Source organism: Gabonia massiliensis, assembly GCF_001403595.1.
Classification (GTDB): domain Bacteria; phylum Bacteroidota; class Bacteroidia; order Bacteroidales; family Coprobacteraceae; genus Coprobacter; species Coprobacter secundus.
This window is the reverse complement of sequence record NZ_LN877940.1, coordinates 1,339,139-1,396,809: the sequence shown is the minus strand read 5'-3', so window position 1 is coordinate 1,396,809 and position 57,671 is coordinate 1,339,139. Positions and strand designations below refer to the sequence as shown.

The following is a 57,671-nucleotide window of genomic DNA, read 5'->3' as shown; positions in this document are numbered from 1 at the left end:
AAGAAAATGCATCACAAAAACCTGTCAAAACAACCTTTGTAACACATTTTCTTTCTTATACGAATCGAGTCAGTATAGTAAAACTATCCCTTTAGAATCTGACAATCATAAATAAAATCTTATTAATCAATCGGATTACAAGCAAATACCATCCCGAAATTACCCGCAGCATGACTACCGGTAAAAGTAAGCTCATAACCATCTATTGTCTTTGTATACATACCTTCAGCATTCGGATTCACTGTAAATCCCGCTGCAGCCAATTTAGAATAATATCCCGTAGCCATGGATGCATCACACTTATAATCAAAAAATCCAACGCTTTCCATGCCAAAAGTCTCGTTATACTGATGGAATTCGATATCTCCATCATACTTGGGGAAATTACCCATAAAAGGATGTTCTCCGACCAATTTTTCCCAAGTCATCCCAGTTGTAATTTCAATACCATCCTTTCCATCTTTATCATCATCGTCCTTAGAACAACCGACCGATACAAATGAAAACATTGCAATACAAAAGATTGCTGTAATTAACTTTTTCATAATTTATTATTTTTTATATATATTTGGTTAGAAACGAAATGAAAGACCTGCAGAAGCATAACCGATATCCCGGCCACCCTCAACATAAACTCCGACACTCCTACAAAAGTAATAACGCAAACCAGCCGTGGCAATAACTCCGACATTCGTATTCATCTTACTCTCTGAAATCATCTTTTCCCCGCTTTCCTGATCTGTCGTCCGATTGCCGGTAACTCCCAAATCAATCATTACACGGGCATAAGCTTCAAAATTCCGACAAAGTGTCAGATGCCAACTCAACCCTGCACAAATATCAAACCTGTTACTGGATGTTTCCTTTGTCTTAAGACCATAACCATTATCCCATTGCCAATTATACCCATACTTGCTATAAGTAGCTCCAAACAGATAACCGATGCTTCCCAACTTACTAAAATCCATAAAACAGATATCGGTATAAATACTTATCGGTGGAATATACATCTTATAACCCGTACCATCATGTTTGATATTTCGTGACCAAGGGGCAATAGCCGGAGACACCCCCAGTTGTATAGTTCTCATATACTGAGGAAATACAACCTCATTTTTCATTCTCTTCCAAGATGACGACTTAGCACCACTGACAACTGTAATAGTCTCCTGTACTCCCTGTTGGTCTACTTTCATTTTTCCGGAAATTCTTTTCACCGGCACACTCCCATACTCTGTATCCCAAGCTTTTACAATTGTCATCATTCCCGTAAGCTCTTTTGCTTTTATACGTGTCGCAAATTCCTGATAATCATAAATTTTACTAAAATAATATGCCATTTGCTTTCTATTTGCTCCCTGCGCACCGAGAACATAAGGGCCGGAAACATATTCACTGGATACCCAAATAGCAATATCCTTATCTATACTGAAAAAATAACTTATGCTCTGTCGAACCGTCGTTATATTATTTACACGCTCTTGAGTGATAAAAAATGCAGAATAGACATCAATACCCCGTCCTTCATACTCTGCCCTGACCCAACGGATTTTCGGACCTCCGGCCATAAACCCCATTCCCTTGCACTTGCGCTTCACATATTTAAGGCTATCCATAACGACCAACGAATCAATATCTTCGCTGATATACCTAATCCTTTCTCCATTCGGGGTCTCACTTACTTCAAAAAAGGTCGGATCATTCACTATTGCCGACCTTAAATACCCCTTTATGACCATCCCTTTCGAATTATCATTCGCATTTGCAACTTTATTCAGATACAATATTACAGACACAGCCTCTTCCTTTTCCTTCTTCTTTCTGGCTGCCACTTCCGGCACAAAGAACGATGCAGTAAACGTTATCAGTAGCAATTTGACCAATAAACTTTTGTCCATATTCAATTTTTTTTAACTATACTCCGAGTTACCATTTACTACAACACACCCTATATGGCAAGATTAAGATTCGACAACTTATTTCAAATTTTCACCACACTATCTATCTCTAAAGAATATCAAAATATAATATATGTTAAGTTTTTTCTGGTAACTAATAACTCCAACAAATTTTATACAAAGAAACATATTTTTCCGATAAATTTTGTTACTAATTGCCTTTCTACTATATTTAAACTATATAAAATCTCATTTTCTCTTCAAAAATACTCACTTCAAATTGCTCCTCCATACAGAAATAAATGGCTCGACAGGTTTTGGACATTATCTGTCCGAAACCTGCCGAGCCGAAAACAATAACAAAAATAAAATTTGTTTCTATCTATGTTATTCAGAAAATATTACCAAGAAACATTATTCCTCTTCTGCCTCTTTCATATTATGGAAAACATTCTGAACATCCTCATCATCTTCAAACTTCTCAAGCAACTTTTCGATGGAAGCACGCTGTTCTTCTGTCACATCTTTTGTATCGTTCGGAATACGTTCAAACTCAGCACTTTCTATCTCAAAGCCATTTTCCTCAAGATACTTTTGTATATTACTGAACGATTCAAACTCACCGTACAATACAATTTCCTCTCCATCAGCCTCAAGTTCATCTACTCCATAGTCTATAAGTTCCAGTTCAAGATCTTCCAGAGAGACTCCCTCTTTTGCTTTAATCTTGAACACGCTTTTATGGTCAAAAAGGAATGATAAACTGCCACTGGTTCCCAGTGAACCTCCGAATTTATTGAAATAACTGCGCACATTTGCTACTGTACGGGTAGGATTATCAGTAGCGGTTTCGACAACGATAGCTATACCGAAAGGCCCATATCCCTCATAAACAATTTCCTTATAATCTCCCTCATCTTTTGAAGTAGCCTTCTTTATAGCACGTTCTACATTTTCTTTAGGCATATTAGCCGCCTTGGCATTTTGCATAAGAACACGCAGACGCGGATTAGCATCGGGATCGGGGCCACTGGCCTTTACGGCAATCGAAATTTCTTTTCCTAATTTTGTAAATGTACGCGCCATATTTCCCCAGCGCTTCAACTTTCTGGCTTTACGATATTCAAACGCTCTTCCCATTGTTATATTCTTATTTCTATTTTGTTATAAATTAATTATCTGAGTTTTGCATTAAGCTTCTGTTGCAAATTATTGATAATACGACTCATAATAGAGTCTATTTGCTTATCATTCAAAGTTTTATTCTCATCTTGCAATATAAATGTCACGGCATACGACTTCTTACCCGTTTCCAAATTTTTACCTTCATAGACATCGAAAAGATATACTTCTTTCAAGAGTTTCCGCTCCGTTTCATAAGCCACTTTCTCAATTTCCACGAATGGAACAGATGCATCGACCAATAATGCCAAATCCCGTTTTACGGGCTGGAATTTAGGTATATCAGTATATAATACCTTATTATGGGCCGCTTCTTTCATCAACAATGTCCAATTGAGTTCCGCATAGAAAACATCATTATCTATATCAAAACCTTTCAATACCTTTTTTGCTACAATACCTATTACGCCTATTTGCTTACCATCACGAGTAGCAATATTCAAGGCTGCCGAAAACAAGTCTGTAGACACTTGAGTATATTGCAATCTACCGAAATTTATACCCAAACGGATAAAAATATTTTCGACATAAGCCTTCAATTCATACACACTCGATTTTTCGTCAGGGTGTGCCCAACTACCCGATACTCGATTCCCGGTAACCCACAATCCCAGATACTGTGTTTCTGAATAAGGAGCCAATACACCCTTTTCCACACTGGCTGCAGGATTAAAATAATAACAATTTCCGAATTCATAGAACTTCAAATCGGGGCGACGACGATTCACATTATAGGCAACACTCTCAAGCCCTCCGAAAAGTAGAGTCTGCCGTAACACATTCAAGTCGTTACTCAATGGGTTCAAAAGTCTTACACAATGAGACTCTGGATATGTCTCAAGCGATGCATAATATGCCGAACGTGTAAGCGAATTATTCATAATCTCATTGAACCCACAACCGGTAAGCTGCTCAGCTACCAAATTTTGCAACTGATGGCTGGTATCCGTAGAAGTTTTATACGAGAGATTCGAATGGACATTATCGGTAAATTCAACATTATTATATCCGTAAATCCGTAAAATGTCCTCTATCACGTCAACATCACGCTGCACATCTACCCGATAAGTAGGAACGCTCAACGAAAGGCAACCATCTCTTTCATCCAAAATTTCTATCTCAAGGCTCTTAAGAATGCTTTTTACTATATCGGCCGGTATCACTTTGCCTACCAAACTATTTATACGCTCATAAGCAAGCTCTACCTTGAAATTTTCTATTTTCTGAGGATAAATATCAACTATATTACCCGTAATTTCTCCACCAGCCAGCTCTTTTACCAACAATGCAGCCCGCTTGAGTACATATACAAGATTATTAGGATCGGCTCCACGCTCATAACGGAATGACGAGTCTGTATTGAGTCCGTGGCGACGTGCTGTCTTACGCACCCATGTCGGATTGAAATAGGCCGATTCGAGGAATATATCAGTCGTCTTGTCGGTCACACCCGAATCAAGACCGCCAAATACTCCGGCAATACACATACCCTCGCTCTCATTACATATCATCAGGTCCCTATCCGAAAGCGTACGCTCCGTCTCATCAAGAGTTACAAATTTCGTCCCTTCAGGCAATGTTTTTACAATGACTTTGCCTCCCTTGACTTTATTCAAGTCAAAGCAATGCAATGGTTGTCCGGTTTCGTGCAATACGTAATTGGTAATATCTACAACATTATTAATCGGACGTAAACCGATGGCATGCAAACGCTGTTGCAACCATTCAGGACTTTCGGAGACTTTCACATTACGTATAGTCAAACCACAATATCTCGGACATGCTTCCGTATTCTGTACCTCGACCTTTATAGCATCCCCCGACAGATTATCTATTTTGAAACTATCTACCGAAGGTTTTCTCAAATCAGGAATATATCCATTCCGAACCAGATATGCAGCCAAATCTCGCGCCACACCATAATGCGATGCAGCGTCGACACGATTCGGTGTAATATCTACTTCGAGTACATAATCACTCTTTATGTTATAATAATCCTTTGCCAACGTCCCCGGGACAGCCGTCTCTGGCAATACGATAATACCATCATGGCTTTCACCGATACCTATTTCATCCTCGGCACAAATCATTCCGAATGATTCTTCTCCCCGTATTTTAGACTTCTTTATAGTAAAACTTGTATCACCGTCATACAATACCGTACCCACTGTAGCGACAACAACATGTTGTCCGGATGCTACATTCGGAGCTCCACACACAATTTGCACCGGTTCTCCATTACCTAAGTCGACCGTTGTAATATGCAAATGGTCCGAATTGGGATGTTCACGACACGTCAGGACCTTCCCTATAACCAATCCCTCAAGACCGCCTTTTACCGTTTGTACTTCCTCGATACCACCTGTTTCAAGCCCAATCGATGTCAAAGCTGCCGATACTTCCTCGGGAGTTAATGTCAGATTCAGATAATCTTTTAGCCAATTATACGAAATATTCATATTTGTATGTTTATTTTTTCATGCTTATCCGGGTAACGGGTTAATCCCTGTCTGAAAACAGAAATCCCCAATCCGGCAAGTATTTTATGATTACGCACTTAAGGAATGCAAATTTAATAAGATTATTTTTAAACTGCCTATTTCGTCTCAAATAAAATCTCAGACAATACACGTGGGCTCCTGATTTTTTGATTCTTCTTCGAGATGACACCGTTGTCACTTTTCCCTCACCAAACGTTGGAACGAAGCAGGAATCGGTGTCTCAAAAAACATATCACGCCGAGTTATGGGATGCACAAAACGCAATCGGGAGGCATGCAGTGCCAATCGTCCCAAAGGATTACACCGGGATCCGTATTTCCGGTCACCGATAATGCTATGCCCCAAATCTTTCATATGCACTCTAATTTGATTTTTACGGCCGGTAGCCAGTTTCAATTCCACAAGTGAAAAATTTTTATTCGCCTGCAATACTTTATAGCGAGTAAGGGCATATTGTCCACCTTCCGACTCATCCGGAGTGGAATATACTTCGAATGCCGAATTTTCACAAAGATACGAAGATACCTCTCCCTCTTCTTTCTCAAGTTGCCCCTCAACTACAGCCACATAACGACGGTCGAGTACCATTTCATTCCATGACCGTTGCATAGTTTCCTGTATTCCCTGTTTTTTAGCAAACATCATCAGGCCGGACGTGTCACGGTCAAGGCGATGCAATACAAACAACCGATTTGAGGGGTCTGCTTCTTTCACATAATCACTCAAGATACGATAAGCCGTCTTAGTCTTTACCCGGTCTGTGGAGACCGAAAGCAAACCATAGCCTTTATCGACAACCAATACGAATTCATCTTCATAAACAATCCGTAAACGGCTATGATTGAACTCCTTAAAACCTTTCAGAAAATTTATTTTTATTTCATCACCAATATGTACAGGTACATCGTATTTTGTAGTAGGACTATTATTTACAGCGACCTGACGATGTGTCAGCAAAGACTTTACACTGGTACGACTTTGGTCTTTGAACATGGTAAGCAAATAATTCAATAAAGTATCATCCGCTTGTACACGATAAGTCTTTATAGAGTCCCTGAACCGTTCAGCCCGGGATTTATGTTTGTGAGGTTGTCTCATTTTTAATTATGATTATTTAAAAAAACTTACAAATATAAGCATAAAGAAACGACTACCACGCAACATCAATGAAATAATTACGACAGGAAGACTCATCGACGAAAGCCAAAACCCAATAACCCAAACACAACTTATAAAGACTGACCGAAAATTCAAATATCACATACTTCCCGCATCCTCTTTAGGAATTAGACAAAAGGCAAAAAAACGGTCATATTTCCCAAAAATCACTTATTATCTTTTATCTCTTCAAAATCAACATACTCTCCATCGTTCTGGTCGAAGATTTTTTTCTTCTTTTTGCCATACGTATACCATTTGGTCGAGGACTGACGGCCACCGTCCCCATAACTTTTTTTAGAACCCCCATTTGCACTATTCTGCGACGGCCTGAAAAAGAGACGGGCAATCACCCCTAATAGTCCTAAAGCAGACAGGACAATAAACAAAAAAATAAAAAAGATTATAGTTAATATCACACTCATAATATTCGGAATATATAGTTACACTTACCTATTTAAAAACAAAAACTATACCAACTTTGTTTAATGTCCTTTCCTAAGTATCGAGAGTATAAGATATAGACCGATAGTAGCTGCGAGCCCGCTCACCCCGAAAACGACTATCAGCACGACTGCACCGGCAATCAAAAGATACCGGATATAATTATCTTTAAACGAAAGATTTTTAAACTTCAACGAAAACATCGGGATTTCAGATACCAACAATCCTGAAAAAACAATTACCAAAACGATAATAATGTAAGGATTGATATTATGCTGGAGAGAATAAAAACATGTTCCTATCCAGAACAAGGCATTCGCCGGTACAGGCAATCCGATAAACGACGTAGTCTGGCGAGTATCGATATTGAATTTTGCCAGCCTCAGCCCCGAAAACACAGCTATAAGAAACGCTGTATATGGTAAATAATCAGCTAAGAAACCGGTAGCCCAGAAAGTACTCAACCTAAGATAGCTGAATACCAACAACGCCGGAGCCATACCGAAACTTATAAGATCGGCCAGTGAGTCGAGCTCCTTACCCAATGGAGAATAAGCCTTCAACAAACGTGCCAACATACCATCCAGAAAATCAAATATTGCAGCAAGTGCAATAAACACAGCAGCCGTCTCAAATTCGGCATTGAAAGCAGCAACAGATGCAATACATCCTGAAAATAAATTCAGACACGTTACCGAATTGGGTATGTTTTTTACAATCACATTCATCCTTTTTACTCTCTTTTTCAGCTCTTGCACTCCACGTTCTTCAACCCCTCAAACGGGCTATTTGTGTCATATTCCCGACTGTCTTATCATCGAGTTTCACCAATATCTCTGCATCCAAAGGCAAAAAGACATCTACTCTCGAACCGAACTTGATAAATCCCATATGCTCATCGATATGACACTCATCTCCCGGCTCGGCATAGGTGACAATACGCCGTGCCATAGCTCCGGCAATCTGTCTCATAAGTATATCTTGACCATTTTCAGCCTTAATTACCACAGTAGACCGCTCATTCTCCGTACTTGATTTAGGCAAATAAGCTGCCATAAAACGCCCATTTTGATGACTTACATGCGTCACCGTTCCATTTACCGGAAACCAATTGGCATGCACATTGAATATGGTCATGAAAATAGAAACCTGAATACGTTTCTCATGTAAGTATTCATTCTCCATGACTTCTTCTACTGCAACAATAGTCCCATCGGCAGGAGCCACAATCACATTCCGGGTATCACCGACAAAATGACGACGGGGCGAACGGAAAAAATTGAGCACTAACAGATAAAATATTACCGAAATCGTCAATAATGATATGGACACAAAATGGTTATGAAAAAAGACATATATCGAGCCATTAACAACAGCCAAGCCTAATATCAAAAAAAACAGTATATTTCTCCCTTCCCGGTGTATCTTCATTCTCATGGATGTGTACATAATTTTTATTAACGGACAAAAATAATGTCTTTTTATCGAAAGACAAAGCTTCTGTTTCGTTTTCTTGCATTATATCTTCTTTTTTTGAACATGAACTATCTTGAACATTCTATCTGCATACAAGCCGGATAAGCCTCCAGTATTCAATAAACTTCATATAAACGAAAAGGAGAACTCCGTTAGAAGCCCTCCTTTCTTGATATATTATGCAACTTTATTATTGTACTCGTTTGAAGTGATAACGCAACGGATAATAAATCATAGCGGGTTCATCTTCTGTAGCGAAATCTTTCATTCCGTTATACTCTTCAACCAAGAAATCTGTCGGTTCATACGAATAGACGATAACCTCAAGTACTTCTTCGTTATTATCATCTTTAATGACGGCAAACGCTACCCGAGAATCTTTTATTGTTGAGCTTTGAGCTGAAAAATTAGCATTGATATTATTTAATACGAATACAAAGCCGGTTCTCTTCAATAAATAATCTTCCGGGAAACGGAAAATCTGCTCCTGAATATATTTCATTTCGCTATTCCCTACAAAATAGTTTTTCAAGTCACTTTTCATATTTACTTCCAGACCTCCATCACTGATTGTAAGCTGGTCTTCAGAAGACACCGAAGGAAATTTGCTCAAGTCATACGACAATCCCCAATAATCTTTATTGCTACTTTCCCAAGTACAAGAACCCCAGGTTCCCTTCAGTACTTCAATGGCTTCTCCTACGATTTTGATAGTAAGAGAAGCATTATCTCCCAAGAAAAATTTATCAGAAGGCTTCTTTACTGTCAACACGATTTCATCTTTGCCTTCTTCTTTCTTAATAAAATTCAGCTTCAAAGAGCCTTGAGACTTACCACTGGGAACTGTTATGGATTTCTCACCGGCAAAAGAAAAATGAGTTCCCTCTACTGCCGTAGACTTTTCTACATCCACCTCTACCGGAAATACCAAATCCTTTGGTGCTGAATACTGCGCCAAATCAGCTCTTTTATACAAAGAAATCTCTGCCGATGCAGTCTGGAACATTGTTGCATTCCGGTTTGTAAAAGAATAAATGACATCTTCCGTCACGTCTACATCCGTGTCAATAGAATTATCTTCATCATCATCCGATGAACAAGCCGCAAAGCCTAATGTCAGGAACGCAGCCAAAGCATACACATACTTTTTCATGTCGTTTGTTTTTTAGTTAATTAATAATTATCGGTTATAGAAATTCTATTCGAATTGTTTGTACTCATCCCTTATAGCATCAACTATGGCTCGTTCCTCACTATTCATTTCATATATGGGGAACACCAGTTTTGCCGTTGACGAACCCTCAATACGGGGAGGCATTTCATCATACGACTCGCACGCTGTAAACAGGCTCAACGCAACGAAAAAAAAGCAACCTGCCCATAACATATTTTTCAGCTTCATACTTCGCATTTTCATATTCTACGCTATTTTACCTAATAATAAATTCGTCATACCCCTCATTCTGTTGTAAACCGGGAACAATATCCACATCCGTGAGAGGTATCGGATAAGTGTACATAAACTTACGGGTCACAAATTTCTGCCCTTGCTCGGGAACCCAAAACTCAGGACTCCCGTTTCGCTTCAATTCAAAAAAGCGATCTCCTTCCATAAAAAGTTCTTTTCTCCTTTCTGTCAAGATAAGAGACATCAATCGAGTAAGAGACGCTCCGGTAACATCCACCGTAATCAGGTCAGTACCTTCTACCGGCTCCGGCAATTGGTCCATAGTCAAAGGAACATAATCTTTTATCCGGTTACTCCGCAAAGTATTGATATCATCCAGAGCCAGCCCCTGCTCTCCCATATGATAATAACTCTCGGCACGAATCAGTAACATTTCGGCACTGCGCATACCCGAAAAAATAAATTTCTTTGTAATCCTTTTTACAGTGAAATTCATTTCATACCGAATATCGTTAGCCTTTTCTTCATCACTAAACGTATCTATAAATCGCTTGCTCACCGGACGGGCCGTTATAGCCTTATACGTCCCCACACCCTCTGATTCCGTATTGGAAGACGATATTGTCTCCGATTTGATAAGCATGTTTCCTTTCAAACTATACGCCGGAGTCATCATCTCTTTATAACCGTCTCTGTCGAGCAACGGATATGCAGCCATCACCTGAGTAGCAAAATCGGCCGCTTTGTCCCATTGCCGGGTCCAGAAATAGAATCGGGCCAGATAACCTTTCACTACGGGAGCCGTAAAACGATAAATATCATCCTGCACATTATACGACAAGGCTTTTTTCAAATCATCTTCAATAAAGTCTATTGTCTTTTTCAAGGAGCTACGCACCGGCCAATTCTCCATATCAAACGTCGTAACGATTTGCAGACCCAACTGGTCGCTTTTATTGGGATCATACACTTCACAGAACCGCCGCAACAACTCATAATAGCATGCTCCCCGCATAGCATACGCCGTGCCCAATACATTTTTCGCCAAGTCCGATTCCTTATCTCCTTTCATCTCCCCGAAAATGATATTACAATCACGTATAATCTCATATAAACTGGAATAATCCGTTTTATTTATACTCATTGTATATATATCTCCCGGATATATTTTCAGAGCCTGACCGGTAGATTTATCGGTCAATGCAACTTCCAGATTATCAGCGACCTGTTCATAAAGAGTAACCTTCTGAGTCGATTCTATCAGACAATCCAAATTTCCACGGTCCAAATCATCCAGATGTGAGTGTAATAATGCAGAGAATTCTTCTGCCGTCTCAGGTATCACCTCTTCATGCGGTTTTATATCCAAAAAATTCTTACAAGAAGCAAGAGACAATAAAAGAATAAAAACTATACTGTATTTTTTCATAATCGGCACTATTTAAAATCCTATGTTTAACCCCAATATAAAATCTCTTGATTTCGGATAAACGGCTCCCGGTGTCTCAGGGTCTATGCCGTCGTAATTGCTAAAGATGCAGACATTGCTTACCGATGCAGAAATACCTAATGACGAAATGTAAGCCCTACGCATCCAACGGGCATCGGGAAAAGTATATGTCAAACGAATATCACTTATCTTAAAATATGAAAGATTCTTTATCAAAGCTCCATTCGTAACTTTATCATAATTTGAAGCTATTGAAGATATATCTATAACCTGTTCCCCGAAAGCATCAAACAATCTCGGATAACCGTCAGTTATCGGATTATCCTCGGTCCATCGGTTTACCACATCTTTCGATACATTCAGAAAATTCACATACAAGTCATTGTGAGAAGTCGGAATATCTTGATTTGCCGTCTTTCTAAAAATACCATAACTGGCAGGAGACGATATCTCATCCGTTATCTTAGCTCCAATCGAATAGTTTCCGCTTACACTCAGCGACAACCTTTTGTAACCGAAATTAATGACATATCCTCCTGTAACCGGAGCATTCGATGTCCCCAGATAATAATAATAATTATCGGAATTCGACCGGTATTTCGATTCCGATTTGTCGGTATCCGGACGCATTTTGAAAGCATACAATCCTGTATTCTTGTCTATTCCCGTATATTTCCCCGTAATGACAGCCCCGATAGGATATCCCTCATAGACTGTCGAATATGTAGCATACGGAGAATTATACTCCACCAGCTTATTTCTGTTATAGGCAACATTGGCCGTAGCTGTCAACGACAAATCCCGGGTCTTTATAATCTTACCTGCCAAGGTAAATTCAATACCCTGGTTCAGTACTCTTGACGTATTATACGACTGAACGTTGAAACCCGTATTCAACGGAACCGCCACAGACGAAATCACATCTTTGCTCAAAGCGCGGTAAAAACCTAAATCCCAAGTCATCCGGTCATCAAAAAAGCCGGCACTCAACGACGCATTCAAATCAAAAGTTTTTTCCCAACGCAGATTAGGATTCGGCGGATTTTTTACAGATCCCATTCGGTAATATGTATCATCCGTTTTACGAAATGAAGCATCATATTTCATAATAATGTAAGGCGTTGCTGCCGCATTCACTTTTCCGGTATACCCTCCCGAAAACCTCACCATTAACGAACTTAGGGCAGGCTTCAATTTTTTCATAAACTCTTCGGCCCCTATATTCCAGTTAAAACCCAATGACCCATTCGGATTGAACTGCTGTTTGCTCCCGAATTTGTTCGAGCCATCGGTACGCATGGTAAAACTTGCTACATATTTATTCATCAGGACATAATCCATAGAACCGTAAAAAGAAGCCGTGGCATTCTCTATAGTCGACTGCCCGAAATATCCGTCTATTTTAGACGCATAATCCACCAACTTGTTATAATCTACATTTTGGTCACTGGGATACACCGGGAATGACGAATTTCCCGTTACCGTATCATACCCGTACCTCTTGGCATGAATTGTTTTTGCATAAGAACGACTTATTTCCGAGCCGGCAATAACGCTCAAGCGGTGTATATTACCGAAAACCTCCGAAAAATGTAACTGCCCACGTAAAGAATAACTCTGATTATAAGAAGTGACCTGGGCAATCGACCCATATCTTCGGGTCGACGCCATGGTAGACCCTTCGAACGGTCTGTCCATCCAAGCCGTATACGTATCCTGCCCCGAAATATTCTCTGAAACATTACTTGTGTACCCATAGGCCGCCAGCCCTTCAAACTTCAAATTCCTTAATATGGATATACCCAATTGAGCGTTTACATTGGCCGTAACATTTTTAGTCTCATTGGACGTCTGGTCCATCTCTCTGAATATATTGAACCCTTCCGAAGGCATCAATGTGCTGGTCATGCCATTAGTCCTTGCCAACATAAAATAAGTATTGTCAGCAGCATACGAACCATCGGCATTAAACGGTCTTTCATACGGATTGGCAAAGTAAGCATAAGTAAACGGATTGACATAAGTAGAAGTCTGGTCGGCTGTCATATATGCCAAATCAGTAGAAATACCCAGCGATATCCGTTTATTGGGAGTCATATCTACTGTCGCCCTCAAAGTATAACTATCAGAGCCTGTACCTCTTACCAAACCATTATTTTTATTGTACCCGGCCGACACATAATAAGCACTCTTATCACTACCTCCGGAAAAAGAGAGATGATGACTGTTGGATATAGCTGTACGGAACAGTTCATCAAACCAATTGGTCGTATGAGCTCCAAGCTGCTCGATATAAGCATCCTGCTCCGCCTTTGTCATTCCGGCATAATCTCCATAACCGGAACGTATCATGCCGACAGCACCTATAACAGGATAATAAGAACCGGTACTAAATCCTTCCGCCGAAAACTCATCCCAAAGTTCCTGCTCCCAAGCCAGCTTTTCTCGAGAATTCATCAAATTTGCATCCCGAGGTGGTTTAGTGACGAAACTTACTGTTCCGGAGTAATTCATCTGCAACTTCCCGGCTTTACCTCTCTTAGTCGTAACGACAATTACTCCAGCCGCTGCCTGAGAACCATAAATAGCCGAAGCCGAGGCATCTTTCAATACAGTAATCGATTCTATATCCTGAGGACTGATACCGGCAATACCTCGCTCATAAATATTTGTAAAATCTCCGCTTCTAAGGCTTATTGTATTTACCTCCGGTATATCCCTTTGCAAAGGGACTCCGTCGATTACCCACAAAGGCTCGGCATCACCTGTCAAAGTCTTTGTCCCACGTATACGAATTTGCGCCTCAGAGCCCGGTTGTCCCGAAGTCATTTTCACACTTACACCGGCCAGCTTCCCTTGCAACAACTGGTCGACAGAAGCTCCGGGATTTCCCTTCAGCTCCTCCGCTGTCACGACACCAACCGAGCCGGTAACCCGGTCTTTCGTCGTTTTCCCATAACCGGTCACAACGACTTGCCCCAGTTCGTGAGAATTATCTTTCAGCATAATATCAAAATCACCTGCAACTTGGGCAGTCATCACTTTCGATTCAAGTCCCAGAAAAGAAATACGCAAAGTACTCCCCTTTTTGGCGAATATCGAAAACCGTCCATTCTGGTCGGTAATCGTACCGTTTGTCGACCTTTCTTCCCGTACAGAAGCTCCTGCCAGAGGCTGCTTCGTCTCATCATAAACCGTACCGGTAATCTTTATCTTTCCGGTATTCCCCTGAGCTATGATATTTGTCCCCGCATTTAATGTCAGAAAAAAAGACAATAATACCGAAAACAAATACCCGGTTTTTCTATTCAAGTGTTTTCGTTTCATATAAGGGCTTCATTATTTTATTTGTGATGAATAATATCGATATGCTCTCTTTTCGGATTCAATAAATGCTCCACGAAATAATAGCGTATCAGGTTATAATAATAGTCATTACCTACTCCATGGTCCATTCCCGGCATAATCATCATATCGAAACGTTTATCTGCTTCCATCAGAGCCTTTGCCAAACGAAAAGTCGTTGATGGATGCACATTTTTATCGACATCCCCGGTAATAAGCATCAAGCGCCCCTTCAAGCGGTCGGCCAATTCATTATTGGTCGGTATCTTACAAGAAAATACCGTCTTCCCCGTTATGCTGTCAACTCGGGATTGTACACCATGATACGTCTCTCCCCACCATTGTATATACAAATTATTATCATGATTCCCCGATGCAGCTATACCTACCTTATAAAAATCCGGATAAGTAAGCATGGCGGCAACCGTCTGGAATCCCCCTCCTGAATGCCCATATATACCGACCCGTTCAATATCGATAAATCGATAACGACGAGCCAACTCTTCGATGACATGTTTATCGTCAGCCAAAGGATAGTCTCGCAAATTCCCGTAACCGAAACAATGGAAATCACGCCCACGTAACTGGGAACTTCCCCGAGCCCCAACATTAATAACGACAAAACCCAATTGTGCCAAAGACTGATTATAATTATCATCCACTGTAAAAGCCCGGGGAATCTGGTCATCCTGAGGTCCCGGATACACATTGGTAATGATAGGATAACGGCAGGCCGTATCCAAATCGAAAGGCAAGTACATAATCCCATACAAATCAGTAGAATCGTCTGCCGCTTTCATCGAAAACAATACAGGAGGACGCCACCCCAAAGCTCGTAATTCACTGTCGTCACTTTGTTCTATAACCATCGGTTTCTTAGGAGATGCAATCTTTACCAACTGGCTTACCACCGGCATATCCATTCGGGAATAATTGTCGATAAGATATTTTTTATCCGGAGACAACTCAATACTATGTGTTCCATCTCCCGGAGTCAATAATGTGAAATGACTGCCGTCCAAATCTACCTTATAGAAAAAACGGTAATACGGGTTTATCCCCTTTTCCTTTCCATATCCTTCAACAATCATAGTGCGGCCTAAAGTATCAAGATGCACAATCTGTCCGGCAACCATATCTGCCGGAGTTATGGCATTCTTAAGCCTTCCATTCTCATCATATAAGAAATATTGCCCCTTTCCATTGCGCTCCGACCACCAGAGTATTTCTTTCCCTTTATTTATCAATTGATAATTAAAAAGTTGCACATTCATATGAGGAACACAATGGTCCGAAATCAACTCCTCAACCTCCCCAGTACGAGTATTTATACGACATAAGTCTATATAATCGGCCGGACGGCTACGACGGGTCATGTATACATATCCCGGGACATCGGCATAGCTTAAGACTACCTTCTGGTCTGGATACTTAGCTATAGGTACAACTATTTTTTTACGTGTCTCCGCATCGAACAATTGTATATCATACTGACTAACACCGCTATCACCGGGCATCGGCATTTTATACGTATCAGCCAAAGGACGAGGATTGGATAAGCTATTAACCAATGTCATGGTCTCAATACTGCGCTTATCCTCCCGAAAAGCAAAAATCATATGAGTATCATCTATCCATCGCGCAGATGTATATGCACAAGCTGTATCCCGTTTTTCACTATTATTCGACGTGTATGAGTTATAAGGCTCCCCGTCAGTCGTCAACTGCCAATCGTCCAGAGTATTCCCATTCCGCGAAAGAAATAAATTATGATTACGACCATATATGATATATACACTATCAGCCGAATATTTAGCCCAAGGTCTTTTCCCTTTACCAAAAGAGAATGAGGTTCCCGCATTCTTTTTCTTTATTGCATCGGGACGTTCCGATACGACCTTTCCTGTACCAGAAGAAATTGTATATTTTATATCCTTCCCTTCCTTCTTTATATAGAAACAACTCAAGTCTTTATTATAAAAATCAAGACGATACAATTTCAAATCCTCAGGCTTATATTCTTTCCCTGTAAGACGAGAAACCTCAGACGCCAGCTTCTCATTATCAAAAAGCAACTTCCTTTTCCCATTTGAAGCATTCACCAAATAACAGTCACGGGCACCATTCTTTTCTATAAAATAATAAAAATAACGAGTCCCTTCTATCCAGTTGGCAGACACTCCTGTAGAACGATAATGCCCGGATAAAGAATCTGCAGTAAATCTTTCAGCCCGCTTCCAGTCCACATAATCCTGAGCATCGGCTGTATAAGAAAAAACAACCGATAACAACAGTCCCCAACACAAATATATTATCTTGAATTTCATCTTCCTTATTTCCCGATTCATTAATTTTTCCGTCTCTTTTTCGCCATTTCTTCTGCCAGCTTCACCGCATCGAGCGCATTCACAATTCCACCCGATACACATAAAGAGTCATAGGTAACATATTCATTACTTTTTGCCCCGGGAAGCTTGACCTGCTTGTCACCCATAGGAGTAACACTTTTTATCAAAATATCCTTTACCTGCGCAGCCGTCAGCTTCGGGAAATAATCCCGGATCATGGCAGCAATACCCGTAACCACCGGAGCTGCTACACTGGTACCACTCGATACATCAAATCCATTATCCGGTCCCAAAGAAGTAATATCCACCCCTGGAGCAAAAACATCTACTGTATTCTGACCATAATTGGAATTCGGAGCCGGATTTCCTTTCTTATCAGAGGCTCCCACTCTAATCAAATTATCGATACGACAGCCCGATTTATCAAGACCTTGCGGATAAAATGTAATACGGTCACAATCTACACCACTGTTCCCCGAAGCCATAACGAGCAATACATCATGAGCAGCAGCATATGTTATAGCGTCTTCTACCATTACAGCATCAGGAGACGTACGTTTTCCGAAACTCATGTTTATGACCTTTGCCCCATTATCTACGGCATATCGAATAGCCGAAGAAATATCCTTATCGTATTCATCCCCTTCAGGGACCGCCCGTATGGTCATCACTTTAGCCAAAGGATAAATACCTGTCATTTTATTTATAACATTAGGTTGTGCTGCAATCACGCCAGCCACAAATGTTCCATGATAATAGTCATCACACATTACATTATTATTACCATAAAAACAATCTTTCCCATCATGTATATTATCACCCATTAGCAAGCGCTTATCCGGGTCAAATTCTATACCATGTATCCGTTTACGGGCCAATTCAAGCTTAGCATTATGATTGTCGACCAACGTTTTCCACAAACGGTCCCGGCTCCCGCTCATCAAATCAACTGCAATCAATTGGGCACACATATTGAATACGGAATCGTTAGCATCAATATTCATAATATCCATCACCCTTAAAGAATCCTTACCGGGATATGCTTCACTCGCACGCCTCGAAAGTTCGTCATAAGCTTTTCCCTGCTGTTCCAGATAAGCGGCAAATTTTATATAAGTATCTATACGAGCACCCGCCCTCATTTTCAAATAATACAGAAATTCGGGAGTAGCATTAGCTATCCCAACAGAATCAACAACACAATCTTTATATTTTGGATAAAGCCTTTTAAATTCCCTGAACTCTTCTGTTCCGGCACTTTGCATATTAAAAGAACCATCGGTCGTTCCTAAAAAATTCCAGCCTAAAATATCTCCGGCATATCCATTCTTATCATTATCTTTCCCATTATCTCTCTCTTTCTTATTATGCCAGAGTGCATCTTTTAAGTACAAATGCGTAGTATCACTGCCCGAATCGATTACACCGACCACAATTTTCTTCTTCGGTTTTATTTTATGCATGTCAAGCCAAGAAAAGGCAGAAGAAACATTTGCTCCCGCAACAGAGTCATTAAATATCAAATGCCATCCGGCTACACACCCATNCCCCCCATCTTTTTTCCCTGCTTCCATAGAGCTCCCGCCGATACAGCACAGCAACATAACAGGAACTATTCTCCAATTTCTTTTCATTTCAATTACAGTTTAGGTTTCATTTGGGAAAGACCAAACATAAGACTCTTACATCGATTATTTATACATAATACTTTGTCATCAAATATTTTATAAAAAATAAACACATCTGCCATTTATATAAACTATTCTCTTTCAATTTTCAACAACGCACTAATTGTCAGATATTTATCTTTAAAAAATCATTACTCCATTTATTATATATTGCAAAAATACATATTTTATTTATTTTAGAAATAAAACACGCATTTTTTTTATCAATTTGGTGAAAAAACAATATAAAAAGAAGAAATATGACGATAATATAAAAATTTAACATACAATTTTATCTATAACAAACTTCGAAACTCCATTCATTCAAAGCTTGTATGTTCCCAGCAAAAATCGAATAGTTTATAATTTTAACTTATCTCTCTTTAAAACACATTAAGCAATACAAAAAAGAAAACAAAATACTCTTCCATCTTTTTGAAAAAATGGAAGAGCACATTAGCTAAAGAAAAATAGTATCTTACAACTTTTAAAACTGGTTTAAGTTTTACTCAAATCATATTTATGAGTTTCTTTTGAGGATATTTGCCCTCTTCACAAGAAAATAAACTAAATGAATACGCAAAGAAAACCTGATATTTCTTTTATCGGAAAATTTAAACGACAGTTTCTATAACCACAGGTTCTACGATTTTTGTTTATATCTATTCATAAGGCACATATTATACGAATATTGACAAACGTACAAATGTACGACGGGTTCTTAATTATTATATTTCATAGCATTAAAATCTCCATATAATTTTTGTAGCCCGACCAGTTTTTCTTTCAATTCCGCCACCAATTGTTCTGTCCCCGGTTGTCCATAAATATTATGCATTTCCGAAGGGTCATTCTGGAGGTCAAACAATTCCCACGAATCTATATCATTATAAAAATGTATCAGTTTGTATCGCTCTGTACGAATACCATAATGCCTTTTCACAGCATGTTCTGCCGGATATTCATAAAAATGATAATAAAGTGCCGTACGCCAGTTATCAACTTTTTCACCACGAAGTAACGGCAAAAATGACACACCATGCATATCCGATGGAACCGGAACTCCGGCCAGATCGAGAATCGTAGGCCCGTAATCAATATTTTGCACCATCTGTTCTATATCACCCTTCTTCCCTCCCGGTAAACGTATCAGAAGAGGTGTACGAAACGATTCCTCATACATAAAACGTTTGTCAAACCAGCCATGTTCTCCCATATAAAAACCTTGGTCAGACGTATAAACAATCATTGTATTCTCAAGTAGCCCGGCATTCTCCAAATATTGAAGAACCCGGCCGATATTGCGATCTACCGAATGAATTACCCGAAGGTAATCACGCATATATTGACGATACTTCCATTCAGCGAGCGATTTTCCCGACAAATTCGCTTCCTTAAAATCTGCAATCACTCTGTCATAATGCTTATCCCATGCAACCCGCTGCTCCGGTGTCATAAGATTGTACATATTTCGGCCCGCCTGTTCAAGAGCTCCGGAATGAATTTCATTCTCCTTATCGGCCAATTTCAAATCATACACCAAATCCATATCTTTAATAATACTCATTTCCTGCTCTGCCGCAGCCTGACGTCCCTCATAAGTATCATAAAAGTTATCGGGCAACTTAAACTCTCTGTCACTGAAAAGTTCTAAATCCTGCAAATCAGGCATCCATGTACGATGCGGAGCTTTATGGTGTAACAGCAAACAAAACGGCTTGTCTTTGTCCCGTTTATTTTCCATCCAATCGATAGCCTTATCTGTAATCACATCTGTTACATAACCCTCCGATTTTATACGTTCACCGTTTTTAATGAAAGGGGCATTATAATAATCCCCCTGCCCGACAAGAATCTCTGAATAATCAAACCCAGTAGGAGCCGACGTCAAATGCCACTTTCCGATAATAGCCGTCTCATACCCGGCTTTTTGCAACAATTTAGGATAAGTCTGTTGACTACCGTCAAACGTGCTGGAATTATCCGTAAAGCCATTGGCATGACTATGTTTGCCGGTAAGCATACAAGCCCGGCTAGGACCACTGATAGAATTGGCAACAAAACTGTTTGTAAATCGGGCTCCCTCTTGAGCTATACGATCAATATTCGGAGTCTTTATCAATTGGTCATTATAAGCACTGATTGTTTGATAAGAATGATCGTCACTCATAATATAGAGTATGTTCATCGGCCGTTTTTCCTCTTTCAAAGTACAGGATAATAAAGATGACGCTGAAATGGCCAATACCGGCACAGCAATAAAAGACAAAGGTTTTTCCATACTTATAAATATTATATTAAAAAAAGCTACAGCTTTGATTCAAATGCAAAATATTTTCCAAGCCTATGCCTCACGGCATCCCGGAATAACTTAAAAATACAGATTAAAGAAAAATCCGTTATTTCTATCCATGCAAAACGAGGGGAATTGCAAATTTAATGAAACTGTCAAATTTTACAAGCGGAATATACACAAATTTTTATCATAAATAATACATATTTTATATATAAATATTTACAAAATACATCTGAAAAAAAATTTGTCAAAAAGAAGACAAATAATTATTTTATTCTATATATTAGCATGTTGAAAATTTCGCTTTTTTAATATAACAAAGGTATATACTAATATTAAAATTTAGAAATATACTTAAAATGTAGATATTGTTCAAAAAAAGCTTTCAATTTATAAAAATATTAGAGTTTGACGTTAATATTTCATCAAAAAGACACTGATATTGCAACCATTTTTAAAACTTCAAAAACTGGTTTCATCCAATTTGCATATTCCTATCTCGGGAATATGGAAGAAGCTGAAGATGCAGTTATGGATGCATTCATTCAATATTGGGAAAACAAAGACAAACTCGATATTCAAATCAACAATATCAAAGGATATATATTTACCATTTTAAGGAACAAATGCATCGACTTACTCGAATTAAGAAAATATCGCCTTCAAAAAAATGAAGAGATGTATAGACAAATGCTTGGAGAAATAGAAATCAATATTTCTTCATTACGAAGCTGCGACCCGTCAGAGCTTTTTAGCCGAGAAATAAATCAAATAGTAAATGAAACTATCGATACCCTGCCCGACCGAACTCGTGAAATATTCTATAAAAGATACCTCGAACAGAAATCATATAAATCCATTGCCGAAAATTTCGGAATATCGGTAAAAGGTGTAGAATTTCACATTTCCAAATGCTTGAATATTCTTAGAAAAAAATTAAAAGATTATTTATGACAATATCTGTATACGACACAACGCTGCACATTTGTCTTCTTTATCTCTTTTACAGAAAAGAATATCATTTTTTTCTAAAAAAAGCCTTTAATTAATACACTATAAATCAATATATTAAAAAATATATTTCATTTTTTAAGGCAAAAAAATACATTTTTCACTAGGGATAAAAAACATTTTACCGTCTTTATTGTGTCATGAATAAGGAAATACTATATAAATATTTCGAAAATAGAGCTTCTCTCGAAGAACGAATCAAAGTGAGAGAATGGGTAGAAGCTGCACCGGAAAACAAGGAAAAATTTTCGCGGGAGCGCAACATATATAATGCCATTCTGTTATCCACAGACAGCATTTCGCGTACCGAGTATAATTTCCGTCGTCATCATCGCATGCAACTGCTTCGTATCGCCGCGATATTTATCGTATTATTTTCCGCAACAGTGGGTATTTTCTATGTTACGATGGCCGACCGGATGATCCCTCTCTACTCCCTTACTGTTCCTTCAGGAAACACGAATACCCTATTACTCCCTGATGGAACCAAAGTCTGGCTCAACGCAGGTACTACAATAAAATATCCGTCGTCCTTTATAGGTATCAAACGTAACATCGAAATAGAAGGTGAAGCTTACCTTGAAGTCGCACATAATCGTTGGCGTCCGTTTACCGTAAATACCCCTAATGGAAAAGTAAAAGTCTTGGGGACAAAATTCTATGTGACTTCTACAACTAAAGATAAGTATTTTACGGTATCCCTCATCGAAGGCTCTGTAAATATGGCGTCAGGAGAAAAAAGCATAATCCTCAAACCTGGATATCGGGCTCAATTCGAGAATGGAGAATTTAAGCAATCGGTTATTCACTCTCTTGAATCTGAACTTTGGAAAGACGGTATCTATTATTTTAAGAACAAATCATTCAATGAACTTATGTCCGGATTCGAAAAATGCTTCGGCGTAAAAATCATTATTGACAATAATATGGAAAACACACAACATTACACCGGAAAATTCTATCGCTACAACGGTATTCAACATGCCTTGCGCACATTGCAATACGATTTCAAGTTCGATTATAAATGGGATAAAGACTCTAATACAATATCAATCACAAAATAAAGAATAATTAAAAAATAATACCAGAAAAGCCTATGAGAAAAATTTGACTTACTCTTTAGCTATCCCTTCAAAACTTAACAAAATAGAATTTTAATTAATTATAAAAATAATTAAATACTAATTTCGTATGCATGTAAAAACACTTATGCCGAAAAAAAGTCTCAAAGCGTTTATAATCGCTTTAGCANAAAAATACTCCCATCGAGGAAATATTGAAAAAAATCGAAAAACAGGCAGAGTGTTTATTTGTTTTCAACACTCAAATAGACACTCAGCGGAAAGTAAATCTGGATGTACAGAACAAAACTGTAGGCGAAATCTTGGACATTATGTTCAAAGATACCAACGTCACTTATTCTATCCAGAATCCCAACATTATCCTTTCCAAAAAGGCCGTAGCCGAAACTAAGCTTACTCAAGAATCTCAAAATGCTGCTACACAAAATACCGGGAGTAAAATTGTAACCGGTACCGTTACAGATGCATCAGGAGAGACACTCATCGGTCTTACCGTAAAAGTTGTAGGCACAAATATCGCTACGGCTACCGACATAGACGGGAACTACTCTATCAAAGTCCCGGCAGGGAGCAATGAACTGGAGTTTTCTTATGTCGGTTATCAACCCCTCAAACAGTCTATTAACGGGCAAACAAAAATCAACGTAATCATGAAAGACAATGTACACCTGCTTGATGAAGTTGTCGTAACGGCATTGGGTATCGAAAGGAAAGAAACTTCCCTTACCTATGCCACTCAGAAAATAGACGGGGACGAACTGACTCGTGCAAAAGACGCCAACTTTATCAACTCTCTGCAAGGTAAAACATCTGGGCTCGTCATCACTCCAAATGCCAGTGGTGCGGGTGGTTCTTCTAAACTGTTGTTACGAGGTAACTCTTCTATCTTGGGAAGTAATACACCTCTTATCGTTGTCGATGGTATTCCGATGGCAGAGAGAGGTACGACTCAGATTACAGACGCTCTCTTGGCGGGAGGTAACACGACCGATGGTGGTGACGGACTCTCCAATATCAACCCGGACGATGTCGAAACAATCACCGTACTTAAAGGGGCCAATGCAGCAGCTCTTTATGGTAGCCGCGCAGCAAACGGGGTATTAATCATTACTACCAAAAAAGGAAAAGAAGGGAAAGTAAGTATCGACTTGTCAAGCAGTATTCTAGTAGAAACTCCACTGGTCACTCCCAAATTCCAAAATACATACGGAGCCAATGTAGAGACCTACAGTGACCAGTCTATGGACCCGAATAATCCTGTAGAGAAACGCCGTCTGAACATGCTTTCATGGGGTCCACGCCTTGGGACTTACTCCGATGCAGCCCTCAACGAAATACCCTACATGCGCAATTATGCACTAAACAATGTCGGCAATTACCTGCAAACCGGAACCAACTTCAACAACACGATATCTATCACATCCGGTACAAAAATAGCTCAAACCTATGTTTCATACGGTAATACGACTGCAAACGGTATCATGCCGTCCAACAAATTCATGCGCCACAATTTTACAGTTCGCCAGTCTGTAAATCTCTGGAACGACCGTGTACAAATCGATTTCTCGGGAAACTATATCAACCAAACAGCACAAAATCGTCCCGGGTCTGGTATTTACGGTAATCCTTTATATGATTTGTACCTAATGCCTCGAAATGCAGATATACGCTATTTCAAGAAAAATTCGGAAGTTCAGGGAGAACTATATCATATCAATAAATATGGCAGCGGTAAATACGAGTCTACCGGTGTCGAAGGACCCATACAACAATGGCCTTGGAGTGACAGCGAAAACCGGAACTCCCCCTACTGGCTGCAAAACCGCCTGAAACGAGAACAAGTACGTGAACGCATCTATTCCACCATAGGACTGAAAGTAAACATTATTGAGGGATTAAGTGCTCAAGTACGTTTTAAAATCGACCGGACTACCGATACCAACGAAAGCAAAACCTGGCAGGGAACCCGTGCCAAGACATATTATAACTCTATTTACGAATATGCAAAGGTTTCCAATAACCAGACATTTGGAGACTTCTTGGTTTCATATTCCAAAAAAATCGGAGATTTCGACGTATCCGCCAATATAGGTGGTAGCACTATGGTAGAAAACTACGAAGATTTCGGAATCAACTACTGGATGGCCGATACGACATCTACTCCTAACGTATTCGACCCAGCCAATCTCGTAGCCCAAGGCGGAGCCAGTACCGGGACATACAAGAACCATGACCAAAACTGGGAAAATGCCATTTATGCCACAGCATCTATAGGTTATAAAGAAATGGCATACATAGATGCCTCGGTACGTACCGACTGGTCTCGCACATATACCCAATTTGCATACTTGGGTACTCCCGACCATTATACCTATTATAGCGTAGGAGGTAATGTCCTGCTCAACCCGCTTTTCAAAATCGAAAGCGAGTGGTTCAACCATTCCAAACTGCGTCTGTCATATAGTGAAGTAGGTAACTCCATTCCTAATTTGAATTATGGGGGAAAACCCACTAACTGGGGTTCCCAAATTGCTTCAGCTGCAACCTATCGGGAATTTTATGACCCTCGTCCCGAGACGATGCGCTCTACCGAAATAGGTTTGGATGGCCGGCTGTTTGACAACACGGTAGACTTTGACATTACTTTTTACAACACCATGATGCTCAACCAGTGGTTGCCACAACAAGCAGCAACCGGCGGACAACTTCCTCTTAACTCCGGACGCATCCGTAACCGTGGTCTTGAATTGACCTTAGGTTATAACAAAAAATTTAATAACAACTTTATCTGGCGTACCAGTGTCAATTATTCGTACAACACGAATAAAGTACTCGAAACTTACGGGCCCAATGGAAATACCGTAATCGAACAAACTCCTATTTATCAAGGTGGGCTGAAAGTAAGATACGAAGTAGGTAAACCTTACGGTGAACTCTACGGACGTACTTTCAAATACGATAGTGAAGGAAAGATTATGACCGACCGTTTCGGTGCTCCCATGTTATCGAGCGAATACAACGATTATTTGGGTAATGCCAATTCCCCTCATCATTTAGGATGGAGCAATACATTCAGTTATAAAGATTTTTCTTTCTTCTTCCTTATCGACGGGAAAATAGGAGGTAAGGTAATCTCATATACCGAAGCTCGTCTCGATGCTTACGGAGTCTCCGAACGAAGTGGGAAAACCCGTGACTCGGGCATAGTATATATCTATAATCAAGCCGTAGGAGGTTCCATGGCTGGTGTTGCAGTTCCCGGTGTTGTAATGCCCGACGGAGAAATTGCTCCTGCAGAAGGATACTATACTAAAATCGGTAATGGAGAGCCGGCTTTGGGACAATATACATACGACGCTACAAACTTCCGATTGAGAGAAGTTTCTGTAGGTTATACCTTCCGCAACCTTTTCGGGCAAGGTAAAAACCTGAACCTATCATTGGTAGGACGTAACTTGTTCTTCCTCTACAAAGATTCTCCTGTCGATCCGGATGTATCAGTCTCGACAGCCAACTCTTACGGAGGTATCGAAGCATTCTCTGTACCTACAACTCGTAGTTTCGGATTCAATATTAAAGCAACTTTCTAATCATTTCGCTATGAAACTCATATCTAATAAGATTTTATCAATTACTTGCTCTTTGCTCTTGTTATGCGGAGTATCATCATGCTACGATACGGTATTGGAATATGAAGACACTACAGTCATCAATTCAAGCGACGGTTCCGTATCCTCAGACACTTTGTCCACATCACAAGAAGCAGAGTTTATGCTGCGCACAGTACAAACTCAGGTTGTGTCGGCCGCTGTGCATCTCTATCAGATGCAATATACGCTTCATATCATAGACTATGCGGGTTACATGTCTATTCCCCATTCTTTCGACGGAAACATGTATTCTTCATTCATGTTCTACGACTCGTATGCTTTCGGGCAAACCGAAGCGCTCGAAAAATTGGCGCCTAATGCGATCCCCATCATCAACTCCGGAAAAAAATTAGGCATCGAACCACTATCTGCACTGGCAAGCGTACTCTTTTCGTACTCTATCTATCAAAATCTGGTAACCTACGGACCCGTACCTTATTCAGACTTCAGAGCCTTGAAAGAGCAACGGCCATTGACTTACGAAAAACAATCCGATGTATTTAAGACCTTGTTTATCGAATTACAAAAGGCCGATTCTACTCTCGAAGCTTATCAAAGAAATCCGACAGCCGAACTGGATAAAAAAATAGAAGGTGTGAACTATATTTCTGAAGACAAAATCACCTCAGCTACCGACATTGTCAAGCATTGGAGAAAATTTACCAACTCTATGATTCTTCGTCTGGCCATGACCGTAGTGAATGTTCCTGACTTCAATGTCAATGGGAAAACAGCACAGACTCTTGCCGAGGAAGCTGTAACCCGTGGCATACTGCAACCGGGCGATCCCCAGGTCGGACTAAGAAGTGGGGCAGACGGTCCGGTAAAAGCACATCACCCTCTTTATCTAATCGCTAACAGTTGGGTAGATGCACGCCTCAACGCTACGCTCCACAATATCATGAAACGAACCAATCATCCTGCACTTACAGCATGGTTTGCTCCTAATAACGGACGTCTGGTCAGCAAATTCAACAAAGTGCACAACTCCGGAGAAAAAATCATGTCGATGCGCTCGGGAACCTATCTTAGCAATTCGAGTTTGGCATCGAATAACTACATCCTGTTCTCCAAATTTGTCGACTTGGCATTTGCTGCCAAACCGGTCACACTCTTCAAAGTCGAAGAAGCCCTTTTCTTACAAGCCGAGGGAGCATTACGAGGCTGGAACATGGGAGGAACCGCCCAGTCATTCTATGAAGCCGGAATCCAAGAATCATTTACCAAAAACGACTTCTCAGGATATAGTGACTACATGGCATGGAGAGGAGCCGGAGATATGACTGTCAGCGGAGATTTCCTTTATGAAGACCCCTACGACCCGGACAACGACCTGACTTCCGATGAAAAAGCCGATTACTACTTCATGCTCAATAACGGATGGGGAGGTATAGATACCAATCCTTACACCTCGGTAACGGCAGACAAAGAAAAAGAATATTATCTCGAAAAAATAATGACACAAAAATGGCTGGCTCTCTTCCCCATGTCTCTTGTAGCTTGGACCGACATCCGCCGTACAGGATACCCGAAACTTTTACCCGCGGTCTATGGAGCTTACGGTGAAGCCGACGGATCCATATCGGACGAACTGACCATTCGGAGAATCCCTTTTGCTACAGGAGGCGTCGATGAAGCCAAATCGGACTTTACATCTACAGGTGTACCTAACTTAGACGCAGAAACCACCGGCTCTGTAAGAGGAGACATGCAAGGCACACGCCTATGGTGGGATGTTGAAAAAACTTCTAATTTCTAACCTTAATAGAAATGCTTTATGAGAATTAAAAACCTATTTTTAGCAACCGGACTTTTAGTCTCGGCAGGTGCTTTGGCACAAAGTGTTCCGACTCACCCGAATTACATTAATTACGGGACGGACAATAACCAGCGTTTTACTACCGAATTTGTAAAAATGCTGGAAACATGGGAACCGGGAAAACCTTATCTGTCTCCTGATGACCCTGAGTATTCGAACTATACGGATGACAATTTTTTCATTTCGCGTGTACGGGTAAAAGATCGTATTACCAATACAGCTACTCAAGCCAACCCCAATCTTGTTCCGGGTGAAGAAGCTGTAAATGAAAAAAAACTTTGCTGGTTCTCCCCTATCGGTGAGATGACCAAACAATGGGGTGCCATGAGCCGCTATACCTTTGATGCCGATAATTTCAGCATGTGGCAATATCTTGATGTACATTCCAATGTATCATCACAACTGTTCCGTTCTCCGGGTGTATTCAATGATGTAGCTCACAAAAACGGAGTTATTACGGGAGCTTATTACTTTATCGATTGGGCAAGTACTGTATCTCCGACCAGTCCTGCAGGAGAGCCCCTTTACGAACTAAGTAAAAAAGAAAACGGGAAATTCAAATATGCCAAGAAACTGATACAGTTGATGAAATATTACGGTATCGACGGTATGGCATTTAACCCAGAAGGATATTTTAGCAGCGATTTGAATACCCAATTCCAAGAATTCCTTGCAGAATGCCACCGCATTGCTAAAGAAGAGGAAGACTGGCATTTCCATGTTGACTGGTACGGATATGTGACCAACAGTGGAGGCTTAAATGACGGTGGTAGTACACTAACTGCCAATCACAGCAATTGGTTTCATAACGATGCGTTAAACTATCCTGTAACTGATGTTTATTTCCTGAATTACAACTGGAGCGAAGGTTCTTTACAGACCTCTGTCAATGTTGCCAAATCAAAAAAGCGTTCCCCATTTGATGTATATGCTGGATTCGACCAACAAGGTAGAGGCTATGGCGGATGGGGAAATGGCGGATGGGGTGTTCTTTCTAAATATCCAGTGTCAATTGTCGTATGGGGAGCTCATGACCGCAGCCAAATATATACCGGGTCAAATGAATTCGGTACATCGGAATTGACCATCCAAAATACTTACCAAGATAAACTCGAAATGCTTTTTACCGGTGGTACACAAAATGTATTAAGTGCACAAAAAATACCACTCAACGAAAGCAATGAAAAAGTAACCACCTCTCACAATGACTTGAAAAAATGGCACGGATATTCCCGTTTTATTAACGCCAAAAGTACTCTTCAAGAACTGCCATTCATCACCCGCTTCAATTTAGGAAACGGTATGTCTTTCAAAAAAGAAGGAAAAGTGACATTCAATCAGAAATGGTACAATATCAGTATGCAGGACTATTTGCCGACATGGCGTTGGTGGGTAGACGCAGGTAATAGAGAAGTCCCGGCAGATGCCATCAATTGTGATTTCGATTTCAATGAAGCATGGTATGGCGGTTCAAGCCTCAAATTCCACGGAGCTACTCAAAAGTCCGAAGTAAACCTGTATAAAACCAAATTTACGGTAGAAAGCGAAAACGATAAATTCGGACTCACCTTCATGTTGAAAAACGGAACAGACCCCAAACTCAAATTCAAAGTAAGTCTTGTCGGCTCGGAAAACACATACAAATATTACACTATTCCTGCTGAAAGCGTCAAAGCCGGCGAATGGAATACAATTTCATTTACTGCTGCAGACCTTGGTTTGAAAGCCAACGATGTAATTGCTACTATGGGACTTGCTTTTGAAAACACTGATGCCAACTATCAGATTAATATTGGCGAACTATCGTTGATTCCGGCTTCTTATAACAAAACTCCACGTGCTCCGCGTATTGTAAGCGTTACACCTTGTAAACGCACATATAAAGCCGTAGATTTCAAAATGACTTGGAGCATGCTTGATGAAGGTAAGGAAGATATCTCTCCAAACTATCCGGGATGTCCTACTTATAATGAAGATGTAGATACTTGGTACTATGAAGTATATATCAAAACGGAAGATTCCGAACCTACCTTACTTACAGCAACGACTTCTTGGGCTTCGTACGTAATCGATGCACCGCTACCGGTAGAAAATACAGAAAAATATATGGTCGGTGTACGTGCTATCGGACTCAATGGAAGTGCTTCCGAAATTACCTGGAGTGATAAACAAACCTCTGAAATAGAGATTATCAATACTATTTCTATCAATAAACCGATTATAAAACCGAATGAAGAATTCACTATCGGTTTTGACGACCCGAACCACGCACCTTCTACCATTATTATCACCGATGCTATTACCGGAGATGAAGTTGCCAAGGCTACAGAAGTTCGTACCCTTACTACAAAGCTTTCTGAGTTGGGAACTTACGATGTAGAAGTAATTACCGGAGAAGAAAGCACAATGACTAGAGGTTGCCTATTAATATCTCCCGAAGAAACAGGCCGTATGCCCGAAATAGAGGGATATACCGCCAATCCTGCTGAGCCAAAAACAAATGAAGAAATAACTTTGACTCCGGCATTCAACGACGGAACCACTTATCAGGACAGCCCAGCTACGGTTTCCCAAGGAGCATATATCTTGAATCCAAGTATGTTCTACGTTGATAAACAGATATTAGACAATCATACAAACAACACATTCTGTTTCTGGTTCAAATCAGACAAATTCGAACATGGAGCTAAAGGTACACTTCTTACTCAAAAAGTAAACAAGAACTACTCTGGTACTTGGACAGAAAAAGTATGGGGAGAAATGTGGTGTGTCATCAGACCTGCTGACTTTAAAAACGGAAATCTCGAAAACGAAATCTCTATTTCATTCGATGCTCCTCCTGCAGGTACAGCTAATTATGAACATAATAACGATGTAGACGGTATCAGCCAAAATTATCCGTTGTCATCCGGTGTATGGAATCATATTGCAATCGTAAAAGAAAACAAAAATATAAGACTCTATATCAACGGACACGAAGTTATCAGTACCACATCAAAAGGTTCCGGTCCTAAAGAATGGAATGCTAACTTTTACATTGGAGGTGCTCTCGACAACACATCAGGATTTAACGGTTACATCGACGAAGTTCAACTCTGGAACAAGTCTCTTACCGCAGAAGAGGTAAAAGAGGCAATGAGTGGATACTTCTTGGCACCTGAAGGCTTACAGGGTTATTTCAAATTCGAAGATATGGAAGATGACGGAAAAGGCAATCAGGCATTCAGGAACGAAGGTCAAAACAGTACACTTGTACCTTACGGATACATAGGCCAATTTACTACCGAAAACGAGAGAAGTGTAGAAAAACCGGAAACACCGACCGTTGGGTTAGGGGTACCTTTCATTACCGGAGTCTCAAATATCCGTCTCGAATCGGTAGAATGGATTCTTGAAGGAGCCACCCATACTACAGATGACGAAAATGTCGCCACTGCAACCTATGCAACACAAGGGAAATATCCTGTAACATTAAAGGTTACCAACTCATGGGGAACTACAACCAAAACTTTTGACGATTACCTTGAAATAAAAGCTGAAGAAACAGGTGTAGAAAAAGAAATCGTTGAAAACATGTATGTATATCCTAATCCTTTTGTGAAAGATGTAAATCTTCGTTTTGCTGCGGATGGAAACTACGACATCAAAGTATATGACGCTCAAGGTCGTTTGGTAACCGGACAACTTTACAAAGCAGACAAAGGCGAAATATGTACACTTTCTATCGATAATGGCTCCGGAATGTACTACGTGGTAGTATCACAAAACGGTAAATGCCTGAAATCGTTCAAAGTGGTTTCTCAAAAATAAATAAATCGGATACAGAAGAGTTTGTATCAGATTGATAATTAAAACAAATAACACACCCTGAAGTTCCCTCTTCGAGGGGAAATAAATTAAAAACAGAGGGGACAAGGGTGTGTTATAAAAACTGAGCAAAACATCTTCCTTTAAACACAGTAATATGAAAAGTAAATTTCTGTATATATCCATTCTTGCTCTTGCTTCGAGTTTTGTTGCCTGTGAAGAGGAATATAAAGTAGATGTACCGAATTATACTTTTGTCGATAATTTGGTAACCTATGACCCGGCAACGGCTAATATAGGAGGAGAATTTACCGTCGTATCTATGGCAAATTTTAAATACGGAATCAAAGGTATGCAAGACCTCGACGAAGTAAAACTCCGTTATACGGAAACAGGAGAACTGATGAGCTGGCAATGGGGATACAAATACACCGGAATTGTAGATGACGTACGGACTTATGACAAAGACACCATCGTCATGGGATATAACTCCACCGACCAATGGAAGCAGGGCAAATGGGAATTGCTTGTATGCCGGGATGAGCAGGCTCAGGTAATAGGGACATTTGATTGCAAAATATTGAAACTACGTCAAGAAGATGCAGTTGTCACCAGCAGGGTAAATAGCGGGGTAATACAAGTATACGCAGATGGATGGTTGGGGCAAAACGTCGACTCTCTCAGAATTCTCGACGCTGCTACCCGGGAACAAAAAATATCTATAGTCTCTCCCGCGGACGAAAACAACAGCTCTTCATCAGCCGTGAATGTCGGATTTACTTCCAATCTACTGAAAAGTGGAAAATACATCCTTCAGATAACTCGCTGGAATTACGGTATGGCACAAGACCTTGCTGAGTTTGACTTCTTCTCATTCGTTTATTCCGATAAACCTTTCTCCAAAGATGAAAGCGGTAATTACTACATCAATATCACATTTGACGAAGTGGTAACAGGAGATAAATACGCCGTTGCATACCGGAATAACACCAAAGGATGGAATGCAAATTTCGTAACGACAAACTTTGATGCCGATACGCAAACTTACCGTATTCCCATACCGTCGTCACATCTGAAAGATGGAGAAAACTATACCGTACAAATCATAAAAAAAGCGGGGTATAATGTAAATTTAGGGACAGTCACTCTTAACTTCGATGATGTGCAATAAATAAATATAATCCCTAAAATATTTGTAAGAGTAAAATAATTATAACACACTCCTACCCTCCGTTTTTAATGAACGATATATAAATCTTCATATCTAATTATTCATCAAAATGGTTGCGGTATATCTCCTCTTTGTATGAGGAGAAAGGGAGATGTGTTATTTTTTTATACATATATACAAAACATCAAATTTAAAATTTCCTATTATGAAAAAATTTTATTTACTTCTTCTTCCCCTTTTTATATGGGGTATGACAGCAAAAGCTGCTCCTTTAGAAGGATATGAAGCACCTACACTTCCCAAAGAAGGAAATGTAGGAAACATCGTATCGTTCACTACCTCTGGAGCATTGGAAGATTTGCAGAACATCAACATTCCTAAAACTCCCACAGGAAAGATGGCTCAGGAACTTATTGTTTCTCCCGGAACTAAAATAGATTTTTCTATAAAAATAAACACTTTCTGGGGCCGATTCGCTGTGTTCTCCGATGCGAATGAAAATAAAGACATGTCTCGACTCATTCTTTGTGGGAATCCTGGACAAACGACTTATGAGGATGCTACAAACGGCATACTCGTATATACAGAAGATACAGAAACTAAAGTCGAAGACGGGACACTCCCAAGCATTACCATTCCCCAAACAGCCGAAGAAGGTACAACTTATTTACTAAGAATGATGTTTTTCGGTACAGTAAATGGTACAACAGAAGCTGATTGGACCTATAACGGTTCTTATACAGAAGGAACATATTATGACCTCAAAATCACAGTAAAACAAGAAATCAAAAAATATGCAATCAACTTCTCCGCTACCAACGGACAATTGAGCATCAAAAACGGAAATACCGTTATTACAAACGGAGAAGAAGTATCAGAAGGAACACTTCTCAGTATTACAGCTACTCCTAATACCGGCTATGAATTAGTATCGATAACAAATAATGATAATATATATGCCAGCGAAACTTTTACAGTAAATAGTACGGCAAATTTTGTTGCAACATTCAAAGAACTGGCCAGCGACGGAGACGGATTGTTGATGTCTGCACCCGGTTATGGTGATGAAGAATGCCAGCTGCGTTTCAGTGACACTGTCTTAGGAGAACACAACAGTACCAGTGACCAAGTAGCAAGCGACCAACGCTCTCGTAACTACACATTTTCTGCCTGGATTTCACCCATGGGTTACAACGGAACCTTTATGGGACATGTTCAAAACAGTATCACATGGGCTGTAGAAGGTTCTTATGGAATCGGTGTGAAAGAAGGCAAAATTACAGTATGGTACCGCAAATGGGATGGAAGCTCAACAGCATGCCCAGGTGTCAATGAAGCCGCCATATCAGAAGCAACACTTTATCCGGGGGAATTCGCATTCATATCTTTGGCAACCAGTAATGACGGTAAAAACTTCAAAGTTTACAAAAATGGCGAAGAAGTCCTTTCTCAAAATGTAGAAGATGGAGGTCTGGCTCTCCTTTATGATGAATGCGACTTTGCAATCGGAGACTCAAAATACAACAAAATGCCCTCAAAAGTTGAAGAGGTACAAGTCTGGAACAAGACCCTATCCGCTGAAGAAATCAAAGCCTCTATGTATGGCTACACCGAGATTCCTGAAGGCCTGGTCGCTTACTATTTGCCGGAAGCTGCCGAAACGACAACAATCGAAAATTTAGCCGGAGACCAAGATGCATACTACCGCAAGAACGGGACTCTAAGCAATAACAATTTCCCTATTGCCGACGCTATTGCCAAGACCAATGGCCGTACCACAGTAGATGTATCTTATAATACTCCAGAAGACGGGGCCACTTACGAAATACACCGATTCGGCAAAATAATCGGCAACTCCCCTGCTCCGGTAAAAACATACAGTAACCTCAAAGTTCTGAATACAAACGAAGACGCTTATCTGATAAGTGGCATAACCGTTAACGACCGACCGATAGAAGGGAATACGTTCAAAGTAGATAACTCCCCCATCGACCTGATGGTCACATTTGAGAAACAAACCGTTTACACTATCAATTATTCTATTAGCGGAAAAGGGACAATCCAAGCTTACAAAGACGACGATGTAACCATAACATCCGGTGAAACCGTAGCTGAAAATACTCCTATAGTTATTGCCGTTACACCCGAAGAAAACTACGAACTTTCTTCTGTAACAATCAACAATAATCCTATAGACATGGAAGATACAGATTTGGTAACTAATGTAGACGGTATCTACAAAATAAAAACTACCGTCACTGAAGACATGGATATCATCGTCACTCTTACCCTCCATACCGATATCAACAATATACGGACCGAAAGCTCATACTTCAGCAACAACATTCTTCATATTACCAATGGTGCAACAGCCATTATATATAATATGTTAGGGACTGAAGTCGGTCGTACAAGCGAAACTGTTACTGACCTGAATAGCTTACCTACCGGTATATATGTTGCTAAAATAACCTTGGACGGAAATCAATCAATCATCCGTTTCAAGAAATTATAAACCACTATAAACACCCCTTCTATTTCTTTCAAAAGAAAAATTAATAAAAAGTATTGACCAAAAAAACAATATTTTTTTGTTAAGCAATAAAAAAAAATTAATTTTGCTAACTCATTCTGAGAATAAAAAAATAATATATAAGATTACAATATTAAAAATATTAAATAATAAAAAGAAAGATAATAATCTTTTTCTTTTGAAAGAAGTAGGAGGGGAATATCCAATTATCATATTCCAAACACTGAAAAATAAAAATACTTATTTCAATTACGATGAGAAACACTTCTAAAATATTGGTCTTTTTATTTATCTTGTCCTCCTCGATATATGCACAATCATATACCATATATCCGACACCTCAAAGAGTAACGGAAACCCCAAATTCAATAACATTGACCGATGAAATCAATGTTATTTGTGAAAACGGGATTACATCCGTCATTATAAATCGAATGAAAGAAGTCCTAAAAAATGCCGGATATTCCATTTCACTTTCATCAGAACCTTCCTCATCAAAATCAAATCTTTTTTTAGGTATCAAAGGGGCAAACAATACCATAGACGAATACATTGGTACCCACAACTTACCGGTTTCCGTTTTTGAGCAAGGAGAAAACAAGTTCGACCCATATCTTCTGCAAATAAATGACATACACCCTCACGGAGACATTGTCATTGTTGGAAATGACGAAGGTTCAGCATATTATGCTTTTGCAACCCTCGAACAAATGTTCGAACAATCCGGGAATAAGACCCTTCGCCAAATTACATTTGAAGACTATTCGCACACACAATATAGAGGCATCGTAGAAGGATTCTACGGCCATCCTTACTCAGTTGATAACCGCATTAGCCTTTTCGAGTTTTGCAAACGATTCAAAATGAACGTTTTCATATATGGACCGAAATCGGACCCCTACCATCTCGGAAACTGGCGGGACAACTATCCGACTTCTCTTACCGAACAGCAAAAATTTTTCGGACTGATTACCCAGGATGATTTACGCAGAATGGTTGAAGCTGCCAAAAACTGTAACGTCAACTTCATTTGGGCTGCCCACCCCGGACTTCAACAAGGTATCAGTTTCTCTAATACAACAGAAATGAATAAGGGCATAGACGCTTTGATGACAAAATTCGAACACCTCCACACTCTCGGAGTCAGAGGATTCGGTGTTTTCATCGATGATATGTCCTATACTCCATCCGGTAATATGCAGGCCCACCTAGCCAACGAAGTACAAATAAGACTGCGTAATACATACAACAATACTTCTGACACAGAAGAACATGTATCCCCCCTATTCTTCGTCCCTACAGCTTATGCTCTTAATTACGGAGCTTCATCTACACTATATGACTTAAAAAATGTCGACAGTGAAGTTGTCATTGCATTTACCGGTTATGACTGCTTTTCGAACATCCGTCCCTCTTCTATAACAGACATGAGCAATCGGGTAGGACGCAACCCGGTAATGTGGTGGAATAACCCGGTAAACGATGATCACGATGACCGTATCTACATGCGTAAAATGACTACCCACTGGACTATTGAAGACCCGCAAGGGCCGATAAATTCTCTTCATGGGTTAGTTATGAATCCTATGAACCAAGCTCAGGCATCCAAAATCGCCCTATTCGGAGGAGCCGATTACGGATGGAACCCTTCAGCATTCGACGTAGAACAAAATTGGGAAGATGTTTTTGAACGTCTGGCACCCAATGATTCACAAACTGCCACAGCTTTAAAATGCTTTGCCCGTTACTCTAACACTCTGGTCGAAGATGACGACATGATAAAACTCTACGATAACTTCATAGAACATTTCTCCTCCGGACAAATGCCTGTAGAAACGAAGCAACTACAGGCCAAACTTGAAGAACTCAATCAAGCATGTCTTATTATCGAAACCATGAAAAATAGTGAAAAAAGAGATTACCGCCTGATGTATGAGGACATTCGTTGTTGGAACGCCAAACTCAAGACTATAACCTCCATTGCCCTTGATGCATTGGACATGCTGGAGAAAGGAAACGAAATGCAACGCTCCGAAGCATGGGTGAAATATTTACGTCTAAAATCTTTATATGGCGGCTTGAGCACAGACTCAGCATATTTAGTCAGCGCTTTAGAAGGATACGGCACCTCTACCAGCGAAAAGTACTATGAAGTAAAACCTGCTGAAAGCCACTTACGCCCATTCGTAGACTTTCTCGTTGAGAAACTCGGCAACAGTGTACCCGGATTATGGCCATCAAAAGATGAAATACAAATAATCTCATGCTTGAACGACCTGCAAGGAGCAGACATAAACGAAGAAACAAATACAATATACCTAAGCGGACTGAAAAACATAAAACTTGAAAAAGACGAGTATATCGGCATCTATTGGGGCAGATTAGAAAATATCAGTATAGACGAACAGCAACTTGCCGAAGGCTTAACGGTAGAATATTCAGAAAACGGGAAACAATGGGCTCAAGCGATACTACCCCTTGCTCAGACAAAAGTCGCTTACGTACGTATAAAAAATACTTCTGAAAAGACCTTGGCTATCGGAACAGAACGATTTACGGTAGACCGCATTATCTCAACTTCTGATGCAAAAGCATCTGTCACTACTAATATGGCCACTTACCAAAACTATAACATCAATAACGTTACGGACGGAAATGACGAAAGTTTCTTCTGGAAAAATGGAGCTCAGGCCATCGGAGATTATATTCTGCTTACTTACCCTACTGCTCTTCCTCAATATGAAATAAGCATAACTTTCTGTGAAGGAGACCAGCCGACAGGTACAGCAGCCATCGAAGTATCGGCAGATAACCAATCGTGGCATGAAGTAGCCACATTCACTGCCGGAAATATAGACTATAACCGTACATTTACCTGCAATGCAAACGGATACAATGCCCGCTATGTACGCTTTTCCATTAAAAGCATTGCAGGACAAAACTGGCTGCAAGTAGCAGAATTCAAATCCGAAACTTCCGAACAACTGACTCAAACATCCGATAATAACGGTTTGCAGATTGCAGCTCTGGCAGATAAAGACCTTTCGACTTGCTATCAAGCGGTAGATGCAGGTTATCTGGAACACCGTTTCATTGAAAACATTTCAATAAACAGCATAGAAATTTACCAAGATACGGAATTTGACACAGCTTACGACCTGCCAGAAATATCCGTATATGATGGTAATGAGTGGATAAAAAAAGGAAATATAAACTCTTTCTGTACTATCATCGACACTCAGGACCTGAAAAACATTATAGCCATAAAAATTAAATGGAATAGGGAAAATATCCCGAATCTGTACGAAATATTACCATTCGGGGAACCTTATATAGAACTGCCTGAAACTCCGGTATCCACTACAAAGGCAAACATAAATGATATGGTAATATACCACATGGACGGTTATCTGCATTTTTCTTCAGATAAAGTCATAAAAGATATCGTACTATATAATATGGATGGGAAAATCCTCGGACAACACCGGGCAAACAGTTGCTATTTCGACATCCCATTCAGGAACAATGCCTCTTTCCCTATGACGATACAAATAAAACTATCTGATGGTAAAATGATTACCCGGAAAATCATGATTACCCGATAAGGGATAAACATTATATACAAAGAAAATGATATAACTGATTTAGAATTGTGCAATATGAAACGAACGAAACTACTGACAGGCTTAGCCTTACTGATTCTTGCAGGGTGTACTCATTCGGCCAGAGAGAACGCTTTCTATACCGATTATGTAAACCCGTTTATCGGGACAGGAGGCCACGGACACACATTTCCCGGTCCGGTATTACCACACGGCATGATACAACCAAGCCCTGACACCCGTATATACCAATGGGACGCCTGCTCCGGTTACCACTACTCAGATAATTCAATCAACGGATTTTCCCACACTCATTTAAGCGGGACAGGAGTCGGTGACTATGGCGACATATTGCTCATGCCGACTACCGGAAAACAAGAATATCAATATTTGGGATATGACAGCCAAAAAACAGCTTATGCCTCGGATTTTTCCCACGAAGAAGAAGAAGCTCGTCCGGGATATTATTCAGTACATTTGAAGCGATATAATGTAAAAGCCGAATTGACGGCTACCAAACGGGCTGCCCTGCACAGATATCGTTTTCCCGAAAATAAAGAATCCGGCTTCATCGTAGACTTGGATTACAGTCTGCAACGACAGGAAAATGCAAACATGGAACTCGAACAAATTAGCGATACTGAAATCGTCGGATGGAAACAGACCAAAGGCTGGGCAGAAAAACAAGACATCGGATTCTATATGAAGTTCTCAAAACCGTTTACCTGCAAAATTATCGACACTCCGATAAATACAGAACGTGAAGGGAAACCTTTTGTCATGAACCGTTCCAAAGCCCTACTGCAATTTGCAACAGAAAATGATGAAGAAGTACTCGTCAAAGTAGGAATCTCCGCAGTAGATATAAATGGAGCTCGTCAAAATGTTGAAAAAGAAATCCCATCTTGGAACTTCGACAGTATAGCTACCGCAGCCCAAAATGAATGGAATAACTATCTGAAAACTATTGAGATCGAGAGCAACGACGAAACATCTAAAAAAATTTTCTATACAGCCCTGTATCACACGGCTATACACCCAAGCCTATTTACCGACATAGACGGCCGCTATCGGGGAATAGATGGCTTGATTCACCGTGCAGAAACGGATGAAAGCATATACACTGTCTATTCATTATGGGACACATTCCGAGCATTACACCCTCTATTCACTATCATCGACTCGGAACTGAATGACAAACTGGTAATGTCCCTGATGCAAAAATATCAAGAAGGAGGCATTCTCCCCATGTGGGAGCTGGCCGGTAACTATACGGCAACAATGATTGGATATCATGCTGTCCCCGTTATTGTAGATGCTTATATGAAAGGATTCGATAAAATAGATGGGCAAGAACTACTAAAAGCGTGCCTCCGCAGCGCAGAATATGATACAACAGGTATCATTGCTTCGAAACGGATGATTGGAGGACTGATGCCTATATCAAAATACTACAAGAACAAAATCGGTTACATCCCCTACGATAAGGAAAACGAATCCGTAGCCAAAGGATTGGAATATGCCTACAACGACTGGTGTATCGCAACTCTGGCACAAGCTATCGGAGATACTGCAACATATGAGCGATATAAAACTCTGGCAAACGGATATAAACATTATTATGATACATCTACGGGATTTATGCGAGGCAAAGATATAAACGGAAAATGGCATACGCCATTCAATCCTCGTTACTCTGACCATCGCAACGACGACTATTGTGAAGGGACAGCATGGCAATGGACTTGGTTTGCTCCTCATGATATAGAAGGTCTCATAGAACTGATAGGCGGACAGGAAAAATTTACCGAACGGCTCGACTCTCTTTTCACTGCCGACTCCACTATCGATGGACCTTTGGTTTCGGCCGATATATCGGGAATGATAGGGCAATATGCTCACGGTAATGAGCCCAGCCACCATATAGTGCACTTATACAATTATATAGGCCAGCCCTGGAAAACACAACAGCTCGTAGACACGATTTTATATACTCAATATTTTGATAATCCCAACGGTCTATCCGGAAATGAGGATTGCGGACAAATGTCTGCATGGTATGTACTCAATGCAATGGGATTCTATCAAGTATGCCCAGGTGCTCCGATTTACTCTATCGGACGCCCCATCTTCGACCGAGTCACCATAAATCTGCCGGATAAAAAGAAATTTACAATCATTGCCCATAACAATTCTCGAACGAACAAATATGTACAAAATATCCGCCTCGACGGTGTCTTGCTCGAATCCCCCTTCTTTATGCACAGTGATATTATGAAGGGCGGACAACTCGAAATAGAAATGGGCAATACTCCACCCAAACAATAAATATAAACAATAAACAAACACACAATAATCAGAACAGTTATGAAAAATATCAAGCGTCATCTTGCAATCGCAGTGCTGGGCATAAGCCTGCTATCATGCTCGGTAGAAAAAAACCGGTATGAACTTATACCTTACCCAAACAACATGGAACAACTGCCTGGGCGTTTCGTATTCGACGATAACACTAATATATTCGTAGCCCCTGAATGTGGGAACGAAATGACCAACATTGCTTCGGCCTTTGCTACCCATTTCAATGAAATATCTGGAAAATCCATCACTGTCACTCCAACTGAAAGTGGGAAAAAATCGCTTTCCATAAAGCTCGATAAATCTTTAGCTCCGGAAGCTTACCGGCTAAACATAAATAACGATAAAATCGAAATTTTCGTATCAGCACCAAACGCTTTGCGTTTTGCTTTGCAAACGGTAAAACAACTGCTCCCGGCAGCAATTTACGGAAATGAAAAAGTAGCAAATGCCGACTGGTCAATTCCTTGTGCCAATATCGATGATGCCCCTCGCTTTGGCTATCGGGGATTACATCTGGATGTTGCCCGCCATTTCTTCCCTCTCGATGAAGTAAAACGCATCCTCAATGTGATGGCTGTACATAAACTCAATACACTGCACTGGCATCTGACTGATGACCAGGGCTGGCGTATAGAAATAAAAAAATATCCCAAACTTACCGAAATCGGTAGTATCCGTCATAAAACGATGATTCGAAAAGAATGGGACAATTATGACACTACCCCTCACGGAGGATTTTATACACAAGACGAATTGCGCGAAATGGTTAAATATGCAGCTGAGCTGGGTATCACTATCATTCCCGAAATAGACCTCCCGGGGCACATGATGGCTGCACTGGCCGCTTATCCCGAGTTGGGTTGTACCGAAGGCCCGTACGAAGTATCAGGACAATGGGGAATACGTGACGATGTATTATGTGTAGGTAAAGAAAACACATTCAATTTCATTGAAAACGTTCTACTCGAAGTAATAGACATATTCCCTTCTAAATATATTCATATCGGCGGAGACGAATGTCCGAAAATACGGTGGGAAAAATGTCCTGCCTGCCAGGCCCGTATCCGTCAGCTCGGTCTTAAAGACGATGAACATGGTAAGGCTGAACATTATTTACAAAGCTATACGACACATCGAGTAGAAGAATTTTTGAACAAGCACGGACGTAATATTATCGGATGGGATGAAATTCTGGAAGGGGGCCTGGCAACAAACGCTACTGTGATGTCGTGGCGCGGCACTACCGGAGGCATAGAGGCTGTAAAACAAGGGCATCAAGCTATTATGACCCCGACCGGGCCTTTATATTTCGATTATTACCAGACCAGTGATACCCAAAACGAACCCTTAGCTATTGGTGGAAATAATCCGATAGAACTCGTATATAACTTCAACCCCGTACCGGACACTTTGTCTCAAGAACAAAGTAAATTAATACTCGGTACACAAGCCAATCTCTGGACGGAATACATCGCTACTCCTGAGCATCTCGAATATATGATATTGCCCCGTTTGGCAGCATTAAGCGAGGTACAATGGACACAAGTAAAAAACAAAAATTATGATCGGTTCCTCGATAACCTGGGCAAATCTATCGCTATCTATGATGTAATGGGATTAAATTATGCCAAACATGTATTCGAAGTCAAAGGAGAATATCTCGTAAACGGAGAAAAAGATTGCATAGAAGCCACATTGCGCACTCAAGGAAACCATCCCATCTATTATACCCTCGATGGCTCAGAACCTACAGAGAGCAGCATGCGCTATACCTCACCGATAGAAATCGTGCCCGGCAAAGATTCATGTATCCTTAAAGCGATAGTTGTCCGTGGCAATATGAAAACCCGAACACTGGTAAGACCGTTCCAATTCAGTAAATCAAGCGGGCATCTTGCTACATTAAAAAATGCCCCCAATGAAAAATACACTTATAACGGGGCAACTATCCTGACTGATGGAATACGAGGAGACTTTAACTACAGTAACGGATGTTGGCTCGGATTTAAAGATACTCCATTAGATGCCACCATTGATATGGGAGAACCCCAGCAAATAAGCAGTGTAAAAGTTGGTACACTCGTACAATACTCTGAATATATATTTCCTCCGACAAAAATAACCGTCTACGCAGCAGAAGGGAACAATGAAATGCAAGAAGTCGGGAAACTCGATATACCAATAACAAAAGTCCAAGACAAAGACGGATTAAGAGAATACAGCTGCGATTTCTCACCCATCCAGGCTTCGAAAATACGAATAGTCATAGAAACAACTTCACAAATCCCCGCATGGCATGGAGCCAAAGGAGAAAAAGCATGGCTCTTTGTTGATGAAATTTCAGTTGATTGATAAATAAATTTTCATACCCAGCCCTTTATCCGGGCTGGGATATATCATAAAATTACGAAACAACAAATAGAAATTATGCCTATGACAAAATCTAATATATACGGGTTCATACTCTCCGCAACTCTGCTCATAACGAGTATCAGTTGTGCCCGCCAAGAAGGGCTCTCTGTGATTCCGGCCCCGCAATCGGTAGAATATCATAATGGAAACTTCGAAGTAAACCCGTCAACCAATATTTATACTAATATGTCAAAAGAAGGATGTATGGCTTTTGCCAATTACCTCGAAGGCACATCGCTCGCCTCTCACCCCTTTATAGATACACCGGACGAGTCAAATACAATCATATTAAATCTAAGCAATGATTCTACTTTTACCAGCGATGAAGCCTACAAATTGGTAATAGATAAAAATAAAATCGTAATAACAGCCCGAGGCGAAGCCGGCCTTTTCTATGGAACACAGACAATACTGCAAATGCTCGATAATGGTAATGGTAAAACTCTAAAGTCCATAACCATAGAAGATACCCCCCGTTTCCCTTATCGAGGAATGCATCTTGATGTTTCCCGTCACTTTTTTGACAAAGAATTTGTAAAGAAACAATTAGATGCCATGGCATATTTCAAAATGAACCGTTTTCATTGGCATCTGACCGATGGGGCAGGCTGGAGAATAGAAATAAAGAAATACCCTCGCCTCACTTCATTTGCCGCATGGCGACCATTCGACAATCTCCAAGAATGGTGGGTAAGTGGACGAACTTTCTGTAATCAGGATGACCCCAGAGCTGTAGGAGGATACTATACCCAAGAAGATATCAGAGAAGTTGTCGCATATGCTGCCGAACGTCATATTACTATCATCCCCGAAATAGAAATGCCCGGACACTCGGAAGAAGTATTGGCAACCTATCCGGAACTTTCCTGCTCAGGAACACCATACGTAGATGCCGACTATTGCATAGGTACGGAAAAGACTTTCGAATTTCTCGAAAATGTATTACTTGAAGTTATGGATATGTTCCCTTCCGAATACATCCATATCGGTGGTGACGAGGCGCCTAAAACCAGTTGGGAGCAATGTCCTCGTTGCCAAAAACGGATAGCTGATGAAGGTTTGTCGGGAGTGGACGAATTGCAAAGTTATATGATACACCGTATCGAAAAATTTCTTAATGACCACGGCCGTAAACTAATCGGTTGGGATGAAATCATAGAAGGAGGGTTATCACCCACAGCCACTGTAATGTCATGGAGAGGAGAAGAAGGCGGTATAAAAGCGGTAAAAGCCGGAAACCATGCCATCATGACTCCCGGGAAATATTGTTATCTCGATGCTTTCCAAGATGCCCCCAAAACTCAGCCAATGGCTATTGGAGGTTACCTTACCTTAGAAAAAGTATATTCTTACGAACCGATACCCGATTCGCTCAGTTCTGAAGAAGCAAAACTTATCTTAGGCGTACAAGGTAATGTATGGACCGAATATATGCCCACATATGAGCATACAGAATATATGATTTATCCCCGTATCCTGGCCCTTGCCGAGGTAGGTTGGTCTCCTGCTGATAAAAAAGATTGGAACAATTTCCATTCCCGGGCTCTGAAAGCTGTAAAAACTTTACAGGCTCATGGTTATAATCCGTTTCCGCTTGACAAGGAAATAGGAGATAAGCCCGAATCGTTCGAGCCTGTAAAACATCTGGCACGAGATAAGAAAATTATATATGCGCACCCATACAGCAAACAATATTCCGCGGCTGGAGAAAAAACTTTGGTCGATGGTATTCGTGGCGGCTGGATGTATAATGATGACCGTTGGCAAGGATTTATAGCTTGTGACTTCGACGTAACGATAGATTTAGGAGAAAATACTCCCATAAAAGAAGTTACTGCCGAATTCATGCAACTCAAAGGACCATATGTATGGATGCCCAAGCAAGTCATAATATCAGTCTCCTCTGACGGTAAGAATTACGATACTCTCTCAACGATAGACAATGACATTTCTCCTGATGAAGAAACACTTCAATTCAAAAACTTTGGATGGCAAGGCACAAGTAAAGCTCGTTATGTCCGCTACCAGGCTTTATCTAACGGTACTCCTGGTGGCTGGTTGTTTACAGACGAAATTATCATAAGATAATCAACAATTCCTGTCTATTTACTTAATAATGCCAGACACTCCGTGTCCCCTTCTTCCAAGAAAGGGGCACGGACAATAACAAAAAACAATGGAAGAAAACACAAGCAACAACAGAAAAACAGCCCATCCTATACAATGGGTACCTTCAGCCTACTTTGCCATGGGTATGCCTTTTGTAGTCCTCAACATGGTAGTTGTATTAATGTATAAAGGTTTAGGAGTAGACAATGCCCAAATCACATTATGGACTTCACTTATTATCCTCCCCTGGACACTAAAGCCGCTTTGGAGCCCTCTTTTGGAAATGTACCGTACAAAGAAATTCTTTGTTGTAACCACGCAAATCGTTACCGGAATAACATTTGCTGTCGTAGCCTTTTCGTTACATCTTCCTTCGTTTTTTGCCATATCAATAGCATTATTAGCCATTATCGCTTTTAGTGGAGCCACTCATGATATCGCTTGTGACGGTGTATATATGACAGAACTGTCGGAAACCGACCAAGCCAAATACATCGGATGGCAAGGAGCCTTTTACAATATTGCCAAAGTAGTAGCTTCCGGAGGCTTTGTATATCTCGCCGGCTATCTCATCAACTATTTCGGAGGAGAGCCGGGAGCATCCTCTGACATCGTGAAAATCGCCAATGAAAATGCCTGGGGAATAGTAATGCTGGTATGTAGTGTTACCATGATTATCCTCGGTCTTTATCATATATGGGTACTCCCATCGAGAAAAAGAATCAAAAGTTCTTCCAACGCAAAAGAACAAATGCACGAACTATGGAATGTCATTGTCGAATTCTTTCACAAAAAACATATTACTTACTATATCTTCTTCATCATCCTGTAGCGGTTTGCCGAAGGATTTGTAATGAAAATCGTTCCTCTCTTCCTGAAAGCAGCACGTTCCGAAGGAGGACTTGGATTGACAGAACAACAAATAGGACTGTATTATGGAACATTTGGTGCTGTAGCTTTCGTTATAGGTTCGATACTGGCAGGATATTATATTTCAGCTTTCGGACTACGCAAAACATTATTCTCACTCTGCTGTATCTTCAATCTTCCATTTGTCGTATATGTATTTCTGGCCCTTTATCAACCTGAAAATTCGGCACTGATTGCAGGAGCCATCGCATTCGAATATTTCGGGTATGGATTCGGATTCGTAGGTCTCACACTCTTCATGATGCAACAGATAGCTCCGGGCAAACATCAAATGGCTCATTATGCTTTTGCCTCCGGAATAATGAATCTGGGACTGATGATTCCGGGCTCACTCAGCGGTACGGTATGTGACTGGATAGGATATCATGACTTCTTCATTTTTGTAATGATAGCCACTATACCTTCATTCCTAATGACTTATTTCGTACCCTTTTCCCATACAGATACGGCAAAAGGATAAAACGGAACCTTCGACAGTCCCTGATAATAAAAACAATTTATTATAAACAGAAAATCATAAAACAACCCATTTAACAACTTAACTAACGTAATAAATATGAAGACAGAAATGCCATGGGAGCCCCGTCCCGAAGGGTGCAAAGATGTAATTTGGAGATACTCGGCCAATCCTATCATTCCTCGCAATTTACTACCCACTTCAAACAGCATTTTCAATAGTGCCGTTGTACGTTTTGGAGACGGTTTTGCAGGAGTGTTCCGCTGTGACGACACCAATCGTCGTATGCGTTTGCACGTAGGATTCAGCAAAAACGCTATGAATTGGGAAATAAACCCCGAACCTCTGAAATTTGAATGCGATGATAAAGAAATCGGTGAATGGGTATACGGTTACGATCCGCGTGTTTGCTTTATCGAAGACCGCTATTATGTAACTTGGTGTAACGGATATCACGGGCCCACTATCGGTGTCGCCTGGACAAATGATTTCAAGACATTCCATCAACTTGAAAACGCATTCTTGCCATTCAACCGTAACGGAGTCCTTTTCCCTCGCAAATTTAACGGTAATTTCGCAATGCTCAGTCGCCCCAGCGACAACGGACACACTCCGTTCGGTGACATTTTCTACAGCGAATCACCCGACCTTTGTTTCTGGGGACGTCATCGTCATGTAATGTCACCTGCCAAATTCGAAGAGAGTGCATGGCAATGTACTAAAATCGGAGCAGGGCCTATTCCCATCGAGACACCGGAAGGATGGCTTTTGATTTACCACGGTGTATTAGCCTCCTGCAACGGGTTTGTTTACAGCTTTGGTTCTGCCCTACTCGACCTTGACCAGCCATGGAAAGTCAAATTCCGTTCAGGACCATACCTGCTTTCACCCCAAACCATCTACGAATGTACGGGCGACGTTCCTAACGTAACATTCCCATGTGCAGCATTGCACGACGAGGAAACAGGACGCATCGCTATTTACTACGGTTGTGCCGATACCGTTACCGGCCTGGCATTCGGCTACATTCCCGAAATCATAGAATTTACTAAAAAAACATCCATAATCTGAACAGCTTATGCACATTCGTAATCTGATTACCTTTTGGATAACGGCAGCCCTACTACCAGTTATTGTACGGGCTGCCGACCCGGTTTCATACGTAAACCCTTTTATTGGAACTACCAATTTCGGGACAACCAATCCGGGAGCAATATGCCCCAATGGCTTCATGTCTGTCACACCGTTCAACGTCATGGGCTCTCCTGACAATCGTTATGACAAAGATGCCCGCTGGTGGTCTACCCCATACGAATACCATAACAGTTTTTTTACAGGTTTTTCTCACGTAAACCTCAGTGGTGTAGGATGCCCCGAATTAGGCTCCTTGTTACTAATGCCTACTACTGGAGAACTGGAAGTGGACTACCATCTGTATGGAAGCGAATATACTCGTGAAAAAGCTACTCCTGGATACTACGGTAACCATCTTTTAAAATACAATATAGACACAGAAGTTAGTGCAACATTACGTACCTCAATAGCTAGGTTCACATATCCCGGAGGTAAAAGTCATATACTGCTCAATCTGGGAGAAGGCCTCACAAATGAAAGCGGTGCTACCATACGACAAGTAAATGCCACTGAATACGAAGGATGTAAACTGATGGGAGGATTCTGTTATTACAACCGCCAAGGAGTATTTCCCATATACTTCGTTATTCGTACAGACAAAACCCCGCAACAATCAGGTTACTGGAAAAAACAACGCCCGATGACAGGTGTAGAAGCAGAGTGGGACCCCGACAACGGAAAATATAAAATATACTCGAAATATACCAAAGAAATGTCTGGTGACGATATCGGCCTGTATTTTAGCTATGATACCAAACCAGGAGAACAAATACAAGTGCAGATAGGCGTATCGTTCGTAAGCATAGAAAATGCCCGTGAAAATCTTGAATGTGAACAACAAGGATTTGACTTCGATAAGGTATGCCTCTCAGCACGCCAACAATGGAACGATATTCTTTCCCGTATAGAAGTAGAAGGAGGTACCGATGACCAGAAAACCATTTTCTACACAGCACTCTACCACATGTTTATCCATCCCAATATCTTGCAAGACGTAAATGGAGAATACCCGGCCATGGAAAGCAATAAAATCCTTTCTACCTCTCACAATCGGTATACTGTATTCTCCCTTTGGGATACTTTCCGCAACGTACACCCGTTTATGACACTTACATTTCCCGACCGGCAACTCGACATGATACGTACTTTGATAGACATGTATAAAGAATGGGGATGGTTGCCCCGCTGGGAACTTTACGGAAATGAGACACTCACTATGTCCGGTGACCCAGCTACAGCTATGATTGCTGATACCTGGCTCCGCGGCCTTCGTGACTTTGACACAGATGCTGCCTACAAAGCCATGCTCAAATCAGCAAATACACCCGGAAAAGATAATTTTTTACGTACCGACAATGACGATTATACAGCACTTGGGTACGTACCTTTACGCGAAACTTTCGATAATTCGGTATCTCACGCCCTCGAATATTATATTGCAGATTTCGCGTTGTCTCAGTTTGCCCAAGCACTCGGTTATGACGAAGATGCAAAGAGTTTTGCCAAACGCTCCTTGGGATATAAAAACTATTACTGTAAAGACTTCGGGACTCTGCGCCCCAAATTACCCGACGGCAAATTCTATACTCCATTCGACCCGATGCAAGGACTCAATTTCGAACCATCACCCGGATTTCATGAAGGTAATGCCTGGAACTATACTTTTTACGTACCTCATGACATCAAAGGCCTTATGCGCTTGATGGGGGGAGAAAATGCTTTTGTCAAAAAGCTACAAAAAGTTTTCGATGAGAACTTGTATGACCCGGCCAACGAACCGGACATTACTTATCCCTACCTGTTCTGTTACGTAAATAAAGAAGCTTGGCGTACCGACTACCAAATATCCCGGCTACTTGCTAAATACTTCAGTAACAAACCTGAAGGCATACCCGGCAATGATGATACAGGAACTATGTCAGCATGGGCCGTATTCAGTATGATGGGTTTCTATCCCGATTGCCCGGGATTGCCACGCTATATTCTTACGTCACCGACTTTTGACAAGATTACCATTCATCTCGATAATAAATATTACTCAAATAAGACATTGGTAATCGAAACTGAACGACCTTCGGCAGACGCAATCTATGTAGACAAAATATCAGTAAACGGCAAACATTTGAAAAACCGTTTCATTTCTCATGAGGATTTAGTAAACGCTAAAACTATACGTTTTACATTGAAAAGGCATTGAGGAAACAAAAAAATCGGGGTGTGTAATAAAAACCGAAAAATAACTCGGTGTAAGCGTAAATCGTTGTCTGTGTGTAACTTTTTACGAACGGTAATAAAGATTGTTAGGGGAATACAAGATTACACACCCCTTCCCCTTCCCTCTTTATAATATCAACTACTCTGAGATTTAATTGAAACTTCCAGAAACAAATCGTGCTTTTACCCACTTATCTTTTAGTGAGGTAAATGTTAATCGTACAGGGAATATATACCCTCCTATTTTCTCCGATAACGAAATAGTATTATTCGGCCTCTCCATCCTTTTCAAGAGACCATAATCCCGTGCATCAATAGCGTAATACTCATCACCATTATCATCCGATATATTTATCGTCCAATCAAAAAGATTCCCTATAACAGATATACTTTGCCGAGTAGGGTCGAATTGTGTCACCGGTAATGATATCAAACGATAACTTTTAGTAAGAAGGACATACAATCGATTCTGTTTGTCCGTAAGAAAAGCCAGAATTTTGCGGTTCTTAAACTCGGTCAAAAAAATATGATTGATAACAATTCCTTCCGGAATATCTATTTTCCGAACAAAAGAACGGCCCACCACCTGCTTCATATGAAACAGGTTATTCTCTTTATCTATCAATAGGTATCCTTCATCATAATCTTTACGTGTAGTCGGATTTCCGGCGATAATACGAGCTGGGAAAATAAAACCTTTCTTTTGTAAAGCCTTTGTAAAAAGTTGGCTTTTTTTCTCATCGACACAATTGCTTTTGATATCGATAAACTCAATACAGTCATTATCTATATGAAACACATCTTCTGGCATGACCAAATCTACCCTTCCAGAACTGGATTCCAATAAAGGATAGAGACCGATAACAGGCCTGTTACTTTCATCTGGAGAATGACGAAAAATAAAATTTTCGGTCTGAATAACCTTTGGATTCAGTTCGACACCTTTCATTCTCTCCGGCAAACGACCATCAGCAATCAATTGCCGATAATAAAACATCGGTAAGATACTGTCAAACTCGCTTTCAGAATATACATTTCCTCCCAAATCCTTTCGTACAACACCTTTATCCGAAGGTTGAAGTACTGCATAATCATCGATAACGCTACTATATAAAGTAAAAGGTGTCTTATTAGCCCGAGCTGTCAAAAAATTATACATCCAAGGCAATATCCATAGCAACAATACAACTATCGTAAAATAAAGCAATAATCTACTGTATCGTATCATGATGTCTCTTTTTTTAATTCAATTACTTCAGAAGGTTAATCCTGTTGTCCGGTTTTAAAACGATATACCGACAACATAGATAATAATACAGTAAGCGATGTATAACCGATAAGTACAGGTAAAAAACTATTATAAGCTTCAGGTACTGCCGAAAGAAAAAATACACGCAACACGCAGACTGCAATAACAATATTCAATATCCGACGTTTCCAAGTCGGCTCCAAACAAATCCAAGCTGTCAACAAATAGCCGGTAAATCCTGCAATATACCACGTAAGAGCTGTCATCAAAATATGTTTCACCAATTCTCCCGCCAATATTCCGATAAAATACACCGACATAAAGATAAAATTAAATACAAAACATACTAACAGGACCAATATACCATACAGCAGCATTACAGCAATAATACGATAATGAGGATAAGGAAGATGCAATGTCAGCTTCAAACGGCTCTGTTGTATTTCAGGCACAAATTGTACAATTGCCAGCAGAATACCGATAATCAAGGGAATATACATTTGCAAATCGATAAATATCACATCTCTTTCCAACATTACCTGCCACAAATGTTCCATTCCTTTGAGACCTATTACCCTATTTACTCTCAATAGGCTATAACCTGTAAATCCGATGGAAACAAGTATCGCCAACAAAAAATACCAACGGGTCTTTATCCACTCTTTATAAAGTATTGATTTCAGCATTTTGATTCTCCTTACTAATTACGGTTAATACTTTCCGGTAAGCCCGATAAACGCATCCTCTAAATTGACATTTTCACATTTCAACTCCGTATAAGGTACCTGCATTTCCCTTAGTTCCTGCTCTACATCTTCCTGTTTCAGAAAAGCATAAGTCTCTATATGATTACGAATAAGTGAAGGATGATAAAACTTATCATCTGCTATTTGCCACGAATATCCTTCAGGGACTGTAAATGTAAAACGCCTTAAATTATCCAGCAATGTACTCACAGGCTGCTGTATAAGTATCTTCCCATAATCCAGAATAATGCAGTCATCAATAAGACGCTCCATATCCTGAATGATATGCGAAGTCAAAAATACAGTTTTATTTTCTGCTTTAGCATACTCATGAAGATATTCGATAAACAATCTCCTGTATCCCGGGTCTAATCCAAGAGAAAAATCATCAAGAACAAGCAATTCCGGATTTTGGGCTAAAATAAGGCCGAGCGCAACTTGAGAACGTTGTCCGCAAGACATCCGGGAAATACGCTGTCCCGGAGCTACCTTCAGTTTTTCCATCAATTCGTAATAAGCATCCTTATTCCACTTCGGATAAAATTGCGAATAGAACTTCTCTATTTGAGAAATATTCATAAATGTATATTGTACATGACCCTCAATCAACAAGCCTATATCCCTACGACGTGCCGGATTCATCGTCTGTACATTTTCACCAAAAACAAGGCATTCTCCCGACCGAGGTCTCAGATAACCGCTTAATATGTTAATTGTGGTCGTCTTTCCTGTCCCGTTCTTACCAAGCAACCCAAGGATACGCCCTTGAGGTACACTAAAGCTAAGATTTTCATATATCAGCCTCTTACCGTAATAGTGAGTCAGGTTTTTACATTCTATGACAGATTCCATATACATGTATATGATGTTTAATTATCTTTTACCAAAAGAAAAGAAAAAATAATGGTATGGCTATACCTATTAACAACTCTATCCCCCCGATTCCCCACAACCCTCTACGACCTTTCATCATCAGAAAACCGGTCAGGACAATAACCAATAGAGAGATAGCAAAAATATCAGAAAAAGTTGTCCACCACTTACCCGGATTATAGTGCAACCGGCTTATGGCACTGAAAAAAGGCCGACGAGTTACCTTTTCATATACAGCGTGGCCGGAAGCCATATCTACTACCAAGTTCGAACCTCCTTTCAAAAAAACCTTCAAAGACCCTTTTTCCGGGAAATAATGCTTAGTATACTGATTTTCCTCCCCTATTTCTTCCAACAACAACAAAACATCTTTTTTCTTTATGTCTTGTTGCTCCGGTAAAGCTTGCCCCACAATATATACACTCTTTTTTACATCAAAGTTTGAGTTGAAACTGTCCTTATGGTTCAGCGCAATCCCAGAGATAGCATACACAACAAGTACACCTGAAAAGAGAAACGATATATCCCTATGTATATTCCGACTCCACCGACGCACAGTATTTGCCCAATTGCCCATCTATACAATTTATTCGTTTACAATTTTATAATCCGTTGCATCGATATAATAAAAAGAAAGATAATTCTTTCCTTCCTTTTCATTACGCTGAGCAATACGCTTTCTAAAATTGGCTATTCGTTCTTCCGTAGAATTTGCAGCCTCCTCTTGTCTGGCTTTTTGTTCACTGCTACAACCGGCAGAAGAATTACCATGCTTTTCATCAGCATTGTTTTCCAACTGGGCTTCCCATTGTTGTAAATAAGCCTCGTCGATACGTTGTTCTTTCAATACTCCGGTTACCCGTACTATACTGTTCACACAATCCTGACTAAACTTCCCGACTTCTTCTCCGGCCTCACAACGAATGGTACGGGTGTCATCACTTCCCATTAAAAATATCTTTCCTCCTCCATGTTGACAAATATGAGTACATACAGCCTCTACATCTACGGTTTGTTCAGTCAAAGCCTCTGCATTAGAAAGCAAAGAGTCTACATCCAAGACTGCAACAGTCTGCTCATCTTCGGTAACACCTTTATTCTCATCTTTTTGAGATTTATTTCCACAAGATACGGTACTTAATAATGCGACAGATAATAATGCCGTAACGCCAAAAAATTTAAAACCATTCATTTCTTTTATATTTTTAAATTATTATTCCTTTGTCTTTTATTCTCCTTCTTCTGATAAAAAAACAGTGGAAAAGCTTTTAAGTACCCGAATACCCAAAAACTATCCCTGTTTTTCCTTATTATTATGGAAGAAAAAGTGTTATAAAATTGTTTTTTACTTACTTAACTGCATAACTACATTTATTATCTATCCCACTCTTGTATTTGACTACAAACGTATGCACCTTTTAGCAGTATAGAAATACCCAGATATTATGATAATAACCATACGCCTATACCTATGAATAGGTATAAAAGACTGCGTCTATCTCTCCATATAAAAAGGATAGGCCATGCCCTAATGACACAACCTACCTTCTGTTTGAAAAAGAGATTACTTATATTTAAAAATAATTTGCTGTTATCAGTAAACAACAACTTTTTTACCATTTACAATATAAAATCCTCGTGGCATATCGATTGTTATATTTCCACATTCTGCACGGAAGCTCTTCATCAATCGTCCGGCAGCATTATAAATATTGACCAGACACGATTCTGCCGCTTTAACAACAATTTTTCCTTGTGAAGCATATGCCACAAATGTATCAGCATCGGATACTGCTGAATTGACCCCTGTTGGTATCTCAACATTTGGCAATGTGAATCCACACACAAGAACATCCCAACTATTTTCGGTACTACTCAACGGCTCCAAGCCCTTTACTACAAATGGTGTTGTCCTTCCACGACCGAACATTACATATTTATTTCCTTCAACAAGTGCCCCTCCCTGTCCAGTACTGGCACCACCTCCGGTAAATAATTGATAATATGTGCCTTCTGCAAGAGTCTCTTTATGCATCGAAACCAGCCATCCCCCAGACGACAGAGTATAGCCCGAAACATAGATGCTGTCACCTACAAGGTGAGCACTCTCTGTTTCGCTAATACCCAATTTATAATAGTTTTCTTTTGCAGCCTCAAAATTTCCAGTCTGGGCAGAAGCTGTTATTACATATCCATGTAATGTATTTGTAGTTACAGAATTTTTGAGTATTTCTGTGTCTCCATTGTTGATACTACCTGTAAATGAACCTCCTAATATAATCTTTCCATCGGCCACTTCTACAAACATCGGTTTGATTCTCTGTCTTCCTGCTGCATCTTTCGTTCCATTCAATAATTTGGCATATTCAACAGCAACCGTCTCGTCGGTAGCATTATTATTCGTCTCGCAATTTACCTTTATATAAAACAAATGAGAACGATCGTTGGGAACCTGAACTGCCTTATCTCCAAACGTCGTAGTTTGTTCTTCCGTTAAACTACCGTTCATATATCCCATCAAGTAAACCGCCTCATCATCAACAGCCATATTCACCGGATTCTCAAGGTTGACAAAACTCCCGTCTTTGTGGGTCATTGTCCATTTATAATTACCCTCAACGTCAAGTTTGAGAAGAAACAAGTCTCCTACAGGATTCTGTACATAATCATAATTCCAATTTTCTGGAACATTATCCGGCTCAAACACTTTGTCGGTTCCCTCAATATTTAAAGGACGGGCAAATTTACCAGCAATATAGAAATTTCCGTCCGGCCCCTCTACTGCTCCATTAAAGTCAAACATATTAGAACATGTTTTACTTACATTATTCACCTTTACTGGCTCATAATCCGCCCAAACATTTTTACACCATTCAACCTTGCCATCTTTATCCAATTTAAGGACATAACCTTTATAAATCCAGCCATGTTCGCTATCTACCGGCAAATCTTTTTCTTCAATAGTGTATACATAACTATCATCAGCAGATGTATGTAGATTCAGCATTATTTTTTTTCCATCAGCGTCGGGACCCTTATCTGCCAATCTCATCTTTAAAGCCAAAAGAACACCTCCGTCAGAAGTAGCTACCATGGATGAAGACGAACGATCAAAATATCCATAATCAGAATATACCGTAAGCAATCTTTCTCCTGCACTATTAATCTTATGCATTATGAAACAAGCATTACCATTTACTTGTATAGACGATTTAGAAGGATAACCATTAAATTTTTCTCCATTATAAGCTGTCCATAAATTCGTTTCAGAGCTATAAAAATCTTGAGTAAAAAATATCTCATTCTCATCATTTGTGGATATTTGCCCTACCATATCC

Annotated in this window: 34 protein-coding genes and 1 pseudogene; 14 read left to right on the top strand and 21 right to left on the bottom strand. The window is 40.2% G+C overall.

Annotation, left to right across the window (positions count from 1 at the left end; all coding sequences use genetic code 11):
- Positions 1-122: 122 nt before the first annotated feature.
- From BN2628_RS15335 to BN2628_RS15265, 15 genes are all read right to left on the bottom strand, one after another.
- Positions 123-545, bottom strand: coding sequence for a hypothetical protein (locus tag BN2628_RS15335; RefSeq protein ID WP_021930083.1), 423 nt, complete (start codon positions 543-545; stop codon positions 123-125).
- A gap of 27 nt (positions 546-572) precedes the next feature.
- Positions 573-1,898: a hypothetical protein gene (locus BN2628_RS15330; RefSeq protein WP_055099402.1), complete on the bottom strand. Its 1,326-nt coding sequence runs from the start codon at positions 1,896-1,898 to the stop codon at positions 573-575.
- Between the two features lie 414 nt (positions 1,899-2,312).
- Positions 2,313-3,038, bottom strand: coding sequence for a YebC/PmpR family DNA-binding transcriptional regulator (locus BN2628_RS15325; RefSeq protein ID WP_021930085.1), 726 nt, complete (start codon positions 3,036-3,038; stop codon positions 2,313-2,315).
- Between the two features lie 35 nt (positions 3,039-3,073).
- The gene (pheT, locus tag BN2628_RS15320; RefSeq protein ID WP_055099396.1) at positions 3,074-5,539 is read right to left on the bottom strand and encodes a phenylalanine--tRNA ligase subunit beta; all 2,466 of its coding nucleotides are present in this window, start codon (positions 5,537-5,539) and stop codon (positions 3,074-3,076) included.
- Positions 5,540-5,755: 216 nt separating this feature from the next.
- The gene (locus BN2628_RS15315) at positions 5,756-6,679 is read right to left on the bottom strand and encodes an RluA family pseudouridine synthase (protein WP_055099390.1); all 924 of its coding nucleotides are present in this window, start codon (positions 6,677-6,679) and stop codon (positions 5,756-5,758) included.
- 227 nt (positions 6,680-6,906) lie between these two features.
- The gene (locus BN2628_RS15310) at positions 6,907-7,164 is read right to left on the bottom strand and encodes a DUF4834 family protein (RefSeq protein WP_055099315.1); all 258 of its coding nucleotides are present in this window, start codon (positions 7,162-7,164) and stop codon (positions 6,907-6,909) included.
- 60 nt (positions 7,165-7,224) lie between these two features.
- Positions 7,225-7,911: a CDP-diacylglycerol--serine O-phosphatidyltransferase gene (pssA, locus tag BN2628_RS15305; RefSeq protein ID WP_055100466.1), complete on the bottom strand. Its 687-nt coding sequence runs from the start codon at positions 7,909-7,911 to the stop codon at positions 7,225-7,227.
- Between the two features lie 40 nt (positions 7,912-7,951).
- Complete coding sequence (locus BN2628_RS15300; RefSeq protein ID WP_055099301.1) at positions 7,952-8,614, bottom strand: phosphatidylserine decarboxylase family protein; 663 nt, start codon at positions 8,612-8,614, stop codon at positions 7,952-7,954.
- A 235-nt stretch (positions 8,615-8,849) separates the two neighbouring features.
- Positions 8,850-9,812 (bottom strand): DUF4843 domain-containing protein, encoded by a 963-nt coding sequence (locus BN2628_RS15295; RefSeq protein ID WP_055099296.1) that lies wholly within the window; start codon positions 9,810-9,812, stop codon positions 8,850-8,852.
- 45 nt (positions 9,813-9,857) lie between these two features.
- A complete protein-coding gene (locus BN2628_RS15290) occupies positions 9,858-10,076 on the bottom strand; it encodes a hypothetical protein (protein WP_055099292.1) in 219 nt (72 codons plus the stop codon).
- 13 nt (positions 10,077-10,089) lie between these two features.
- Positions 10,090-11,496: a RagB/SusD family nutrient uptake outer membrane protein gene (locus BN2628_RS15285; protein ID WP_055099279.1), complete on the bottom strand. Its 1,407-nt coding sequence runs from the start codon at positions 11,494-11,496 to the stop codon at positions 10,090-10,092.
- Between the two features lie 12 nt (positions 11,497-11,508).
- Complete coding sequence (locus BN2628_RS15280; protein ID WP_055099232.1) at positions 11,509-14,844, bottom strand: SusC/RagA family TonB-linked outer membrane protein; 3,336 nt, start codon at positions 14,842-14,844, stop codon at positions 11,509-11,511.
- Positions 14,845-14,861: 17 nt separating this feature from the next.
- Entirely contained in the window at positions 14,862-17,189 is a 2,328-nt protein-coding gene (locus tag BN2628_RS15275) for a S9 family peptidase (protein WP_055099215.1), read from the bottom strand.
- 20 nt (positions 17,190-17,209) lie between these two features.
- Entirely contained in the window at positions 17,210-18,844 is a 1,635-nt protein-coding gene (locus tag BN2628_RS15270; RefSeq protein ID WP_055099211.1) for a S8 family serine peptidase, read from the bottom strand.
- 754 nt (positions 18,845-19,598) lie between these two features.
- Positions 19,599-21,158 carry a sulfatase family protein gene (locus tag BN2628_RS15265; RefSeq protein ID WP_021930097.1) on the bottom strand — a complete coding sequence of 520 codons (1,560 nt, stop codon included), beginning with the start codon at positions 21,156-21,158 and terminating at the stop codon, positions 19,599-19,601.
- Between the two features lie 423 nt (positions 21,159-21,581).
- Between BN2628_RS15265 and BN2628_RS15260 the strand changes: the two genes are divergently transcribed.
- From BN2628_RS15260 to BN2628_RS15190, 14 genes and pseudogenes are all read left to right on the top strand, one after another.
- Positions 21,582-22,127, top strand: coding sequence for an RNA polymerase sigma-70 factor (locus tag BN2628_RS15260; protein WP_021930098.1), 546 nt, complete (start codon positions 21,582-21,584; stop codon positions 22,125-22,127).
- 197 nt (positions 22,128-22,324) lie between these two features.
- Positions 22,325-23,248, top strand: a complete 924-nt coding sequence (locus tag BN2628_RS15255) for a FecR family protein (protein WP_055099207.1) — start codon at positions 22,325-22,327, stop codon at positions 23,246-23,248.
- A 212-nt stretch (positions 23,249-23,460) separates the two neighbouring features.
- On the top strand, positions 23,461-26,856 hold the full coding sequence (locus tag BN2628_RS15250; RefSeq protein WP_055099201.1) for a SusC/RagA family TonB-linked outer membrane protein: 3,396 nt from the start codon (positions 23,461-23,463) through the stop codon (positions 26,854-26,856).
- A gap of 10 nt (positions 26,857-26,866) precedes the next feature.
- On the top strand, positions 26,867-28,675 hold the full coding sequence (locus BN2628_RS15245; protein ID WP_021930101.1) for a SusD/RagB family nutrient-binding outer membrane lipoprotein: 1,809 nt from the start codon (positions 26,867-26,869) through the stop codon (positions 28,673-28,675).
- A gap of 18 nt (positions 28,676-28,693) precedes the next feature.
- A complete protein-coding gene (locus BN2628_RS15240; protein WP_055099188.1) occupies positions 28,694-32,545 on the top strand; it encodes an endo-beta-N-acetylglucosaminidase in 3,852 nt (1,283 codons plus the stop codon).
- Between the two features lie 154 nt (positions 32,546-32,699).
- The gene (locus tag BN2628_RS15235) at positions 32,700-33,713 is read left to right on the top strand and encodes a hypothetical protein (protein ID WP_021930103.1); all 1,014 of its coding nucleotides are present in this window, start codon (positions 32,700-32,702) and stop codon (positions 33,711-33,713) included.
- A 205-nt stretch (positions 33,714-33,918) separates the two neighbouring features.
- Positions 33,919-36,228, top strand: coding sequence for a LamG-like jellyroll fold domain-containing protein (locus tag BN2628_RS15230; protein WP_257606512.1), 2,310 nt, complete (start codon positions 33,919-33,921; stop codon positions 36,226-36,228).
- Positions 36,229-36,500: 272 nt separating this feature from the next.
- On the top strand, positions 36,501-39,851 hold the full coding sequence (locus tag BN2628_RS15220; RefSeq protein ID WP_055099079.1) for a glycoside hydrolase family 84 protein: 3,351 nt from the start codon (positions 36,501-36,503) through the stop codon (positions 39,849-39,851).
- A gap of 54 nt (positions 39,852-39,905) precedes the next feature.
- On the top strand, positions 39,906-42,176 hold the full coding sequence (locus BN2628_RS15215) for a GH92 family glycosyl hydrolase (protein ID WP_021930107.1): 2,271 nt from the start codon (positions 39,906-39,908) through the stop codon (positions 42,174-42,176).
- 39 nt (positions 42,177-42,215) lie between these two features.
- Positions 42,216-44,561: a beta-N-acetylhexosaminidase gene (locus BN2628_RS15210; protein WP_021930108.1), complete on the top strand. Its 2,346-nt coding sequence runs from the start codon at positions 42,216-42,218 to the stop codon at positions 44,559-44,561.
- An 81-nt stretch (positions 44,562-44,642) separates the two neighbouring features.
- The gene (locus BN2628_RS15205) at positions 44,643-46,709 is read left to right on the top strand and encodes a glycoside hydrolase family 20 protein (RefSeq protein ID WP_055100459.1); all 2,067 of its coding nucleotides are present in this window, start codon (positions 44,643-44,645) and stop codon (positions 46,707-46,709) included.
- Between the two features lie 160 nt (positions 46,710-46,869).
- A pseudogene (locus BN2628_RS15200) lies at positions 46,870-48,120 on the top strand (MFS transporter).
- 96 nt (positions 48,121-48,216) lie between these two features.
- Complete coding sequence (locus BN2628_RS15195) at positions 48,217-49,188, top strand: glycoside hydrolase family 130 protein (RefSeq protein WP_044227330.1); 972 nt, start codon at positions 48,217-48,219, stop codon at positions 49,186-49,188.
- A gap of 7 nt (positions 49,189-49,195) precedes the next feature.
- Positions 49,196-51,448, top strand: coding sequence for a GH92 family glycosyl hydrolase (locus tag BN2628_RS15190; protein ID WP_055099035.1), 2,253 nt, complete (start codon positions 49,196-49,198; stop codon positions 51,446-51,448).
- Positions 51,449-51,616: 168 nt separating this feature from the next.
- On the opposite strand, the gene BN2628_RS15185 is transcribed toward BN2628_RS15190, so the two are convergent.
- The 6 genes from BN2628_RS15185 to BN2628_RS15160 all read right to left on the bottom strand — a co-directional run.
- Complete coding sequence (locus BN2628_RS15185; protein ID WP_055098932.1) at positions 51,617-52,693, bottom strand: DUF4857 domain-containing protein; 1,077 nt, start codon at positions 52,691-52,693, stop codon at positions 51,617-51,619.
- Positions 52,694-52,728: 35 nt separating this feature from the next.
- A complete protein-coding gene (locus BN2628_RS15180) occupies positions 52,729-53,400 on the bottom strand; it encodes a hypothetical protein (protein WP_055098873.1) in 672 nt (223 codons plus the stop codon).
- A 24-nt stretch (positions 53,401-53,424) separates the two neighbouring features.
- Positions 53,425-54,312, bottom strand: a complete 888-nt coding sequence (locus tag BN2628_RS15175) for an ABC transporter ATP-binding protein (RefSeq protein WP_044227628.1) — start codon at positions 54,310-54,312, stop codon at positions 53,425-53,427.
- 28 nt (positions 54,313-54,340) lie between these two features.
- The gene (locus BN2628_RS15170; protein WP_055098820.1) at positions 54,341-54,910 is read right to left on the bottom strand and encodes a PepSY-associated TM helix domain-containing protein; all 570 of its coding nucleotides are present in this window, start codon (positions 54,908-54,910) and stop codon (positions 54,341-54,343) included.
- A 9-nt stretch (positions 54,911-54,919) separates the two neighbouring features.
- Complete coding sequence (locus BN2628_RS15165) at positions 54,920-55,525, bottom strand: hypothetical protein (protein ID WP_044227345.1); 606 nt, start codon at positions 55,523-55,525, stop codon at positions 54,920-54,922.
- 402 nt (positions 55,526-55,927) lie between these two features.
- A partial coding sequence (locus tag BN2628_RS15160) for a hypothetical protein (RefSeq protein ID WP_055098759.1) occupies positions 55,928-57,671 on the bottom strand: 1,744 nt, incomplete at its 5' end.

Bases quoted from the DNA above. Each gene is read 5' to 3' on its own strand.
- BN2628_RS15335 (WP_021930083.1), bottom strand. From the start codon at position 545: ATGAAAAAGTTAATTACAGCAATCTTTTGTATTGCAATGTTTTCATTT.
- BN2628_RS15330 (WP_055099402.1), bottom strand. From the start codon at position 1,898: ATGGACAAAAGTTTATTGGTCAAATTGCTACTGATAACGTTTACTGCA.
- BN2628_RS15325 (WP_021930085.1), bottom strand. From the start codon at position 3,038: ATGGGAAGAGCGTTTGAATATCGTAAAGCCAGAAAGTTGAAGCGCTGG.
- pheT (WP_055099396.1), bottom strand. From the start codon at position 5,539: ATGAATATTTCGTATAATTGGCTAAAAGATTATCTGAATCTGACATTA.
- BN2628_RS15315 (WP_055099390.1), bottom strand. From the start codon at position 6,679: ATGAGACAACCTCACAAACATAAATCCCGGGCTGAACGGTTCAGGGAC.
- BN2628_RS15310 (WP_055099315.1), bottom strand. From the start codon at position 7,164: ATGAGTGTGATATTAACTATAATCTTTTTTATTTTTTTGTTTATTGTC.
- pssA (WP_055100466.1), bottom strand. From the start codon at position 7,911: ATGAATGTGATTGTAAAAAACATACCCAATTCGGTAACGTGTCTGAAT.
- BN2628_RS15300 (WP_055099301.1), bottom strand. From the start codon at position 8,614: ATGAAGATACACCGGGAAGGGAGAAATATACTGTTTTTTTTGATATTA.
- BN2628_RS15295 (WP_055099296.1), bottom strand. From the start codon at position 9,812: ATGAAAAAGTATGTGTATGCTTTGGCTGCGTTCCTGACATTAGGCTTT.
- BN2628_RS15290 (WP_055099292.1), bottom strand. From the start codon at position 10,076: ATGAAAATGCGAAGTATGAAGCTGAAAAATATGTTATGGGCAGGTTGC.
- BN2628_RS15285 (WP_055099279.1), bottom strand. From the start codon at position 11,496: ATGAAAAAATACAGTATAGTTTTTATTCTTTTATTGTCTCTTGCTTCT.
- BN2628_RS15280 (WP_055099232.1), bottom strand. From the start codon at position 14,844: ATGAAACGAAAACACTTGAATAGAAAAACCGGGTATTTGTTTTCGGTA.
- BN2628_RS15275 (WP_055099215.1), bottom strand. From the start codon at position 17,189: ATGAAATTCAAGATAATATATTTGTGTTGGGGACTGTTGTTATCGGTT.
- BN2628_RS15265 (WP_021930097.1), bottom strand. From the start codon at position 21,158: ATGGAAAAACCTTTGTCTTTTATTGCTGTGCCGGTATTGGCCATTTCA.
- BN2628_RS15255 (WP_055099207.1), top strand. From the start codon at position 22,325: ATGAATAAGGAAATACTATATAAATATTTCGAAAATAGAGCTTCTCTC.
- BN2628_RS15245 (WP_021930101.1), top strand. From the start codon at position 26,867: ATGAAACTCATATCTAATAAGATTTTATCAATTACTTGCTCTTTGCTC.
- BN2628_RS15240 (WP_055099188.1), top strand. From the start codon at position 28,694: ATGAGAATTAAAAACCTATTTTTAGCAACCGGACTTTTAGTCTCGGCA.
- BN2628_RS15235 (WP_021930103.1), top strand. From the start codon at position 32,700: ATGAAAAGTAAATTTCTGTATATATCCATTCTTGCTCTTGCTTCGAGT.
- BN2628_RS15230 (WP_257606512.1), top strand. From the start codon at position 33,919: ATGAAAAAATTTTATTTACTTCTTCTTCCCCTTTTTATATGGGGTATG.
- BN2628_RS15220 (WP_055099079.1), top strand. From the start codon at position 36,501: ATGAGAAACACTTCTAAAATATTGGTCTTTTTATTTATCTTGTCCTCC.
- BN2628_RS15215 (WP_021930107.1), top strand. From the start codon at position 39,906: ATGAAACGAACGAAACTACTGACAGGCTTAGCCTTACTGATTCTTGCA.
- BN2628_RS15210 (WP_021930108.1), top strand. From the start codon at position 42,216: ATGAAAAATATCAAGCGTCATCTTGCAATCGCAGTGCTGGGCATAAGC.
- BN2628_RS15205 (WP_055100459.1), top strand. From the start codon at position 44,643: ATGACAAAATCTAATATATACGGGTTCATACTCTCCGCAACTCTGCTC.
- BN2628_RS15195 (WP_044227330.1), top strand. From the start codon at position 48,217: ATGAAGACAGAAATGCCATGGGAGCCCCGTCCCGAAGGGTGCAAAGAT.
- BN2628_RS15190 (WP_055099035.1), top strand. From the start codon at position 49,196: ATGCACATTCGTAATCTGATTACCTTTTGGATAACGGCAGCCCTACTA.
- BN2628_RS15185 (WP_055098932.1), bottom strand. From the start codon at position 52,693: ATGATACGATACAGTAGATTATTGCTTTATTTTACGATAGTTGTATTG.
- BN2628_RS15180 (WP_055098873.1), bottom strand. From the start codon at position 53,400: ATGCTGAAATCAATACTTTATAAAGAGTGGATAAAGACCCGTTGGTAT.
- BN2628_RS15175 (WP_044227628.1), bottom strand. From the start codon at position 54,312: ATGGAATCTGTCATAGAATGTAAAAACCTGACTCACTATTACGGTAAG.
- BN2628_RS15170 (WP_055098820.1), bottom strand. From the start codon at position 54,910: ATGGGCAATTGGGCAAATACTGTGCGTCGGTGGAGTCGGAATATACAT.
- BN2628_RS15165 (WP_044227345.1), bottom strand. From the start codon at position 55,525: ATGAATGGTTTTAAATTTTTTGGCGTTACGGCATTATTATCTGTCGCA.